The sequence below is a fragment of the Chryseobacterium sp. genome (assembly GCF_029240215.1).
Taxonomy (GTDB): domain Bacteria; phylum Bacteroidota; class Bacteroidia; order Flavobacteriales; family Weeksellaceae; genus Chryseobacterium.
In genome coordinates this window covers 173014-230684 of record NZ_JARBTK010000004.1, presented here as the reverse complement: position 1 = coordinate 230684, position 57671 = coordinate 173014, and the positions used below count along the sequence as shown (strand labels likewise).

Annotated in this window: 51 protein-coding genes and 1 pseudogene (2 of these 52 only partly in view); 30 read left to right on the top strand and 22 right to left on the bottom strand. The window is 35.4% G+C overall.

The genetic code is table 11. The features are described 5' to 3' along the window. From rplJ to K0R77_RS10550, 22 genes and pseudogenes are all read left to right on the top strand, one after another. A protein-coding gene (gene rplJ / locus K0R77_RS10650; protein ID WP_300352088.1) for a 50S ribosomal protein L10 crosses the window boundary here: on the top strand, nt 1-68 show its 3' portion. It extends 529 nt beyond the left edge of the window; the window shows 68 of its 597 coding nt (coding positions 530-597); its start codon lies off the left edge, out of view; its stop codon occupies nt 66-68. A 46-nt stretch (nt 69-114) separates the two neighbouring features. Continuing rightward, nucleotides 115-483 carry a 50S ribosomal protein L7/L12 gene (rplL, locus tag K0R77_RS10645; protein ID WP_300352086.1) on the top strand — a complete coding sequence of 123 codons (369 nt, stop codon included), beginning with the start codon at nt 115-117 and terminating at the stop codon, nt 481-483. A gap of 437 nt (nt 484-920) precedes the next feature. Next, a complete protein-coding gene (locus K0R77_RS10640) occupies nt 921-1556 on the top strand; it encodes a hypothetical protein (RefSeq protein ID WP_300352084.1) in 636 nt (211 codons plus the stop codon). A 68-nt stretch (nt 1557-1624) separates the two neighbouring features. After that, nucleotides 1625-5101 (top strand): choice-of-anchor L domain-containing protein, encoded by a 3477-nt coding sequence (locus K0R77_RS10635; protein ID WP_300352082.1) that lies wholly within the window; start codon nt 1625-1627, stop codon nt 5099-5101. Nucleotides 5102-5127: 26 nt separating this feature from the next. Then, nucleotides 5128-6246 (top strand): FISUMP domain-containing protein, encoded by a 1119-nt coding sequence (locus K0R77_RS10630; RefSeq protein WP_300352080.1) that lies wholly within the window; start codon nt 5128-5130, stop codon nt 6244-6246. A 736-nt stretch (nt 6247-6982) separates the two neighbouring features. Then, nucleotides 6983-10804, top strand: coding sequence for a DNA-directed RNA polymerase subunit beta (gene rpoB / locus K0R77_RS10625; protein ID WP_300352078.1), 3822 nt, complete (start codon nt 6983-6985; stop codon nt 10802-10804). Between the two features lie 84 nt (nt 10805-10888). Then, on the top strand, nt 10889-15154 hold the full coding sequence (gene rpoC / locus K0R77_RS10620) for a DNA-directed RNA polymerase subunit beta' (RefSeq protein WP_300352076.1): 4266 nt from the start codon (nt 10889-10891) through the stop codon (nt 15152-15154). 84 nt (nt 15155-15238) lie between these two features. Beyond that, a complete protein-coding gene (locus K0R77_RS10615) occupies nt 15239-15547 on the top strand; it encodes a DUF3467 domain-containing protein (RefSeq protein ID WP_047444864.1) in 309 nt (102 codons plus the stop codon). A 353-nt stretch (nt 15548-15900) separates the two neighbouring features. After that, nucleotides 15901-17031 carry a lipopolysaccharide assembly protein LapB gene (locus K0R77_RS10610; protein WP_300352070.1) on the top strand — a complete coding sequence of 377 codons (1131 nt, stop codon included), beginning with the start codon at nt 15901-15903 and terminating at the stop codon, nt 17029-17031. A 9-nt stretch (nt 17032-17040) separates the two neighbouring features. After that, nucleotides 17041-17355, top strand: coding sequence for a hypothetical protein (locus K0R77_RS10605; RefSeq protein ID WP_300352069.1), 315 nt, complete (start codon nt 17041-17043; stop codon nt 17353-17355). Nucleotides 17356-17575: 220 nt separating this feature from the next. Next, the gene (locus K0R77_RS10600; protein ID WP_300352067.1) at nt 17576-18205 is read left to right on the top strand and encodes a hypothetical protein; all 630 of its coding nucleotides are present in this window, start codon (nt 17576-17578) and stop codon (nt 18203-18205) included. Nucleotides 18206-18299: 94 nt separating this feature from the next. After that, nucleotides 18300-18488 carry a hypothetical protein gene (locus tag K0R77_RS10595; protein ID WP_300352066.1) on the top strand — a complete coding sequence of 63 codons (189 nt, stop codon included), beginning with the start codon at nt 18300-18302 and terminating at the stop codon, nt 18486-18488. Nucleotides 18489-18534: 46 nt separating this feature from the next. After that, nucleotides 18535-20622 carry a hypothetical protein gene (locus K0R77_RS10590; protein WP_300352064.1) on the top strand — a complete coding sequence of 696 codons (2088 nt, stop codon included), beginning with the start codon at nt 18535-18537 and terminating at the stop codon, nt 20620-20622. 168 nt (nt 20623-20790) lie between these two features. Further along, nucleotides 20791-21009 carry a hypothetical protein gene (locus tag K0R77_RS10585; RefSeq protein WP_300352063.1) on the top strand — a complete coding sequence of 73 codons (219 nt, stop codon included), beginning with the start codon at nt 20791-20793 and terminating at the stop codon, nt 21007-21009. Between the two features lie 354 nt (nt 21010-21363). After that, a pseudogene (locus K0R77_RS17180) lies at nt 21364-21450 on the top strand (DUF3467 domain-containing protein); the annotation flags it as partial. A 165-nt stretch (nt 21451-21615) separates the two neighbouring features. Next, nucleotides 21616-22266 (top strand): Crp/Fnr family transcriptional regulator, encoded by a 651-nt coding sequence (locus K0R77_RS10580; RefSeq protein ID WP_300352061.1) that lies wholly within the window; start codon nt 21616-21618, stop codon nt 22264-22266. 123 nt (nt 22267-22389) lie between these two features. Next, nucleotides 22390-23229, top strand: a complete 840-nt coding sequence (locus K0R77_RS10575) for a DUF5777 family beta-barrel protein (RefSeq protein ID WP_300352059.1) — start codon at nt 22390-22392, stop codon at nt 23227-23229. A 2-nt stretch (nt 23230-23231) separates the two neighbouring features. Next, nucleotides 23232-23582 carry a hypothetical protein gene (locus tag K0R77_RS10570; protein ID WP_300352057.1) on the top strand — a complete coding sequence of 117 codons (351 nt, stop codon included), beginning with the start codon at nt 23232-23234 and terminating at the stop codon, nt 23580-23582. Between the two features lie 10 nt (nt 23583-23592). Then, entirely contained in the window at nt 23593-24138 is a 546-nt protein-coding gene (locus tag K0R77_RS10565; RefSeq protein WP_300352056.1) for a YceI family protein, read from the top strand. Then, the gene (locus tag K0R77_RS10560; RefSeq protein ID WP_300352054.1) at nt 24135-24662 is read left to right on the top strand and encodes an ankyrin repeat domain-containing protein; all 528 of its coding nucleotides are present in this window, start codon (nt 24135-24137) and stop codon (nt 24660-24662) included. The genes K0R77_RS10565 and K0R77_RS10560 overlap by 4 nt, the downstream gene beginning before the upstream one ends. A 3-nt stretch (nt 24663-24665) precedes the next feature. Then, nucleotides 24666-25454 carry a T9SS type A sorting domain-containing protein gene (locus K0R77_RS10555; RefSeq protein WP_300352052.1) on the top strand — a complete coding sequence of 263 codons (789 nt, stop codon included), beginning with the start codon at nt 24666-24668 and terminating at the stop codon, nt 25452-25454. Nucleotides 25455-26183: 729 nt separating this feature from the next. After that, the gene (locus K0R77_RS10550) at nt 26184-27464 is read left to right on the top strand and encodes an ectonucleotide pyrophosphatase/phosphodiesterase (protein WP_300352050.1); all 1281 of its coding nucleotides are present in this window, start codon (nt 26184-26186) and stop codon (nt 27462-27464) included. Nucleotides 27465-27581: 117 nt separating this feature from the next. Here K0R77_RS10550 and K0R77_RS10545 read toward each other — a convergent pair whose 3' ends face one another. After that, entirely contained in the window at nt 27582-28460 is an 879-nt protein-coding gene (locus K0R77_RS10545; protein WP_300352049.1) for an NAD(P)H-binding protein, read from the bottom strand. Between the two features lie 95 nt (nt 28461-28555). Between K0R77_RS10545 and K0R77_RS10540 the strand changes: the two genes are divergently transcribed. Both K0R77_RS10540 and K0R77_RS10535 read left to right on the top strand, forming a co-directional pair. Continuing rightward, nucleotides 28556-28918, top strand: a complete 363-nt coding sequence (locus K0R77_RS10540) for a helix-turn-helix domain-containing protein (RefSeq protein WP_300352047.1) — start codon at nt 28556-28558, stop codon at nt 28916-28918. A gap of 68 nt (nt 28919-28986) precedes the next feature. Then, nucleotides 28987-30315 (top strand): carboxylesterase family protein, encoded by a 1329-nt coding sequence (locus K0R77_RS10535; RefSeq protein WP_300352045.1) that lies wholly within the window; start codon nt 28987-28989, stop codon nt 30313-30315. 151 nt (nt 30316-30466) lie between these two features. Here the strand turns inward: K0R77_RS10535 and K0R77_RS10530 are convergent, their stop codons facing one another. From K0R77_RS10530 to lpxK, 4 genes are all read right to left on the bottom strand, one after another. After that, nucleotides 30467-31939 (bottom strand): alpha-amylase, encoded by a 1473-nt coding sequence (locus K0R77_RS10530; RefSeq protein ID WP_300352044.1) that lies wholly within the window; start codon nt 31937-31939, stop codon nt 30467-30469. Nucleotides 31940-31986: 47 nt separating this feature from the next. Then, a complete protein-coding gene (gene dinB / locus K0R77_RS10525) occupies nt 31987-33078 on the bottom strand; it encodes a DNA polymerase IV (protein ID WP_300352410.1) in 1092 nt (363 codons plus the stop codon). 72 nt (nt 33079-33150) lie between these two features. Next, complete coding sequence (locus K0R77_RS10520; protein ID WP_300352042.1) at nt 33151-33666, bottom strand: thioredoxin family protein; 516 nt, start codon at nt 33664-33666, stop codon at nt 33151-33153. Nucleotides 33667-33807: 141 nt separating this feature from the next. Further along, on the bottom strand, nt 33808-34833 hold the full coding sequence (gene lpxK, locus K0R77_RS10515; RefSeq protein ID WP_300352040.1) for a tetraacyldisaccharide 4'-kinase: 1026 nt from the start codon (nt 34831-34833) through the stop codon (nt 33808-33810). 128 nt (nt 34834-34961) lie between these two features. On the opposite strand from lpxK, the gene truA reads away from it, so the two are divergent. The 4 genes from truA (at nt 34962) to K0R77_RS10495 (ending at nt 39233) form a co-directional block, all read left to right on the top strand. Continuing rightward, on the top strand, nt 34962-35699 hold the full coding sequence (gene truA / locus K0R77_RS10510) for a tRNA pseudouridine(38-40) synthase TruA (protein WP_300352408.1): 738 nt from the start codon (nt 34962-34964) through the stop codon (nt 35697-35699). A 60-nt stretch (nt 35700-35759) separates the two neighbouring features. Next, nucleotides 35760-36347, top strand: a complete 588-nt coding sequence (locus K0R77_RS10505; RefSeq protein WP_300352038.1) for a Crp/Fnr family transcriptional regulator — start codon at nt 35760-35762, stop codon at nt 36345-36347. 231 nt (nt 36348-36578) lie between these two features. Continuing rightward, entirely contained in the window at nt 36579-37349 is a 771-nt protein-coding gene (locus K0R77_RS10500; RefSeq protein WP_300352037.1) for an alpha/beta hydrolase, read from the top strand. Nucleotides 37350-37481: 132 nt separating this feature from the next. Beyond that, entirely contained in the window at nt 37482-39233 is a 1752-nt protein-coding gene (locus tag K0R77_RS10495) for an ABC transporter ATP-binding protein (protein WP_300352035.1), read from the top strand. Here the strand turns inward: K0R77_RS10495 and K0R77_RS10490 are convergent. Beyond that, nucleotides 39228-39581: a hypothetical protein gene (locus K0R77_RS10490; RefSeq protein WP_300352033.1), complete on the bottom strand. Its 354-nt coding sequence runs from the start codon at nt 39579-39581 to the stop codon at nt 39228-39230. The two genes, K0R77_RS10495 and K0R77_RS10490, sit on opposite strands and share 6 nt — an antisense overlap. Nucleotides 39582-39937: 356 nt before the next feature. On the opposite strand from K0R77_RS10490, the gene K0R77_RS10485 reads away from it, so the two are divergent. Beyond that, nucleotides 39938-40150, top strand: coding sequence for a hypothetical protein (locus K0R77_RS10485; RefSeq protein WP_300352032.1), 213 nt, complete (start codon nt 39938-39940; stop codon nt 40148-40150). A gap of 48 nt (nt 40151-40198) precedes the next feature. Here K0R77_RS10485 and K0R77_RS10480 read toward each other — a convergent pair whose 3' ends face one another. The 8 genes from K0R77_RS10480 to K0R77_RS10445 form a co-directional block, all read right to left on the bottom strand. Continuing rightward, entirely contained in the window at nt 40199-40963 is a 765-nt protein-coding gene (locus K0R77_RS10480; RefSeq protein ID WP_300352031.1) for a DUF3575 domain-containing protein, read from the bottom strand. Between the two features lie 143 nt (nt 40964-41106). Continuing rightward, a complete protein-coding gene (locus K0R77_RS10475; protein ID WP_300352029.1) occupies nt 41107-42081 on the bottom strand; it encodes a T9SS type A sorting domain-containing protein in 975 nt (324 codons plus the stop codon). 193 nt (nt 42082-42274) lie between these two features. Next, nucleotides 42275-42946, bottom strand: coding sequence for a hypothetical protein (locus K0R77_RS10470; RefSeq protein ID WP_300352027.1), 672 nt, complete (start codon nt 42944-42946; stop codon nt 42275-42277). A 40-nt stretch (nt 42947-42986) separates the two neighbouring features. Further along, a complete protein-coding gene (locus K0R77_RS10465) occupies nt 42987-43427 on the bottom strand; it encodes a DUF1801 domain-containing protein (protein ID WP_300352026.1) in 441 nt (146 codons plus the stop codon). A 32-nt stretch (nt 43428-43459) separates the two neighbouring features. Next, nucleotides 43460-43867, bottom strand: a complete 408-nt coding sequence (arr, locus tag K0R77_RS10460; RefSeq protein ID WP_300352024.1) for an NAD(+)--rifampin ADP-ribosyltransferase — start codon at nt 43865-43867, stop codon at nt 43460-43462. Further along, nucleotides 43864-44619: a hypothetical protein gene (locus tag K0R77_RS10455; RefSeq protein ID WP_300352022.1), complete on the bottom strand. Its 756-nt coding sequence runs from the start codon at nt 44617-44619 to the stop codon at nt 43864-43866. Before K0R77_RS10455 ends, arr begins: the two co-directional genes overlap by 4 nt. A 122-nt stretch (nt 44620-44741) precedes the next feature. Further along, nucleotides 44742-46799 (bottom strand): M48 family metallopeptidase, encoded by a 2058-nt coding sequence (locus K0R77_RS10450; RefSeq protein WP_300352020.1) that lies wholly within the window; start codon nt 46797-46799, stop codon nt 44742-44744. A gap of 191 nt (nt 46800-46990) precedes the next feature. Further along, complete coding sequence (locus K0R77_RS10445; protein WP_300352018.1) at nt 46991-47530, bottom strand: hypothetical protein; 540 nt, start codon at nt 47528-47530, stop codon at nt 46991-46993. Between the two features lie 227 nt (nt 47531-47757). Between K0R77_RS10445 and K0R77_RS10440 the strand changes: the two genes are divergently transcribed. Further along, nucleotides 47758-48606 (top strand): winged helix-turn-helix domain-containing protein, encoded by an 849-nt coding sequence (locus tag K0R77_RS10440; protein WP_300352016.1) that lies wholly within the window; start codon nt 47758-47760, stop codon nt 48604-48606. 49 nt (nt 48607-48655) lie between these two features. Here the strand turns inward: K0R77_RS10440 and K0R77_RS10435 are convergent, their stop codons facing one another. The 8 genes from K0R77_RS10435 to K0R77_RS10400 form a co-directional block, all read right to left on the bottom strand. Next, on the bottom strand, nt 48656-48919 hold the full coding sequence (locus K0R77_RS10435; RefSeq protein WP_300352014.1) for a hypothetical protein: 264 nt from the start codon (nt 48917-48919) through the stop codon (nt 48656-48658). A gap of 156 nt (nt 48920-49075) precedes the next feature. Next, nucleotides 49076-50002 (bottom strand): kelch repeat-containing protein, encoded by a 927-nt coding sequence (locus tag K0R77_RS10430; protein WP_300352012.1) that lies wholly within the window; start codon nt 50000-50002, stop codon nt 49076-49078. Between the two features lie 146 nt (nt 50003-50148). After that, complete coding sequence (locus K0R77_RS10425) at nt 50149-51402, bottom strand: hypothetical protein (RefSeq protein WP_300352010.1); 1254 nt, start codon at nt 51400-51402, stop codon at nt 50149-50151. Nucleotides 51403-51504: 102 nt separating this feature from the next. Next, nucleotides 51505-53130 carry a chaperonin GroEL gene (groL, locus tag K0R77_RS10420; protein ID WP_267607970.1) on the bottom strand — a complete coding sequence of 542 codons (1626 nt, stop codon included), beginning with the start codon at nt 53128-53130 and terminating at the stop codon, nt 51505-51507. A gap of 107 nt (nt 53131-53237) precedes the next feature. Then, complete coding sequence (gene groES / locus K0R77_RS10415; protein WP_034723531.1) at nt 53238-53516, bottom strand: co-chaperone GroES; 279 nt, start codon at nt 53514-53516, stop codon at nt 53238-53240. A 154-nt stretch (nt 53517-53670) separates the two neighbouring features. After that, complete coding sequence (locus K0R77_RS10410) at nt 53671-54561, bottom strand: hypothetical protein (RefSeq protein ID WP_300352004.1); 891 nt, start codon at nt 54559-54561, stop codon at nt 53671-53673. Nucleotides 54562-54620: 59 nt separating this feature from the next. After that, entirely contained in the window at nt 54621-56993 is a 2373-nt protein-coding gene (locus K0R77_RS10405; RefSeq protein ID WP_300352003.1) for a M1 family metallopeptidase, read from the bottom strand. A 144-nt stretch (nt 56994-57137) separates the two neighbouring features. Then, nucleotides 57138-57671 carry the 3' portion of a HupE/UreJ family protein gene (locus K0R77_RS10400; RefSeq protein ID WP_300352001.1) on the bottom strand. The gene runs 45 nt beyond the window's last position, so 534 of the gene's 579 nt are visible here — the last part of the coding sequence; the start codon falls outside the window, past its right edge; the stop codon is at nt 57138-57140.

The window sequence follows — 57671 nt, the reverse complement described above, 5'->3', positions numbered from 1 at the left end:
CTCCTGCTGAGGCGGCTCCGGAAGCTCCTGCTGCAGAAAGCACTGACGAAACGCCAGCTGCTGAATAATTACTCTCAAAAAATTAAATAAATAATCAACAAAAACATTACAACAATGTCAGATTTAAAAAATTTAGCTGAAACGCTAGTAAACTTAACAGTAAAAGACGTAAATGAATTAGCTACTATCCTTAAGGATGAGTACGGAATCGAGCCAGCTGCTGCTGCAGTTGTTATGGCTGGTCCTGGTGCAGGAGAAGCTGCTGAAGAAAAAACAGAATTCGACGTAATTCTTAAAGCTGCTGGTGCTTCTAAATTAGCTATCGTTAAATTGGTAAAAGATTTAACTGGTGCTGGTCTTAAAGAAGCTAAAGATATCGTAGATGGAGCTCCTGCTGCAATCAAAACTGGTATCTCTAAAGACGAAGCTGAAGCTCTTAAGAAGCAACTTGAAGAAGCTGGTGCTGAAGTAGAAGTGAAGTAATTCATTCACTCTTAAAAATAGAAGCCTGAGCATTTTTGCTCAGGCTTTTTTTATTTATTTTAAAGATTATTCATTTGTAAACTAAACATTGTATAGCTGATTTGATTGTTTGTACTCACATTGTGGGCTAAAAATTATTTAATTGATGTAGATTAAATGACTATCAGCGTATTTAATTTTTTTAAATATTTTTAATTAGGCTAAAATTTGATAAGGGTTAAAATTATATTACATGAATGACTTTATTTTAATATTTAATCTTCATTCTGTTGATTATTCTTGTTGTTTTTTAAATAATAGTGTTTTGATAAGATGATAAATGTCAATAACTTATGACTAAAATGTGGTATGTGTAATCATATTATTGTTTAAATTTGCCAACACAGAGAATTGTATTGAAAAAAAATCTATTTTTTAAATTTATTAATGATGAATATTTGAATTTTTTTAAAAGTTCTTATTTTCTGCGTATTGTAATTTTAATTATTTTACTTTCTTTTAATTCTTTTAATGCTCAAAAACAAAATTTACATCCTGATGATCAGGTTACTACCATTGTGTTGGCAGGAGGAGCAAAACTTTACTCATCAGACGAGAGTTTTAATAATCAAATTGTTAAGAAAAAAATTATTGTAAAGAATGCAGAGCTTTCTTTTGAAAAAAAAGACAATAATAAAATCTTAATTGCTTCTTCATCACACAACTCCAAAAAGCAAACTCTTGCACAGCAGGTAAAGACTTCTGAAGAGCAGAAACGGAAGGATGCTCTAAAACAGATTAAAAAGAAGATTGATGACTACGAAATAAAAAGTAAATCTTTTGAAAAGCACGATTACAAGGGTTCTCCGTCACCATCTCAGTTTTATTCCTCTCACTATTCTACAAAAAATTATATAACGCCAAGTCATAATGGAAATGACTTTTCTAAAATACATGCTTCTCATAAAGATTATTCTGTAAAGCGTGCTTTAAATTATTTGCACACTCAGAAATTTACATACTACAATAACAAATCTCTAGATTTCTGTTTCTCTGAGGTCTTTTCTGTAAGACCGCCGCCTGTATTGTTTTAACATAACAAATATTTTACTAATAATCATTCATCCTCATTTTTTAATGAGTGATGCTAATACTTTATAAAATGAAATTTAAAACTAATACATATATTAAAAAGCATTTATCTGTGTTTTTAACTTTACTGAGTAGTATTGTCTTTTCACAGGTAACTTATATATCCAATCCTTCCAATGTGGATATTGATGCATCTCTCATCGGAGAAAATGTTACTTTAACGAATCCTACACTAGTTAATGGTGTTAGAGCTACACAAATTGCTACATTTACGAACGGGCTGAATGCCGGATTACAGATGAACAAAGGCGTGTTTTTCGGAACGGGTTTAAACGCTAATCTCCTTACAGCTAATACAGCTACTGTTACAAGTGGTAATCCTGGGGGAGGAACTGTGTTTACAGATGCAGATTTGGCGGTAGTAGATGTTAATGCAAACAGGGATATGGTAACGTATACTTTCTCAGTTACCATTGGTCCAAAAGCAAGTACATTAAATATCAAATACCAATTCGGTTCGGAAGAATATCCTGATTATGTAGGATCACAGTATGATGACGCATTCGGTTTTTTTGTAACAGGTCCCGGGGTAACCGGTACTGCTAACTTGGCGAAGCTTCCAAATGGAAATCCGACTTCTATTAATAAAGTTAATTATGGTGTTCCAGGATCGGCTAGTCCTAATACTCCGAATGCGGCTTATGATGGTTCACAAAGCGCCTTGTATATAAACAATGGACACCCAACAACTGTTCAGGCTAACGGAAAACTAGTTCAGAATAATAACTCTGGTGCAAAACCTGTAATTGTTCAGTTTAATGCTCTTACAGGACTAATTACATATACATTATCTGGTTTAACTCCAGGGGCAACTTACACTTTTAAGATTGTTATTGCGGATACAGCTGATGAACAGTATGATTCGGGTGTTTTTGTAAATACAATTTATGCTACAGCTACGCTAGTCGCTAATAATGATACATATACTATTATTTCCGGTAATAATTCTACGGTTTCTGTTTTAAATAATGATACTGTAAATGGCGCTGCTCCTGCGTCTATGTCAGATGTTCTACTTAATCAAATATCAACAACGAATAGTGGTGTGACTCTAAATGCAGCTACAGGATTGATCAATGTTGCGCCGGGAACGCCACCTGGTGTTTATAGCGTGAATTACCAAATATGTGATTTAACTTTTTTAGGCAATTGTAAAACAGCTACGGCAACTGTAACCGTTCAGGCAAATGATTCAGATAATGATGGTGTAGATAACTTTACTGACTTAGATGATGATAATGATGGTATTCTTGACAGTAATGAAGGTTTATGCGCAACTATAAGTGATGTGTCAGTAGATGGGTTTGATAATAGTTTTGCTAATCCTGTAGTGAATGGTGATAATATTCGTGCATCAAATCCATACAATGGTTGGACCGCTGTTAATGTTTCGTCAGGAGCTAATTTAGCAAATAATGTTTTTAATGTAATCAAAGTAAATGGTTCCGGATATACTTTAGGACCTAATAATGCAAACTCCGGTGATCAATATCTTGATTTAAATTTAAGTGGCGGAAATGCTTATATTCAAAAAAACTTTACTTTGACCACTCCTTCTGTGTTGAATGCTTCCGCATGGTTTGCTAACAGAGAAACTGCTAATGTGAATTACACACCTTACAATACACGAATCGAAGTATTAAAGCTTGTTAGCGGTTCGTACCAGTCTGTTGGTCAGGGTGATTTACTTTCGTTTACGAAGGCAATGGGAGATAAACAATGGTATAAAAGTGGGTTATCTGACCTGAGTTTAACCGCAGGCACTTATAGAATCAGAATGTTTATAAGTGATTATGGTCACGTTGATACAATTTCATATTGCTTTTCTACGGATACAGATAATGACGGGACTCCTGATCATTTAGATTTAGACTCTGATAATGATGGATGTCCTGACGTATTGGAAGGAGGTGCAAATTTCCAAAACGGAGCTGTTTATATTACAGGAAACAGACTGAATACTACTCCTGTGAATGCTTCTGGTGTTCCCCCAATTCCTACGGGTACTACACCTGCTATTACAGGATATTCTCAGGCTTTAGGGCAGAGTGTCGGGAGTTCTCAGAATTCGGACATTCAGGATGTTCAATGTGCGAATGCTTTTGGTTGTACCAATGCGTTATATCTTTCTCAGACTGCAACTCTTTATAACGTAGGAAATACTACCAATCCGTTTACTTACCCTGCTGTGGGAACTTCTTCTGTTAATTATAATTCGATAGCGGTTAATCCTATAGATGGTCGTTTGTATGGAATACAGCAGCCGAACTCGTCAAATGTGTTGGTTATTAATACTGATGGTACTTCTATTAACTTAGGACCTGTCACGGGACTTCCCGCAGGACAAACTTTTAATGCGGGTGAAATTGATAATTTAGGGAATTATTATGTAAAAGTTAATACTGATAACGATAGGATTTACCGTATAAATCTTAATACGATGACAGCGACAATAATTACGCTTTCTACTAGTATTAACGTTTCAGATCTAGCTTTTAGAACAACAAATGGTCTTTTGTATACCGTTAATAATGATAACGGGCGGTTGTTGTCGATTAATCCTTCTACTGGTACAGTTACCGGAATCGGGTCCACACCTGGAGCTGTTGTTTTTGGAGCTATGTTTGCTTCTAGTACCGGCGAGATGTACGGAGCTGATAATGCTGGAGGGTTTTATCAGTTTAATCTTACAACAGGACAGCGTGTTTTGATTTCAGACGCTCCTTCAAGTAGTGCCAATGATGGTGCGCATTGTGTTACCGCGCCTATTCTTTTCGGCACTGATCTTTCGGTAACTAAAACAGACAATACTACAACCTTTGTTGCCGGAACAACTACAACATATACAATAGAGGTGAAAAATAATGGTCCGTTCGGAGTATTGGATGCTACTGTTTCTGATCCTTTGCCAACAGGTATTCTTGCAGCCAATGTAAGTTACACCGCTGTTGCTTCTGCAGGAGCGTCGACCTCAGTTTCAGGAACGCAAACTGGGGCAATCAATGACTTGGTGAATCTACCTGTAAACGGAACGATAACCTACACCGTAGCAGTTAGTATTCCATCAGTATTTTTGGGTAACCTGGTTAATACTGTGACAGTAACACCACCGGCGAATAGTACAGATATAAACACAACCAACAATACGGCTACTGATACCGATACTCAACCAGTATGTTACAGACCTGGAGTTACAGTTGGAACAGTTTTAGACACTAGTAATGGTATTACTTCTTTGGCGAGAGCGGGTTCTTCCTCAGGAAATTGGCCAATGGTAAGAAAAGGAGCGTGGACTGCTCTTGAATCTAAATCAAAAGGTTTTGTATTAAATAGATTGACGACTGCACAGATCTCTGCTATACCTACTGCTGATTTGGTAGAAGGAATGGCGGTTTATAATGTTACGCTAGATTGCTTACAGGTGAATACTACGGGAACGCCGTCAGGATGGTCTTGTTTCAATACGCAAGCTTGTCCTACTAACTAATCAGTTAATAATTAAAGAAAATTAAAATGAAAAATATATTCACATTAATATTTGCTTTGTTTTCAGCATCTGTTTTTTCTCAGGTTGCTATTGGGAAAACGGTGGTTGCATCACCATCGGTTTCTCTGGATTTCGGAACTGGCAACAGAGGGATGATTTTGCCATGGGTAACTTCTACGGCTTCAGTTACGGGTGTTGTCAACGGAACGATGGTTTATGATCTTACTGATAAAAAAGTAAAGGTAAAATATGATGCAACCTGGAAAGATTTATCAGTAAATACTCAGGGGACTACAGTTGATCCTTTGACGTCGATTGATGGAGTTGCAATTCAAAATGCTGCAACTGAAAATACACTTGCTAAATTAGCAATAGGGACGCTTTCTGCAACTCCTGGTATTTTAGTGTTAGAAGATACTAATAAAGCAATGGTCTTGCCTAAAGTAGACACTCCGCATCTTAATATCATCAACCCGGCTCCCGGCATGATCGCTTATGATACATTCAATAAGCAATTAGCTGTTTATAACGGAACAGTTTGGTCTTTTTGGGGCAAAGAAAATGTTTCCACTGTTCCCACTGTAACAACGGGAACCGGAAGAGTATGGATGGATCGTAATTTAGGTGCAACGCAGGTAGCTACAAGTACTACAGATGCTGCTTCATATGGTGACTTATACCAATGGGGACGTTTAACTGACGCTCATCAAATTCGTACTTCCCCGGTAAGTACTACATTAAGCAGTACAGATGTTCCCGGTAATGGAAATTTTATTGCCTCTACTACTACTCCTAATGATTGGCGTTCACCACAGAATATCAATTTATGGCAGGGCGTAAGCGGTGCTAATAATCCGTGTCCTAGTGGTTTTCGTATTCCTACTGTGGCAGAATTTCAAGCTGAATCAGCACTTTTTACAACACAAAATGCAGCAGGTGCATTTAATTCCCCATTGAAATTAACAACGGCTGGCTATAGGGTTTATAATAACGGAGTACTAAATGAAGTAGGTTCAGTTGGAGTTTATTGGACCAGCACAACAAACGGTACCTCGTCTGCATATACTTACTTCAATACATCAAATTCTGTTTCTAGCAATACTGTTCGAGCGTATGGGTTTTCTATTCGTTGTATAAAAAACTAAAACTTTTACGAATCACCAATATTCTTAAAAGGCTAACTTGAAATTTAAGAAATCCGTCTCACAAATTTATGTGAGACGGATTTTATTTTATTTGCATTCTAAATATCAGAGATGAGAAGAATTTATGTTTATTTATAAATCAAGTAGAAGGATGGATTAGTAAGATGTATAAAAAATTAACTTTTTATTTAAGTTAGATTAATTTCTTTAAAGTTAAAAACCACTGCCTTGTTTGTAAGGTGGTGTTTTTTTTTGATTTAAAAAATAATGACTTTTTCTGTACAGGGTAAACTTTAAGCTAATTTGCTATATCAACTCTTTTAAAAAAAATTAAGAAAATTTTATAATTACAAAAGTTATAGAGTGATGCTTAAATTTGTGTAATCACTTAAAAATTAGTATATTTGCAGTCACTTTTGGCGCTAAAACTACACATATTACTGTAAAACATTGTAAATCAACTCTTTCATAATTTTGAAAGGGATTTCGTTTTATGTAATATATACTTTTTTCGTCAAAAGTAAAATTTAAAAATATTTTGCATTACGCTGTGAAAAGATATACCAGCGTTGCAGTTAGAAATTAGAGTTTAGAATATAGAATTAAAGTACAAAAGATCACTTCTGATAGCGCCAAACATCAAATGTCTTTTGTCTTGCCTATTTTATCTTCAAAGTCTTTTTCTGATATTTTTTGTATAAATCAAAATATTTTTTAACCCTTTCTTAAAAGTTTTATGAGTAAAACAACAGCAGTTACTAAAGGAAATGAGAGAATTAATTTCTCTACGGCGAAAGGAAAAATCATTACTCCGGATTTCTTAGACATCCAATTAGAGTCATTTAAAGATTTTTTCCAGCTGGATACACTTCCGGAAGACAGAAGGAAAGAAGGTTTGCACAAAACCTTCCAGGAAAACTTTCCAATTACCGATTCTAGAAACCAATTCGTTTTGGAATTCTTAGATTATTTGGTAGATTCTCCACGTTATTCGATCGACGAATGTGTGGAAAGAGGTTTAACTTATTCAGTTCCTCTAAAAGCCAGACTTAAATTGTATTGTACTGATCCTGAACATGAAGATTTTCAGACAGTTGTACAGGATGTTTATTTAGGTCCGGTTCCTTATATGACTCCGTCTGGTTCATTTATTATTAATGGAGCAGAGCGTGTAATCGTAACTCAGTTACACAGATCTCCGGGTGTGTTCTTCGGGCAGACTTACCACGCAAACGGAACAAAATTGTACTATTCAAGAATTATCCCTTTCAAAGGATCTTGGATGGAATTTACGACCGATATCAACAGCGTAATGTATGCGTATATCGACCGTAAGAAAAAATTACCTTTAACTACATTATTAAGAGCGATCGGTTTCGAATCTGATAAAGACATTCTTCAGATCTTTGACCTTGCAGAAGAAGTGAAAGTTTCTAAAGCTGCGCTTAAAAAAGTAGAAGGAAGAACTTTGGCTGCGAGAGTATTGAACACTTGGTTCGAAGATTTCGTAGACGAAGACACTGGAGAGGTTGTTTCTATCGAAAGAAATGAAATCATCTTAGACAGAGAAACGATTCTTGAAAAAGAACATTTAGATCTTATTTTGGATGCTGGTGTGAAATCTATCTTGATTCACAAAGAAAATTCAAACGAATTCTCTATCATCCAGAATACTTTACAAAAAGATCCAACCAACTCTGAAAAAGAAGCGGTTGAATATATTTACCGTCAGTTAAGAAATGCAGATCCACCCGATGAGGAAACTGCAAGAGGAATCATTGAAAAATTATTCTTCTCTGAGCAAAGATATTCACTTGGTGAGGTAGGACGTTACAGACTAAACAAGAAGTTAGGTCTTAATATCCCTACTACTACTGAGGTTCTTACAAAAGAAGATATCATTGCGATTGTAAGACACTTGATCGAATTGGTAAACTCTAAAGCTGAGGTTGATGATATTGATCACCTTTCTAACAGAAGAATTAAAACTGTTGGTGAGCAATTAGCAGGACAGTTCGGTGTAGGTCTTTCTAGAATTGCTAGAACGATTAAGGAAAGAATGAACGTTAGAGATAACGAAATCTTTACTCCGCTTGATCTAGTTAATGCAAAGACTTTAACATCAGTTATTAACTCATTCTTTGGTACCAACCAGCTTTCTCAGTTCATGGACCAAACCAATCCTCTATCAGAAATCACGCACAAGCGTAGACTTTCTGCCCTAGGACCTGGTGGTTTATCAAGAGAAAGAGCAGGTTTCGAGGTACGTGACGTTCACCATACTCACTATGGTCGTATCTGTCCTATCGAAACTCCTGAGGGACCAAACATTGGTTTGATCTCTTCTTTAGGTATCTATGCTAAAATCAATACTTTAGGTTTCATCGAAACTCCATATAGAAAAGTAGAAGGAAGTACTGTAGATCTACATGCTGATCCTATTTATCTGAATGCAGAAGACGAAGAAGATAAAGTAATTGCTCAGGCAAACGTTGAACTAGATGATAACGGAGCGTTCTTAACAGACAGAATTATTGCCAGATTAGATGGTGATTATCCAGTTGTTGAGCCTTCTCAGGTTAATTTGATCGACGTTGCACCAAACCAGATTTCCGGTATTTCAGCTTCATTGATTCCATTCTTGGAGCATGATGATGCGAACCGTGCGTTGATGGGATCAAACATGATGCGTCAGGCAGTTCCTTTGTTGAAGCCACAAGCTCCAATTGTAGGTACAGGTCTGGAACAGCAGGTTGCAAAAGATTCAAGAATCTTGATCAATGCTGAAGGAAATGGTGTTGTTGAATATGTAGATGCTGATCAGATTACGATTAAATATGAAAGAAGCGATGACGAAGATTTAGTATCATTCGAATCTGCTACGAAAACATATAAATTAACTAAGTTTAGAAAAACTAACCAGAGTACGACTATTACCCTAAGACCAAACGTAAGAGTAGGTGAAACGGTGGTAAAAGGACAGGTTCTTTGTGACGGTTATGCAACTGAAAACGGAGAATTGGCTCTTGGTAGAAACTTAGTGGTTGCCTTCATGCCTTGGAAAGGATACAACTTTGAGGATGCGATCGTAATTAATGAAAAAGTTGTACGTGAAGACTGGTTTACTTCGATTCACGTAGATGAATATTCTCTTGAAGTTCGTGATACCAAATTAGGTATGGAAGAATTGACAGCAGATATTCCAAACGTATCAGAAGAAGCTACAAAAGATCTTGATGAGAACGGTATGATCAGAATCGGTGCTGAAGTGAAGCCTGGTGATATCATGATTGGTAAGATCACTCCAAAAGGTGAATCTGACCCTACTCCTGAAGAAAAACTTCTTAGAGCAATCTTTGGTGACAAAGCCGGTGATGTAAAAGATGCTTCATTGAAAGCAGATTCTTCATTAAGAGGTGTTGTAATCAACAAGAAGTTGTTCTCAAGAAACATTAAAGATAAAAAGAAAAGAACTGAAGAAAAACTTAAGCTTGAAGAGATTGAAAACACTTACAAGGCTAAGTTTGACGAGTTGAGAAATACTTTAATCGAAAAATTAAACACTTTAGTTAGCGGTAAAACTTCTCAGGGAGTTACGAATGACTTAGATGAAGAAATTATCGGTAAAGGAGTGAAATTCACTCACAAATTATTGACTTCAGTTGAAGATTACGTAAACGTTAGCGGTGCAGATTGGACGGTTGACAACGATAAGAATGAATTGATCAAACAATTGATTCATAACTACAAAATCAAATTTAACGATATTCAAGGAGTTAAAAATCGTGAGAAATTCGCAATTTCTATCGGAGATGAACTTCCTGCAGGTATCATGAAGTTGGCTAAAGTATATATCGCTAAAAAACGTAAACTAAACGTTGGAGATAAAATGGCGGGTCGTCACGGTAACAAAGGGATCGTTTCGAGAATCGTTCGTGAAGAAGATATGCCATTCTTGGAAGACGGAACACCGGTAGATATTGTATTGAATCCACTTGGGGTACCTTCTCGTATGAACATCGGACAGATTTATGAAACCGTTCTTGGATGGGCTGGTCAGAAATTGGGCATGACGTTCGCTACGCCAATCTTTGATGGGGCAACTCTTGATCAGATTACAGAGTACACTGAGAAAGCTGGAGTTCCTAAATTCGGTCACACTCACCTTTATGATGGTGGTACCGGAGAAAGATTTACACAGGCTGCAACAGTAGGTATTATCTATATGTTGAAACTTGGACACATGGTAGATGACAAAATGCACGCACGTTCTATCGGACCTTACTCATTGATTACTCAGCAGCCATTAGGAGGTAAAGCTCAGTTTGGTGGTCAGAGATTCGGAGAGATGGAGGTTTGGGCTCTTGAAGCATTTGGAGCATCAAATATCTTGAGAGAAATCCTGACTGTGAAGTCTGATGACGTGATTGGTAGAGCAAAAACTTATGAAGCGATTGCAAAAGGTGAAGCAATGCCTGAACCAGGTATTCCGGAATCTTTCAACGTATTACTTCACGAGTTACAAGGTCTTGGATTAGACGTAAGACTAGAGGAATAATTTTAAATTTTAAATTATAAATGTTGAATGGCAACATTCAAAAGTTAATCTAAAATCTAAAATCTAAAATTTAAAATCTAACAAATGTCAAATAAAAATAAATCAAGTAGATTTAATAAAATAACCATCGGTTTGGCTTCACCTGAGTCCATTTTACAGGATTCAAGAGGGGAGGTTCTTAAGCCGGAAACTATTAACTACAGAACACACAAACCTGAAAGAGACGGTTTGTTCTGTGAAAAAATCTTCGGTCCTATCAAAGATTACGAATGTGCTTGTGGTAAATACAAGAGAATTCGTTACAAAGGGATCGTTTGTGACCGTTGTGGTGTAGAGGTTACGGAGAAAAAAGTACGTAGAGAAAGAATCGGACATATTGGTTTGGTTGTTCCTATCGCGCACATTTGGTATTTCCGTTCTTTACCAAACAAAATCGGTTACCTTTTAGGTATTCCTTCTAAGAAATTAGATATGATCATCTATTACGAGAGATATGTTGTTATTCAGCAAGGTATCGCTAAGAAATTAGATGGTTCTGATTTTGAAGACAAAGAATTCCTTACAGAAGAAGAATACCTTGATATCATGGATACTCTTCCTGTAGAAAATCAATATCTTGATGATGCAGATCCAAACAAATTCATCGCCAAAATGGGTGCTGAAGCTGTTGAAGAATTGTTGAAGAGAATTGATCTTGATGCATTGTCTTTCGATTTGAGACACAAAGCTCACAACGAAGGTTCTAAGCAAAGAAGAACTGAAGCTCTGAAAAGATTGAACGTAGTAGAAGCATTGAGAGGTGCAAATACAAGAATGATCAACAGACCGGAGTGGATGATTATGCGTGTGCTTCCAGTTATACCACCAGAATTAAGACCATTAGTTCCATTGGATGGAGGGCGTTTCGCAACTTCTGACTTAAATGACCTTTACAGAAGAGTTATTATCAGAAACAACCGTTTGAAAAGATTATTGGAGATCAAAGCTCCTGAAGTAATCTTGAGAAACGAGAAGCGTATGCTTCAGGAATCAGTAGATTCATTATTTGATAATACAAGAAAATCTTCTGCAGTAAAATCTGAATCAAACAGACCATTGAAATCACTTTCAGATTCATTGAAAGGTAAGCAGGGTCGTTTCCGTCAGAACTTACTAGGGAAAAGGGTAGATTACTCTGCGCGTTCGGTAATTGTTGTAGGTCCAAACTTACAGCTTCACGAATGTGGTATTCCTAAAGATATGGCTGCGGAACTTTACAAACCATTTATCATTAGAAAACTAATTGAAAGAGGGATTGTAAAAACAGTAAAATCTGCAAAGAGAATTATTGACAGAAAAGAACCGGTAGTATATGATATCTTAGAAGGTGTAATGAAAGGTCACCCTGTTTTACTAAACAGAGCGCCTACTTTGCACAGATTGGGTATTCAGGCTTTCCAACCTAAGATGATCGAAGGTAAGGCAATCCAATTACACCCGTTAGTAACAACAGCATTCAACGCCGATTTTGATGGTGACCAAATGGCGGTACACTTACCGTTGGGTCCGGAAGCAATTTTGGAAGCTCAGTTATTGATGTTAGGTTCTCAGAATATCTTGAACCCTGCAAACGGTTCTCCAATTACAGTACCATCTCAGGACATGGTTCTTGGTCTTTATTTCATGACCAAAGAATTAAGCTCTACAGATGAGAAAAAAGTATTGGGAGAAGGTCTTGCATTCTATTCTCCGGAAGAAGCGGAAATCGCTTATGCGGAAGGTAGAGTTTCATTGAACGCTAAAGTAAGATGTAGACTTCCTATCAAGGAAAACGGTGAAATCACAACGAAATTAACTGAAACTTCTGTTGGTAGAATCTTATTCAACCAGATCGTTCCTAAACAGTCAGGATATATTAATGAGCTTCTTACTAAGAAATCATTAAGAAATGTTATTGGTAAAGTACTTGCTGATACAGATTTCCCTACCACTGTGAAGTTCTTGGATGCAATGAAAGATCTAGGATATGCAAATGCATTCAAAGGTGGTCTTTCGTTCTCATTAGGTGACATCGTAGTTCCTGTTGAGAAAAAGAAAATGATTGCTACATCTATTGAAACTGTAGACGAAATTAGAGCCAACTATAACATGGGTCTTATTACAGATACAGAAAGATATAATCAGGTAATTGACGTTTGGACAAACACCAACGCCGGATTAACTGAAATGATCATGAGCAGAATGAAAGTTGACCAAGGTGGATTCAATTCTGTATACATGATGCTTGATTCTGGTGCGAGGGGTTCTAAGGAACAGATCCGTCAGTTATCAGGGATGAGAGGTTTGATGGCAAAACCGCAGAAAGCTGGTTCTACCGGTGCGGAAATTATCGAAAACCCGATTCTTGCAAACTTTAAGGAAGGTCTTTCGATCTTAGAATACTTTATCTCTACTCACGGTGCTCGTAAAGGTCTTGCGGATACCGCTCTTAAGACTGCCGATGCAGGTTACTTGACGAGAAGATTGGTAGATGTTGCACAGGATGTCATCGTTACAGAAGAAGACTGTGGAACATTAAGAGGAACTGAAGTTACTGCACTTAAGAAAAATGACGAAATCGTTGAAAGAATTTCTGAAAGAATCTTAGGTAGAGTATCTCTTCATAATATTTATGATCCTGAAACTGACGAATTGATTGCTAATGCTGATCAGATTATTGATGAGGCTTTGGCTAAAAGAGTTGAGGAAATGGGTCTTGAATCTTTAGAAGTACGTTCACCACTTACTTGCGAAACCAAAAAAGGAATTTGTGCTAAATGTTATGGTAGAAACCTTGCAACTGGTAAGAAAATCCACATGGGTGAAGCAGTAGGGGTAATTGCTGCACAATCAATTGGGGAACCGGGAACTCAGTTAACATTGAGAACTTTCCACCAAGGGGGTGTATCTACAAACGTATCAGAAAACCCTTCAATTGCTGCAAGAAGAGACGGTATCGTTGAATTGGATGAGGTAAGAACAATTACTTCTGAAGACGAAAACGGGAATACTGCTGAAGTAGTCGTTTCTCGTACAACAGAATTTAGATTGGTTGCTGATAACGAATCTAGAACTCCATTGATGATTGCTAACGTACCTTATGGTTCTCAATTATTAGTTAAATCTGGTGATAAAGTGAAAAAAGGTGATCTTATTGCAAAATGGGATCCTTACAACGCGGTAATTATTGCAGAGAATGCTGGTAAAGTAGAGTATGAAGATATTATCCAGGGTATTTCATTCCAATTGGAGATTGACGAACAGACAGGATTTGAAGAGAAAGTAATCTCTGAATCCAGAAATAAGAAGGCAGTACCTACATTGAAGGTAGTAGATTCTAAAGGTGTTGAGCAGAAAGGTTACAACTTACCGGTAGGAGCCCACTTAATGGTAAACGACGGTGAAAAAATTAAGGCTGGTAAAGTTTTAATCAAGATCCCAAGAAAATCTGCTAAGTCAGGGGATATTACAGGGGGTCTTCCGAGAGTTACAGAATTATTTGAAGCAAGAAACCCTTCAAACCCGGCGGTTGTTACAGAAATCGATGGGGTAGTTTCTTACGGAAAAATCAAGAGAGGTAACCGTGAATTGATCGTTGAAGCTAAAACTGGTGAGAGAAAAATTTATTTAGTTAAATTATCAAACCAGATTTTGGTACAGGAGAATGACTTCGTAAGAGCTGGTTCGCCACTTTCTGACGGTTCAGTTACTCCGGACGATATCTTGAAGATCAAAGGACCAACTGCAGTTCAGGAATATTTAGTAAATGAAATTCAGGAAGTTTACCGTCTGCAAGGGGTGAAAATTGATGATAAGCATTTCGAAATCATTGTAAGACAGATGATGACGAAAGTATCTATCGTTGACGGAGGTGATACTCAGTTCCTTGAGGCTGCTTTAGAACACAAATTTGATTTCTTAGAAGAAAACAACAGAGTGTTTGGTCTTAAAGTAGTGACTGAAGCTGGTGATTCTAAAGAATTCAAGCCAGGTCAGATGATTACTGCAAGAGAACTGAGAGATGAAAACTCTAAGTTGAAGCGTGAAGATCAGAAATTAGTAGAAGTAAGAGATGCGCTTCCTGCAACAGCTACACCTGTATTGCAAGGGATTACAAGAGCAGCTCTGCAAACTAAATCATTCATGTCTGCAGCATCATTCCAGGAAACAACTAAGGTTCTTAACGAAGCGGCAGTTGCAGGTAAAATAGACAGTCTGAACGGTCTTAAAGAAAACGTAATTGTAGGACACAGAATTCCTGCAGGTACAGGTCTTAAAGAGTATCAGAATGTAATTGTAGGTTCTAAGAAAGAATTTGAAGACCTAAATTAATTCAAAATTTAATGTTCAAGGTTCAAACTTTTAATTTATTTTTGAGCCTTGAATTTTTTAAACATAAAACTTTAAACAAAAAAAATGGACAACCAAAATCAAAACAACGATCCAAACAACATCAACATCCAATTGAACGAAATGGTAGCTTCAGGGGTATATTGTAACCTTGCTTTAGTAAACCATTCTCCATCTGAGTTTGTAGTAGATTTCATCCAGTTAATGCCGGGTGTACAGCAAGCTAACGTGCGTTCAAGAGTAATTCTTGCTCCACTTCACGCTAAGAGAGTTCTTACAGCTCTTCAGCAAAATATCACAAACTACGAGCAGCAATTCGGAGAGATCAAAGAAGTTGAACCTTTCGTATTAGGTGGAAACAACGTACAAGCGTAAGATTTTCTCAAAAATATATAAGAATGCTCCAATTATTTGGGGCATTTTTTTTGTGATAAGCATTTGTGATTTTTAAACAGAATCTTAATATTTTTTAAAAATAGATGGATCAGTTATATAACTGTTTCTACATAAAATTAAGCACTTTACTGTTTAAGAATTATTATTTGTTTGTTTTTAAATTTTTCAGGTATTTTAAAGACTAATGGTATCCAAATGGCATCAAAGTGGTATGCAGAGAATAGGTGTTTCTAGGTTTTGTATCTTATTATTGTATATAGAATTTATTTTTTAATTTTGAACCAGGGTAAATTCTTAAAAGACATATACATATTACCGAAACACATACACAAATGATTTTAAAATTTAACAAGCTAAAACTAACTTTGTTGGTTAGTTTTTGTTCATTGTTCTTTTTTGCACAGAACTCTGTTACTAAAAAAGAAGAATCTTATGCCGAAACTTCTACTTCTCAAAATAAAAAACTACAAGACCTTGGCTATGCAGAATTAGTGATGTTAGTTCAAAACGATCCTAAGACATTCATTAAAAATGAGAAAGAAATCTACAATAGCAAAAAAAAGACAGACGATAAAATCGATGTTTTACTTCTAGCTTCTGAAGCGTATAGTGCGAAAGAAGATTATAAAAATATGCTGAGAAGATTATTTCAGGCTAAAGAAATCGTTGATTCTGCCGGAAGTGAGCAAAAGAAAATAGGAGTTCGGCTAGTTATAGCTAAACAATATCAAATATTGGGACTTAATGACAGAGCGAAAAAAGAAATTTTGGAGTCTTTGCACCATTTGAACACTACACCTGAAAATAAAAATACGGCAAGACTAAAAGTAAGTTCTTTTCATACTTTGGCAGCTATAGATATGGCAGACAGTACCACTGTAAACAACCAAACAATCACTTATCTAGACAGCGCTTCTTTCTATATCAACAGAGCACCTCACTTTGCGCAAATAGAACGGGAAAAAGTGAGTCTATTTTTTGATAAAGGAGCTGCTTTGATGCTCTTAAAGAAATATGATGAAGCTAAAATAAATTTTTCACAAGCAAAAAAAATAATAGTTCAGTATCCGGAAACCTCCTTCATTTTACCCTATATCAATCTTGGTTTTGGTGCCATTGCTTATGAAGAAAAAGATTATAATACTGCAATACAGTATTTTAATCAAGCAATTGATCAGACTTCAGATGATGAACGGGTTGGTACGGATATTAAAGAATCTGCCTATGAATATCTCACCAAAACATATAAAGCTTTGGGCGATACCAAAAACTATATGCTCTATAATGAAAAATGGCAAAAAATAGCGAAAAAAAAATCAACACAAATACGAAATGGAGTTTTACAGGCTCTCGATGAGGTAGAAAAAGAGCAAAAACAAACCCTTTACAGAAAATATTCTACAACGATCAATTATTTTATTGTCATTGCTTTGGTCATTATATTTGGCTTGGTTTTCTTATAGTTTTTCAGAATGAAGAAAAGCAGAGGCTTAATAAAAGACAGTCAATTGAAAATTTCGGAAATTACCCAGGAAAAACAACAACTGGAAATCAAAGTGAACGATTCTTTTGCAGAAGTATTAGAATTAGCAAAAAATAATGATCCTACTTTTCTGTTGAGATTTCAGGAAGTGTATCCTGAATACTGCAATAATCTTAAGAAAATAATGCCCGATATTTCCCAAAACGAATTGCATTTTTGCGGAATGCTGAAGCTGAAATTATCTACAAAAGATATTGCAATATCAATTTGTAACTCCAAAAGCCATCCAAAACAGAAAAAATAAATTAAGAAAGAGATTAAATCTTGATCCTAAAATTGATTTGTATGAGTATCTGGATAGATTTTAATTGTTTGATTTTTAGTATGTTGTTTTCAAATGGTATCTCAATGGTACCTTGAAAATCCCCGATGGTAGCCTAAAGGTATTCTGTTTTTAGGTCTTTCCTGAGAATTTTGTGTGTTTTGCAGTTCGGAAATAAAACTCCGGATTTCAATACACAGAAATGATAAAAAAATTGCAGTTTCGTTTTTTGCTATTTGCACTCTTCGGTGCCAATGGTTTTTTTGCTGCAAACCATACGGTTTCTCTTTCTACAGAGATTACTCTAAGAGATGATGCGAGAATATGCATCACATCAGATGCTGCTGTTTTTTCAAAAGATTCTATATTTTATTCCCAAATCGTTCAATCTTCCCACAAAGAATTGGGGCAAGTTTATGTTGAAAGAGAAGCAAGTGTTTTTGGTAGAAATAGTTTTTTGTATGCAGATGCAGTATTTTACAGTCAAGACCAAGACCCAAAAAAGCAAATTGTAGCCAAAGCGAAAACGATAAAGCTTCGGAAGAAAGATATTCAAAAAATACCACCGCAAAATATCGCGAAAGGCAATGTTTTTGTTCGGGCGTCTGGTAACGAGAGTTCGAGTTTCGGTTTACAAAATACAAATTGCAGTATTGCAATCAGTTTTTCTTCATCATTTGGTGGTTTTCTCCATCATTTGCAATTATTTTCTTTGGACAAAAGAAAATTTCTCAATCCGTCTATTAAAAGCATTAAATCTATTCATGCTATCAGTTTTCAAAAACTGAGTTTAAAAATTTCACGACCTCCTCCTTTTTTTTCATTTGTGTAAATTATTTTACCCAGCCCCGCAAAAAGAGGAGTGTTTTCATAAGTACATACTGTTGGGTTGGGTTTTCTTAAATCATCAAAGGTAAAAAACAAAAATGCAAATAGCAGGATTACGCGGAAAAAGTAAAGACCAAATACTGGAACTATTCGACAAAATAGAAACTGCATACGATTCTGATGAATGGGTCATTACTGTCAGCAAAAGCTGGTTTGGTCTTGTGACCCAAAAGCTTTGCATACACTTTGACCACGAAGGAAAAGTAGAAGCCTTTTTCGGTTTATAGGAAATAAACCAAGAAATATGAATTAACAATTAAAAAACATTTCAAAATGAAAAAAAATATCATTCTTTTAGGAGCTTTAATAATGAGCTCCTTAGTATACTCCCAAGTGGGTATCAATAATGAAGCACCAAAAGCAACTTTAGACGTTACCGCAAAAACAACAGACGGTACAAAGCCAGAAGGTATCATCGCACCAAGACTTGCCGGAAGCGAGATACAATCTGGAGATGCGCAATATCTTACAGCACAGACAGGAACCATAGTCTATGCAACCAGTGCAAGTCCAGATGCCGGAACGGCAGGCAAAAAAACCATCAATATAGATGGGGCAGGCTACTATTATTTTGATGGTATACTTTGGGTAAAATTTAGCGGAACAGGTGCAGCAGGTCCAAACGACTGGCACATTACAGGTAACTCAGGAACTACACCAATCGCTACAGTACCTACCACCGTCGGTACAACCAACTACGTAGGTACTTCTGATGCCCAAAACTTTGTTGTTGGCGTAAATGGTGTCTCAAGAGGTATTTTTACCCAACAAGGTAGTTTTATTGGCGGTGCTGGAACGATGGATGTCGGGGCACTTCCAGAACATGTCTTAGGTACTGGTATTACACCAACAGGTAGCTTTATTTGGGGTGGAGGGCACAGATTAGCAATAGCCACAGACGGAACTCCAACAGGAAATGCAAACTACGCAACTGTATTAGGTAATAGAAATACTGTACAATCTTCTAATGGGTTTACCACAGGTACGCAAAATACTATTGGTACAAGCTCCGTGTCTTCAATGGTAAGTGGTACTCTAAATAATATCGGCAATTTTTTTCAAACCTCAATTGTATCGGGTCAAAGCAACACTATGACTCATTCTCAAAATGGTGGACGAGGTAATATTGTTGTAGGAACTTTAAACTCATTATCTGGCCTTGCTGCCCCTGTGGGTGCAATAGTGGGTGGTGCTTCCAATACGAGTACAACTACCAGTAATCATTTTTTAATGATGGGTACCTTAAATACCGTAAACGCCAGTAATACCTTGGTAGCAGGTACAGGTAATACCATAACCACCACTATGCCCAATGCCGCAGTAGTAGGAACTTACAATACCCCTGTAGATAATTCATTGTTTACTGTGGGGAATGGGATTGCTGCTACTTCACAAAGCAATGCAATGGTGGTTTTAAACAATGGTAATGTGGGTATTGGTGCTAATAATAATTCCCCTAGTAATACTTTGCACGTAAAAGCCACAGCAGACCCTTTAAAATTAGAAGGTCTCACAGCAGGCGCAGCAGCAGATGATGTATTGGTAGCAACCAGTACGGGTGTGGTAAAAAAAGTACCAGCATCTTCATTTGGAGGTAGTGGTGCTGCAACAGAGCCGTGGTTTGTACAGGGAACAGCCAGCACGCAAGCGACCAGCAATACACAGCATATCTACCAAACAGGCAGGGTTGCCATCAATAAAACCACAACTACCAAACAATTGGATGTTGCAGGTGATTTTAGAACAGAATACGGTACTGGTACTCGTTTTAATGTTATAGATAACAACCCAAGTGCCGGTGGTAATGGGGTAACAATGTTTGAGGGAGATACCAACAGCAGACCTACTGCTACAGAGCTTAATTTTGTAGAGCTATCGCAGCCTTTAGGTTCTAGGTTAGGTAGTAAAAGTGGTGGGGCGTATGGAAACGTACATACCTACGCAGCGTCTTCTGTATTTGGTACTGCAAAGCTAGAGGCAGGAAGTACCAGTGGAGAATATAATCATATAGAAGTTACTTCCAGTAATGCGGGTTCAAATTTTATTAGTATTGTTAGTCAGGCATCTAAAACACCTGGTAATCTAGAATCTACCAATATTAATCTCAAACATCAGAATGGGGTGAATTTTTTCTATACAGATTCAAGTGGTTCTACTCAAACAGGTAATTATACATTTCCTAGAGTTAATGGTTCTGCCAATCAGGTGCTGACAACAGACGGTGCTTCTGGTGCTGCAACGTTATCATGGACTAATGTTGCGCCTGCTGTTTCCAACAACCTTACTGGTTCTGGGAATGCCTATGCGTGTATCAATCCGGCAGGGCAAATCTACAGAAGTGCAACACCTTGTACACCGTAGGAGCAAATACAAAGTCTGAATAGATATTTTTTTGTGTTAGTAACAGTTTGAATTTTAAAGGAATATGTATCGTAATCCTCATCAAACGGTTTGTTACAAAAATGCGGGATAATTCTGTCCCGCATTTGTAATTTTTGAAATATTAAAAAAGAATAATAAAATAAACGAATGGACAGACATATAGAATTTAAGGGAATAATGGTAGAGGAGGACACTCTGGTTAGGAGTTCTACAGGAATGATTGAATTTCTACTTGGCGAGCCAGATTCTAAAAAACCTGATGAGTGGGTCTATGTTTTGGAGCAGTACTGCTTCGGTTTGTTTAAGAAGAAATTGCATTTGTTCTTTTCCAAAGAAGAAGTCACAGATTATTATATCGGAATTTAATTTGACGTTGCTAAGTCCATTTTTGAGGTTCATAAGATCAATTTTGAGATCGAAAACTTCAATTTTGAGGTTGTATAACCTCATTTTTGAGGTTCGTAACATGAAAATTGAGGTCTGGAACTTCATTTTTGGAGTCAAGAACGTCAAAAATGGAGTTTGATAACCTAAAAAATGGACTTAATAACCTCATTTTTTAGGTTTATAATGTCAAACTTTAGATATATAATGTTAAACTTGGAGTATTAAACGTCATTTTTGTGGCTATGAGGCCAAAAATAGAAAATAACAATCACAATATTTTATCTGAAGACCTCATTTATATAAGTAATAGTTATTTTAAGAACAAATCATATTCAAAGCATCATCAACTACGAGCAGCAATTCGGAGAGATCAAAGAAGTTGAGCCTTTCGTATTAGGTGGAAACAACGTACAAGCGTAAGATTTTCTCAAAATATATAAAATAACCCCAGCGCAAGTTGGGGTTATTTTTTTGTGGCGATAAGTAAATTATTAAGAATTGGTAAAAATTATACTTTAATGCAAATAAATGTAATTGAGAATATTTCAATTTTATATCTTTGCTGTTGATATGTCAGATAAAAATATGTTAGATAATCAATTTATTATTAATAAATTCGGATTTTTGGGTACTGATTTCTCAAATGAGATCAGTAAACATGCAATCATCAGCAATATAAAGGCTAAGACTGAAATAACCAGAGAGGGACAAAAAAACAAATTTGTCCCGTTTCTCATCAAAGGTTCTATCAAAGTTTTTTCATTAAATGACGGAAGGGAATTGATCTACTATTATGTAAGAGAAAATGATAGTTGTATGATGACCTTTTCTTCCATTTTTTCTGATTATGTGAGCCGTATTTATGCAGTTGCAGAAGAAGATTCAGAAGTTTTACTTATTCCTGTTTCTGTTATGCATGACTGGTTGATTCGCTTTCCTGCAATTAACAAAGTTTTTTATCAGGAGTATGATAAACGTTTTTCGGATGTTATGAATATGGTGAATGAAGCGGTATTTCATAAACTTGATAAAAGAATTCTAAGCTATATTAAACAGCAGATATTTTTAACAGGTAATCATCCTATTAAACTTACCCATCGTGAAATTGCCACCAATCTCGGAACATCAAGAGAAGTTGTAAGCAGAGTTTTGAAAAAAATCGAAAACGAAGGGGAAATTTTTCAAAGCAAAGAAGGCATAAGAATTCCTGAAAGTAACAATGTTAGTCGTGTCTAATAAAAATGTTTTGTCAATTTTTATAACTTTGATTGATAAAAACAATTCCATCGGTGACTTTTATCACACACTTTTAAAAGCATAACTCTCTAAGTTTGTCATGTAATTTTAATTAAAATCTATATGACAAAAACTCTCTTATTTTTGTCGATATTATCTTCAAGTCTTGCCTTTTCTCAGGAAGATTTGCTGAAGGATATTGACACCCTTAAAACAACAGAAAATAATCCGCCGGCATTCAAGGCACTGCAAGTCGTCACAGGACAATCGACAAAACTGACTGCAAAAAAAGAATGGTACATCGTTGTAGCACACAGATTTGGGGACATTAGCACAGGATTTAAAAATTTTTTCGGACTCGATGATGCTTCTACGAAATTAGGAGTGATCTACGGTGTGACTGACGGATTGTCATTAAGTCTTTCCCGAGAAACCAACATGAAGACTTTTGAGTTTGGAGCAAAATACAAGTTGCTGAAACAAAATGAAAATTTCCCTGTAGAAATTGTAGGATATAATGTGATGGCAGCAAATACAGATTTGGATAAGGACAACTATCCCCATCTTCAGTTTGGCGACCGGCTTTCTTATTTGACGCAGGCTCTTATTTCACGTAGATTCAGCGACAGCTTTTCACTGCAGTTGAGCCCGTCTTACGTTCATAAAAATCTTTATGAGCCAAATATTGAAAATAACAATCAGTTTCTGACGGGACTAGGAGGCAGGTACAAAATCTCCAAAAGAATCTCAATCAATGCAGAATATTTTGTGAATTTTGACAATCACAGTTTCTACAAAAATCCTTTGTCTTTGGGAATGGATATTGAAACGGGAGGTCATGTTTTTCAACTTTTGTTCAGTAATTCTCAGCTCAATTCCGACATCGGTTATCTTACCAATGCAACCGGAAAGTGGGAGAAAGGTCAGATTTTCTTTGGGTTTAATCTTTACAGAGTATTTTAACAATGAAAAAAATAATTTACATATCGGGTCTTATTCTTTTCATTACCTCATGCGAAAGCAGAACCTACGAAGAGATTTCAGACAATACACCGATTACGCAAACTGTACGTTACGAAGCTGATATTAAAACAATTATTAATACTAATTGTATTTCCTGTCATTCTGTGACAGGATCTGCTTCTTTCCAGCCGTTGACAAACTACAATCAGGTGAAGAATAACATAGACAATATTTTAGACAGAATACAAAGACCAAACGGTGATCCCGAGAAAATGCCTCAAGGCGGGTCATTATCGGCAGCTCAGATCAATCTTTTTATCAAATGGAAAGCTGATGGTCTTATCGAAAATTAAAATTTAAAATATGAAAAATTTAATACTAATTATGTTTTCAATCTTATTTGGAAACATGATTTCAGCTCAGAAATACAGTTCCAAAACCGGAAAAGTAAGTTTTGAGGCTTCCGTACCTTTATTTGAGGATGTATCTGCTCAGGATAACAGCAATACTGTGATTCTCAATGCCGATACAGGAGAAATGGCATCGGTTTCGGTAGTGAAAAATTTCCAGTTTACAGTAAAACTGATGCAGGAACACTTTAATGAAAGCTATGCTGAAACGGCAAAATATCCTAAAACGACTTTCAAAGGTAAAATTCAGGGTTTTGATAAGACTAAACTTACTGCCAATCCACAGAAATATACCGTTCAGGGAACATTGAATTTTCATGGAGTTGATAAAGCTGTTTCGTCAACAGCAACAATGTACATGAAAGACGGTAAAATCTTTATGAAGGGTGGTTTTGTGGCAAAACCGGCAGACTTTAAAGTTACTGTTCCAAAAATGGTGATGAAAAAAGTGGCTGAAAACGTAAATGTTGAATACAATTATACACTTGTAAAACAATGAGAAGAATCATTTTATTCACAATATGTTTGCTGAGTTTTTCTTTTATATCTGCTCAGGAAACGGTAAAGTCAGTTTTTGATATTGCAAGATCAGGAACTGTTGCTGAAATGAAAGATGCGATGAAAAAAAATTCTAATGTTATCAATGAGACTAATGAGCAGAAATATTCTCCTCTTATATTAGCCTGTTATCGTGGTAATATGGAAGTCGCTGATTTTCTTATTGATAATGTAAACGATATTAACTACAATTCTCCAATGGGTACTGCACTCATGGCAGTAATATTCAAAGGTGATTTGAAATTAGCTCAAAAATTATTAGACAATAAATCTGATATTAATAAAGCAGATTCTAATGGTACAACCCCTCTTATTTTTGCTACAAAATTAGGAAATGTTGATATGGTAAAACTTCTTATAAAATATAAGGCAGAAAAAAATATAATAGATAAAGAAGGAAAAACGGCTTTTGAATATGCTGTGTTTTCAAAAAATCAAGAACTTATAAACCAACTAAAAAAATAAAATATGAAAAAAATTGTAATTCTTTCACTTTCATTAATCAGTTTTTTGAACTTTGCTCAACAAAAAACTACCGGAGATATTACATTATCTCCCAATAATGGTGTTATGGCAAATTTCACTTTAGACAATACAACTTCTAAAGTAACTCTTTTGCTTAAAGGTCCTTCAGACAGATGGTTTGGATTGGGTATTGGAGTAAATGCTGGTTTCAGTATGTCTTCAGGTGATGCATTAGTTTACTCTGCGGTAACATCCCCAATGCTTACAGACAGGAATTTTACAGGATTGCAACAACCTCCTGTTGATACTGTACAAGACTGGACAATTGTAAGTGACATTGTTGCTGCAGGAGTTAGAACTGTAACTTTAACCAGAAACTTAACGAATTCTGATACGAATGATTTTCAGTTTCCTTACGCAACAACCAATTCAATAAGTATTGCTGGTGTAAGACCTCCAAGCGCAACTACTACAGTTGCTCCACATGGTGGAACCGCTAATGTAGGATATGCTACTGCTTCTTTTACGACTGTATTAGGTGTAGATGAATTGAATGCTTTAGAAAAAAACAAAGTAAAGCTTTACCCGAATCCTGCAAAAGAAACTGTAAGCTTTAAAAATGCTGATAAAATAAAATCTATCGATGTCTACGAATCAACCGGAAGAAAAGTAAAATCTATAAAATTAGAAGGGGAAAGCATCAATATTTCTGATCTGAAATCCGGAAGCTATTATCTGGAAATGACTTTAAATGATGGAACTTTATCTTTTGAAAAATTAATTAAAGAATAATCTGAAAGCCACTGAAAAGTGGCTTTTTTGTTTTTAAAACTTATAAATATTAAGCAAATTGAGATGGCTTTGTACATTGGCGTAGATAAATCTGTTTATTCCAAAATTGTAAAGGAACAAGAAGTTTAGCCGTAGAAGAACTATAAAAGATGGCGCAACTTTTTGATATGAATACTGATCAGATTATTAATCACGATGGCTCTCTATTCCTAAAGGAGTAATTTTGGAAGATAAAACAGAACTCGAACAGATAAGACTCATTCACAGGAAGAAGAGGGCAAGCAAACCATTTTCCGGCTCGTGAAAAAAATGCTTACCACCAAAAAAATTAAAGAGTTCTTTAATAAAATGTTAAACAATAAACCCTCGCATTTTGCGAGGGTTTTATTATCTGCCACACGATGCAATTATGGGAGAGCGAGAGATTTTATACTGTGTTTTAAAAATTATTTAGTAGCTTCTCAATAACTTATATACTCTAGGGAATAGTGTCGGAAAGTATGGAATTGTGTTTTTGTATATCTTTATACAAAATAAGCCGGCTCATAAGAGCTTAAAATTGGTATTTTAAGTCTATAATTTACCGGTTTTCTTTAGTGTTCTTCGGAAATGGCATCTTTTTCCAAGAACATCAAAAGAAGGTCCGAAGAATTCCTAAGAGTTTATATATCTTTAACAGTATAAATTTTTGTCAGATCATTACATAGATTAAATTTGCAAAAAAGGTCAATGAAACTAAGATTAAAGTTTTTATTATTATTCATTTCTTTTACCATATTTGCCCAAAAACAAATCAGTGATACGGCTCAGATTATTACTCCCGATCGATTTAACAGCGAAGAAGCAAAGTCAAAACCTTATGTAATTATGATTTCTACAGACGGTTTCCGTTATGATTATGCTAAAAAATATAATGCAGAAAATCTTTTGAAATTTTCAGACAAAGGAGTTCAGGCAAAAGCAATGATTCCCAGTTATCCGAGTATTACTTTTCCCAACCACTGGAGTCTGATCACCGGATTATATCCTTCTCATCATGGTTTGGTAGATAATTTCTTTTACGACTATAAAATTGGGAAAGCTTATGCAATGAGTAATAAGGAGAATGCTGAAGACGGAAGCTGGTATGGCGGTGTTCCGCTTTGGGCATTGGCTGAAAAACAGGGAATGATAAGTGCTTCTTTGCAATGGGTGGGTTCTGCAAGTGGTGCAGGAGGAAAAAGACCGACCTATTATTATCCTTATCATGAAAAATTCAAACCTGCAGAAAAAGTTGATAAAGTTATCAATTGGCTGAAATTATCTGAAGAAATAAGACCGCACTTTATTGCCATGTATTTTCCTGAAGTGGATAAAGCCGGGCATCATTTCGGTCCTGATTCTGAAGAAGCTGAGAATGCTGTTCAGTTGATTGATGAAGCAATAGGAACTCTGGTTCAGAAAGTGAATGATTTAGGATTAAAAAATGTAAATTATGTGTTTGTATCTGATCACGGAATGATCAAAGTTGATGGTGGAAACCCATTGGAAATCCCTGAAAATCTTTTGAATAAAGACCGTTTTGATTTTTATAATTCTCAGACATTGGTAAGAGTTTACGTTAAAAATTCTGATGAGGTTAAAGGTGTTTTTAAAGAATTAAAAGCAAATAAAACGGATGATTATGAAGTGTATCTTGATAAAAAGCTCTCAAAATATTTACATTACGCCAAAAGAGATGATAAATATAATAGAATAGGGCAGATTTTACTGATTCCGAAAGCTCCGAAAGTTTTTTTAGAAAAAGATCAAACGACTTCTGAAGGGAAGCACGGTTACGATCCGAGGCTGGTTCCTGAAATGAAAGCGACGTTCTACGCTTGGGGACCGGAATTCAAAAATAATCTGATCATTGGCGAATTTGAAAATGTAAATGTTTATCCGATAGTCGCAGAAATTTTAGGATTAAAACCAGAAAACAAGATTGACGGAAAACTGAAAATATTAAAAGGAACGTTAAAAAATAAATAATATTGTAGAACGAATATCTTATTACAGGATAGGGTAAAGCTCTATACATATAAAAAACAGGAAGTTTCGGCGAGCCAAAGGCTCGCCGAAACTTCCTGTTTACAATATTTTAAAATCTTAAAATTTAGACGCAAATTCCTTCGCAAAATCCTCCAGTTTAGTTTCACCTTCGGCTGGCGAACCATATTTGATAAAATCTTTCTGTACAACTCCGTTTCTGATGCCTCTTCCCATTTCTTCATACAGCTTTGCCATTTCTTCGGGAAGTCCTGCTTGAGACATTCCTTCAAAAGTCTGTTTATCCGTAAATTCTACCCATGGCAAATCAGGTTTTCCGATTGCTGCTCCAAATGCTTTAGCAAAATCTCCTGCTTCACGGTTATCGCTTACCACATATCTGATTTTTTGATCTGATGATGTTTTTACCAATTCTTCGGCCGCTGCTTTTGCAATATCTCTCGGGTGAACCAACGGAACTGTAACTTCTGCTGAATAATTAGCTCCAATAATTCCTGCATTTTTAACCAATGGAATATCATTAAAAAAGTTGATATAGAAATATCCTGCTCTCAGGAAAGTAGAAGAAACAGTTTCCAGTCCGCTGTACAAATTTTCTATGTGGTGTAGACCTGCAATCGGACCGTTTTCTACAGGTGAATCTGCGCCAACACTGCTTAACATAACCAATCTTTTCACACCACTGTTCTTAATAGCTTCAGCGTAGTTTTCTCCAATTTTAATGGTGTTCTTTACAATATTACTCTTACTTACCAAAGGCGGAGTCATCAGGAAAACTGAATCTGCACCGCTAAAAGTTTCTTTCAGAAAACCTAAATCTGAAAGAGATCCTATTGCTGCTTTAGCTCCCAAAGATTCAATCTCTGATCTTTTTGATTCGTTGCTGCTGATTATGGTAATGTCATGGCTCTCTGCAATCAATTGTTCTGCTAAAGGCTTTGCGACGTTCCCTAAAGAACCTGTGATGATAATTTTCATAAATAATTTTTATTTTTTTATGTTGTTTGTTTCCGGTAACAAAGTTATATTTGTACTTACTTTTATACAAGTACTTACCCTAAAGTATGTATCATATGACAGCTATTAAAGAAAATTCTACCATTCAGGAGAACAGAAAAAACTTACTCGATCAGTGTCCGGTAATGTATGTAATGGAGAAAATTGCAGGTTTCTGGAAACCCGTTATTTTATTTCAGCTTTCAACAGGAGAGAAAAGATACAGTGAACTGAAAAGAGCAATCCCGACCGTCACAGAGAAAATGTTGATTCAGCATTTAAAGCAGTTGGAAAGTGACGGGTTGATCATCAGAACTGCAAAACCAGTTGTTCCGCCTCATGTAACTTACAAGTTGAGCGATGCAGGAAATAATTTAGCTCCCGTAATTGATGCAATGGTCGATTGGGCACATCGGGACATGCAACAGAAATATCAGTAATTTTTTAAAGATAAATTTTCTTAAAAATGGAAAAGTGTAGCAGAACAAAATAAAATCTATTTCTGAAAATGAAATTACAGGATACTACAGCAACATATCTTTTTAAAACTTCTTTCGGGAAAATTTTAGGCATTATAGAAAACGGAATCATTAAAGCGAAAAATATTCGTTATGCGCATTCCGAAAGATTTAAAAAACCAATTCCTGTACAGCCTTCTCTTTCTGAAATTCTTTTTCCTGAAAAAACACCGGTGTGTCCGCAGAACATCAGTCCGCTTCTTGAAAAAATGATTGGCAAAATTAATCTGGATGATTTTGAAGTAGATGAATCACCACAGTTTATCTCTATATTCAGGCCGGAAAAAATAAGCGAAAATGAAAAATTAGCTGTCGTAGTCTGGATTCACGGTGGCTCTTACGAATTGGGTTGCGGAGATTTGTCAACTGCAGATCCTACTGACTGGGTAAAAGAACAAAACATCATCGTAGTTTCTGTGTCTTACCGTTTGGGAATTTTCGGATTTTTGGGCGGAAGTGAAGGAAGACCTGCAAATCTTGGATTGTTCGACATCATAGAAGCATTAAAATGGATCAAAACATACATTCCTGATTTTGGAGGAAATTCTGAAAACATTACTTTGTTCGGACAATCTTCCGGTGGTGATGCCATCGCTCATCTTATGATTTCCGATGGAGCAGAAGGTTTATTTAATAGGGTAATTATTCACAGCGCACCTTTAGGTTTAAGACTAAACCGTCAAAAAATGTACTCCGAATTTTTAAAGAAAACAGGAACCTTAACTGCTGAATCTGATACTTTTGAAATCGTTAAAAATTATAAAAATCATCTTCCTTCCTTTTTTAAATATGGGTTAAAAGCTGCAATGCCTTTCGGAACTCAATACGGTCTTCCACCGTTGTGCAATGAAGGCGAAGCGGAAGAAAAATGGAGAAAAAGTGCTGCGAAATACGATGTTTTAATCGGTATTAATGACGAAGAAACGGCTTTTTATCTCAGAGTTTCTGATAAGATGAATCAATATCTCCCAAAAAAAATCATCAATAAAGCTATCCGTTCTACAACAGAAATTATTTACGGAAAACCCGCAAAAGACTTTGCTGATAAGTATGCCGAAGCAGGAGGGAATATCTGGCTGTTTCGGATTCATTCTAAAATTGACGGACATTATTTCGGTTCGGCTCACGCATTTGATCTTCCTTTGATTTTTGGGAATGAATCTGCATGGAAATCCTCTGGTCTTCTGAAAAATGTTCCGTGGAAATATATTGATGAAAACGGAAAAAAACTGCGCTCACTTTGGGCAGAGTTTGCCCGAAACGGAGAAATTTGCGAATCATCGGAAAGACCTGAAATTTTGGAACTCCGAAAGATTTAGTTTGATGATTAAACGCAATAGCATGAATGTGTTCTATTAAATAAAGTTTGTCATTCCGTAAGAATCTAGGCTTATTTTCAGAGATCATATCACTAAATAATTGCTGAGATTCCTCCGGAATGACAAATACTGTAAAAATATTTTGTATATACTATTCAGGAATCCAAACACTTACATTACCAGCCGGAACAGGGAAATCTGCCCAGCCATCTTCTCTTATAATTATCTTTTCTTCAGATCTTCCTAAAACATCGTAAAAAGTTTTACCAATATATTTCTCATCCATTTCCATAGGTTTTTCGTAAGCGTCTTTATTGCTTAATACAACAGCGCAACCTTGATGTTCATCATCTCCTTCACGGGTCCAACCGAGACAATTGGCATCTTCAAAATAATCTTTTTGCACACCATAAGCATTTTCTTTTCTTGCTTTTAAAAGTTCTTCGATACCGTCTACTTTGTCTAAAAATATTTCCTGCTCGTTGCCTTCCCGATCATTGTCTTTGTAATGAGCACCAAATAAATCAGGATAAAAAACACAAGGGTAACCTTTTTCTCTCAGTAAAATCAAAGCATAGGCAAGAGGTTTAAACCAATATTCAACAGGCGCTTCCAGATCCTGTAAAGGCTGAGTATCGTGGTTGTCGACAAGACTTACAGAATGTTCGGGATCGGCGTCCGTTAATGTCATATCGAATATTCTCCTCAAATCGTAAGCATCACCTTCTTTTGAAGCAGTATGAAGATTATTTTGTAATGAGCTGTCAAATAAACTCATGCAGCCTTCAGTTGCTTCAATATATTTCTGTAGCAAATTTAATTGCCCGGGAGCCCAATATTCTCCGACTGCAAAAATGTTCTTCCCTGAATTGGATCGTAAAAGAGTCAGCCATTCTTTATAAAAATCAAATGAAATATGCTTTAAAGCGTCTAACCGTACACCGTCAAAATTGGTTTCATCAAAATACCATTTTGCCCAGTTGTTGAGTTCTTCTCGTACGTGTGGATTTCTGTGTTCGACATCATTGAACATGAGGTAATCGTAATTTCCTTTTTCATCGTCGATCATTTCTTCCCAGTCATTTCCGTATTCAGATTGAATTTTGTAGATGTGAGATTCTTTTCCTTCGGCATAATCTACACCGCTGAAACACGTAAAATTCCATTCAAAATCTGAATATTTTTTTCCTCTTCCGGGAAAAGTAAATTTTGTGTAAGATTGAATATCGGTGAATTCTGAGATGATTTTCTCACGGTTGTTTTCATCTACTTTTGCCGCTTTGAACGTTTCAAGCTCATCACCGCCGGCTTTGTGTCCCAAAACTACATCTACTATTACTTCGATATTTTGTTTTTGTAAAGCTTTGATGGCACTTTTGTACTCTTCTTTAGTTCCGTATTTTGTGGGAATGCTGTTTTTCTGGTCAAATTCTCCTAAATCGTAAATGTCATAAGCATCATATCCGATCGAGGTAGCTCCGTCTGTTCCTTTGTAAGCCGGCGGAAACCAAACCGATGTTATTCCTAATTCTGATAAATATTTTGCCTGTTTTTCGGCTTCTTTCCATAGTTTTCCTTTTCCTTCGGTGTACCAGTGGAAATACTGAATCATTGTCTGGTTCATAGTTTATTGATTTAGTGTATACAATTTAATGAAAAATCGGCAAAGAATCATTCAAATTCCTGAAACGGAATTTTTAGTTGAACTGATACCTGCTTTTTTTCTTCTGTGTTGAGATGAGAAAGGGATAATCCCAATAATCGTACCGCTTTATCAAAAGGACGGAGTTCCCAGAGTTTTTTTGAAGCCCTGAAAAACTCTTCCGGTGAAGCAAAATACTCTTCTTTTGTGCTGCTCCGTGTATATAGTGAAAAATCTTTGTATTTGATTTTTAAAGTTAAAGATCTTCCTAAAATGTTGTTTTTTTGAAGACGCTGATGAAGTTCTTCGCTCAGACTGCTCAGTTTCTCGTCAATCTGTTGCTCATCAGAAAGATCTTCAAAAAAAGTTCTTTCTACGGCAACACTTTTCTGAATTCTGTGAGGCTTCACTTCAGAATTGTGGATTCCACGAACGACATTGTAATAATATCCTCCTGATTTTCCGAATAATCGGGTAAGGTCTTCCAGGGTTCTTTTCTTTAAATCTTTTCCTTTGAAAATTCCAAAAGTGAACATCTTGTTTGCGGTCACTTTTCCGACTCCGTAGAATTTTTCGACAGGAAGTTCTTCCAGAAACTTTTCCATTTTATCGGGGTGAATGGTTTTTTGTCCGTTAGGTTTATTGATGTCAGAAGCGACTTTAGCCAAAAATTTATTGACGGCAATTCCCGCAGAAGCCGTTAAACCTGTCTGTTCAAAAATTTTCTGACGAATTTCTTTGGCAATCTGATTGGCAGATTCTATTCCCTTTTTATTTTCCGTGACATCAAGATAAGCTTCGTCTAAAGAAAGCGGTTCCACGAGATCGGTATATTCATAAAATATTTCCCTGATCTTTCTTGAAATTTCTTTGTAGCGCGCAAATCGAGGAGGAACGAAAATAAGATGCGGACATTTTTCCCGTGCAGTTTTACTAGGCATTGCAGAACGTACTCCGAACTTTCTGGCTTCATAACTTGCCGCTGAAACCACACCACGATGTCCGCCACCAACTGCGATTGCTTTTCCTTTCAGCTCGGGATTGTCATGCTGTTCTACGGAAGCATAAAATGCGTCCATATCTACATGAATTATTTTGCGAACCGGAAAAGAAGAATCCATATCACAAAGATATGGATTCATTTATTTCTGTTTAAAGTTTAATATTTATGCTGTATAGTTTTCTTAATCTCCTTACTTTAAAAGTTTGTCAATCGTTGCCTGAATTTCAGGATCTTCCGGAGTAATGGCGTAATATTTTGCGATTCCAGATTTTTGATCGATCACTATATATCTTGGAATCCAGTTGAGCTCGATGTAATCGTTGAAATCGTTTTTCCAGCCTGTTGAAAACCAATAATTTTCTTTTTCTTTCATATTAAATTTCTCAAGACTTCTCTCGAAGCCTTCTTTTGAACGGTCAAGGGAAAAGAAAACAAAATCTATATTGGGATTATTTTTTTCAAGTTCAATAGCTTTTGGAAATGCCTTCAGACAATCTCTGCACCATCCCGCCCAAAAATCAATTACAACTACTTTACCTTTGTGCTGATTCAGGATTTCCTGAATGGTAATGGTTTTTCCTTCTTCATTTTCTAATTTCTGTTTAAGTGCTTCTTTTGAAAACTGAGTTTTTGAAACTTCAGGAACCTGTTGTGAACATCCTAAAGTAAAAATACTTAACATCAAAAAAGTCAACATATGTTTCATATCCAAATTTTTTACAAATCTAAACAATGGAACGTGATTTTAGGTTGAAATTATATGAATTAGGATAAATTTATCATATTGAAAAATTCTATTCGTTAGTATTTAAAAGAAAAAATCCGCAATGATGCTGCGGATTCTGTTTTATTTTTTGTTGACGTAATCTAAAATAATCTGATTAAATTCTTCTTTTTTATCGATGATTACATTAATTGGCCAATAATAAACCAGTTCTCTCAAGTAATCAAAGGTTTTTAAACGAACATAATCTTTCTCAGTGGTTAAGATCAGTTTGTATTCACCTAATTTTTTGTATTCTGCAACGATATTTTTAATATCCGCATCTGAAAAGTTATGATGATCTCTGAATTTCAAGTGCTTTACCTTTTGAGAAAACTTAGCCAGGTGATCCAATAAAGGTTTAGGATTGGCAATTCCTGTAATCAGAAGAATGTCATAATAATTCAGATTATTATCCGGAAGCATTTTTTCTCTTGCATATACATTTTCATCGTATCCAATAGAAGAGAAAAACACTTTTTGTTTATAAGAAGGTTTAATTCTCGAAATGTAATATTGCTTGGTTTCTTCAGTCAGTTCATCCGGACATTTACTGACCATAATAATATCGGCACGACCTGCTCCCGCTCTGGATTCTCTCAAATCACCCGCCGGAAGAAGATGATCTTTAAAATAAGGATCATTAAAATCAGTCATCAAAATATTAAATCCTGCTTTTATAGCCCTGTGCTGCATCGCATCATCCAAAACCAAAACATCAAGATCCATATCATCAATTACTTTTTTGGCTCCGGGAACTCTCTCTTCGGAAACTGCAATGACAAAACGGTTTTTGAAACGCTCAAACAACTGCATTGCCTCATCGCCTACAGTTTTGTAATTGCTGTCGTAGTTGGTAACGTCATAACCTTTCGTCAGTCTTCCGTAACCGCGGGAAAGTACACCCGTTCTGTAGTATTTTGACAGGAAAGTTGCCAGATACATGACCATTGGTGATTTTCCGCTTCCGCCCACAGAAAGATTGCCGACGTTAATAATCGGAGTTTTGAATTTTGTAGATTTTAAAATTCCCAGATCATACATACTGTTCCGGATGCCCGTAACCATGTGATAACCTAAAGAAAAAGGATAGAGATACCATCTTTTCATACGTTTGCAAAAATAGCAATTTTCATGTGTATTTTCCTGCATATGATAAATGACTTTTCAACATTTATTGTAAAAATATCATTCTGTGGTATTGTCAAATTAGAGTATTTTTGTAGGTCAATTTTATTATTTTGAGATATTTCATAGAATTTTCATACAACGGCAAAAATTATTTTGGTTATCAGATTCAGCCAAAAGATATTTCTGTACAGGAAGAATTGGAAAAAGCACTTTCTACCATTTTAAGAGAACCCATAAAAACAGTAGGAGCGGGAAGAACCGATACCGGAGTTCACGCAAGGAAAATGTTTGCCCATTTTGAGACAGAGCAATTTTTAAGCGATCAGCTTACTCATAAAATGAACAGTTTTTTACCTTCCGATATTTCAATCAAAAGAATTTTTCCTGTAAAAGATGATTTTCATGCACGTTTTGATGCAACTTTCAGAACGTATGAGTATTATATTTCATTAGAAAAAAATCCTTTTACAGAAGATTCTGCATGGCAACTTTGGAGAAGAAATATTGATGTGAATATAATGAATGAAGCCTGTAAGATTTTATTTGAATATGAAGATTTTACAAGTTTTGCGAAACTTCATACCGATAACAAAACCAATCTCTGCAAAATCTATAAAGCGGAATGGGAGCAAAACGGGAGTGAACTGAAATTTACCGTTTCAGCCAATCGGTTTTTGAGAAATATGGTAAGGGCAATCGTAGGAACAATGGTTGAGGTGGGTTCCGGGAAAATACAACCGAATGATATTAGAAAAGTCATTGAAAATAAAAACAGAAACTCGGCAGGGACATCTGCACCCGCTCACGGACTTTTTCTGGTTGATGTGGGCTATGAATTTGAGTAAGATTTATTTTAATAAAGTAAACAGAATCTTTATGTAAACTAAAAACTAAAACTAAAAACCATGACTGAAATCGAAAAATTGGCATTTGCACTCAATCAATTCGCTGGTCTTACGGAAGAAGATTTTAAATTGTCTTCAAATTTTTGGTTACCCAAAGAATACAATAAAGGAGATTTTTTCAATCTTCGTGCTACAGTTTGTACGTATTTTGGATTTATCGTTAATGGAGTTTTCCGTTCTTACACAATTGATGAGAAAACAGGAGAGGAAAAAAATGTTTTTCTGTATTCTGCAAACGGTTTCGTCGTTTCTTTTAAAAGTTTTATCAATCAGATTCCTTGTGATTATCATACCCAGGCTTTGACAGATGCATCGATTATTTACATCAGATACACAGACTTGCATTCTCTGTATCAACAATCGCATCAGTGGGAAAAATTCGGAAGACTTTTGGCGCAGGAAGCTTTTAATGTAACAATGAGCAGAATTGAAGGATTTATTTTGAAATCTCCCGAAGAACGATATTTAGATTTAATCAAACAGCATCCTGATATTTTTAATAACGTTCCGTTGTATCATATTTCTTCTTATCTGGGAATTCAAGGGCCGTCTTTGAGCAGGATAAGAAAAAGAATTTCCGAGAAATAGGCTAAATATTTTAAGTAATTAAACTTTGTGATCTTTGCTGAGTTTACGCCTTTGCGAACGAAAAATATTTTCAATAATTTTAAAAAAATCTTTGCGCACTTTGCGTTAAAAAATAGCACGTGATTAATAATTGAATAAAACTTAAACTTGCTGTCACGATTTTAACCAAAGTTAAAATTATCGTCGTTTTATCTTCGCAACTTTGTCTCATAATTTAAAACAATATTTATTATGAAAACAAAAACGATCGTATTGATTCACGGATTATTCGTTAACAATACAAGCTGGAAAAACTGGAAAACTTATTTTGAAGCTCAAGGTTACACCGTTCACACTCCATCAAACCCAGGACACGAAGGAAATCCGAGTGATTTGAAAAGAAATATTCCTTCGGAACTGAAAAATGTAGGTTTTGATGACACGGTAGAAAATTTAGTAAAATTCATCGACACACTTCCTGAAAAACCAATCGTTATTGGGCATTCATTCGGTGGATTGATGGTTCAGAAACTAATCGACATGGGAAAAGCAGCTGCTGGAGTAAGCATTGATGGTGCGCCTCCGAAAAATGTGATGGCTCCTTTTTCTACTGTAAAAATTGTTTGGCCTGTTGTGAATTTCTTCAAAGGAAATTCAGCATTTTTAGGAACAAAAGAATGGTATCACAAAGCATTTTTTAATAATTATTCTAAAGCTGAAAGTGATAAATTGTATGAAGCCGTTGCCGCTCCTGAAAGCAGAAAATTGGCAAGAGATCCGCTTTTCAAATCATCTGCAAAATTAGATTTAAACAAACCTCACGAACCGTTGTTATTTATTGCGGGTTCAAACGACCATATTTTCCCTGCCGCATTTTCTAGAAAAATTGCCAATGCTTACAAAGATGAAAAAAGTATTGTTGATTTTAAAGAATTTGAAGGTAGAAGCCATTTTATTGCGGGTGAGGAAGGTTGGGAAGAAGTGGCGGGATATATTTTAAACTGGTTGAGAAAACTGGCTTAAGATTTATTTGCTCAATAACAGGAATTGGAAACTTTCTATGACTATTTGATGGAGTTGTAAAGGCTGTAAAATTTTAAAGTCTTATTTTTGCAGAGAATTTTCTCAAATTAATTCTTTACGTCAATTTCGATAATGAAAAAACAAGATACTTGGGCAATAGTAAAGAGACTTTTCTTCATCGGTATGAAGTTTCGTTCCTGGTTTATTTTTACCCTGATTATTTCCATCATACTGTCCATAGTTTCCACTTACAGACCTTATCTTACAATGCAGATTGTAGATAATGATATTACCAAGCTGAAAGACAAAGCCTTGATGATGAAGCATATTTACGCTTTGGTCGGATTGGTTTTTGCGGAGACAATTTTAAATTTCTTTTTGGTTTATTTTTCGAATTATATTTCGCAGAATGTCATCAGAGATATTCGTGAAAGGCTTTATAATAAGCTAATTTATTTCAGAACGGCCTTTTTTGATAAAACTCCGATCGGACAATTGGTGACGCGTGCTGTTGGTGATGTTGAAACTATTGCAACGGTTTACACAGACGGTTTTTTGATGGTTTTCGGTGATATTTTGAGAATTATTTTTGTTCTGTTTATGATGTTTCAGGTGGATGTACATCTGAGTTATATTTCTCTTGCTATTTTACCTTTGATGGTTGTCATTACCAGATTTTTTCAAAAAAGACTGAAGAAAGCTTTTGGTGATGAAAGAACATGGACTTCTAATCAAAACTCATTTGTGCAGGAAAGACTTGCCGGAATGCCGATTATTCAGGTTTTCAACAGACAACAGGCAGAATTTAAAAAGTTTGACGACATCAATATTACTTTGAAAAGTGCTTTGCTGAGAACGGTTTTCATCTTCTCTCTGTTTTTTCCTGTTGTTGAACTGATCTCTTCGCTTTTCATAGGTTTCGTATTATTTTACGGAGGATATATTACGATCAGCGCGGGTGTTGTTATTGCATTTATTCAGTTTATTTCGATGCTGATTCGTCCTTTGAGACAGATTGCAGACCGCTTCAATAATATTCAGCGTGGGATTGTAGGTGCAGAAAGAGTGTTAGGCATTATGGATGAAGATTACGCCATGCCAAACAATGGAAAAGTTTCTAAAGATCATTTTGACGGAAAAATAGAATTTAAAGATGTACGTTTTGCTTATGACGAAAAACAGGAGGTTTTAAAAGGAATAGATTTTAAAGTAAATCCCGGAGAAACTGTAGCGATTGTAGGAGCAACGGGAGCCGGAAAATCTACGATTATCAGTTTGATTACGAGATTATATGATATCAATTCCGGAGAAATTTTCATTGATGATGTTGAGTTGAAAGATTATGAATTATACAATCTCAGAAGTCATATCGGTGTCGTTTTGCAGGATGTTTTCCTTTTCCACGGTAGTATTTATGAAAACCTTGCTTTCGGTGACGATAGTGTAACTTTAGAAAAAATAAAAGCCGGTGCAAAGGAAATTGAAGTCGATGATTTCATTGAAAGCCTTCCAGGTGGTTACGAATATGTGGTGAGCGAAAGAGGATCGTCTATTTCACTTGGTCAGCGACAGCTATTATCTTTCCTGAGAGCTTATTTATCGGATCCTAAAATTCTTATTTTGGATGAAGCGACCTCATCAATCGATCACGAAAGTGAAAAACTGATCCAAAGAGCTACGGAAAAAATTACTAAAAACCGTACTTCAATCATTATCGCACACAGGCTTTCCACAATTGAAAAAGCCGACAAAATCATTGTGATGGAACACGGTAAAATCGTTGAAGAAGGAAAGCATCTTGAGCTACTTGACAAAAACGGTTATTATGCGACTTTATACAAAGCACAGTTGCGTCATGAGATTGAAGTTGAAGAAGAGCTATAATCCGTAAGGAATAAATCCGAGGTCTTTTTTCCAAACATCTCCATATTTTTCGGTGAGTTCTTTGGCGACCAATTTGTTGTTTTTTTTTGCTTTTTGGGAAAGAAACTGGCTGATGACACAGTTTTGATAGATTACTGCAATTCCATATTTTTTTCTGAATTCTTCGTGATTTCTTGACATGATTCCGAATTGCATAAAGTGTGGAGCGTTTTCATCTGCCAAAACTATTGCATTGTTTTCTGTACCCGGTTTGATTTTAAAAGATTTGTTATTTGTCTTTTTTTGAGCGAAAGCCAAAGTTGAAAAAGCAAGTAAGGTTAAAATCAGAAATGAGTTGAATGATTTCATAGCTAAATGTATTTCATATTGGATGGTAAATTCTTTTCAGAGTTAAATATTAAATTCCATAATAATTTTTATCTGTTTTGATTCACTGTGATAAAAAACATTAATTCGGGTGCATCAAAAAAGCACTATTTTACATTATTTGTTAACATTAAATTAACATTGAATTCATTTTTGATTAATAAATATGCGGTTAGGTATACTTTTTGTTATTTAGATTAAATATAAAAAATATGGTAAACCCTATGGTTAATTCAAATGAAATTACTAAATTTATTAAAAATTTAACCATCTGTTGAAATTAATGGGGGTTGCTTTGAAAAATATTGATGAATTTTAACTTAAACCGGAATATAGAGATGAATAATATCCAAGACGAATTTCAAGTCTTAAAAGAAGAATTAAAGAAATTAAATATTGATGTGCAGAAAGTGGTAAAAGTAGGAAATGGAAGTATGGATTTCCATGAGGTCTTTTATAAGTCCCCACGATATGATGATGTAAGAACCGTATACGTACAGCGTCATACGCTTGATCATCTTATTGAAAAATTTAAAGATGCCTATAAATAAAAAAACACCGTTTACAATTGTGAACGGTGTTTTTTTATGCTGATAAAATTAGAATCTGTAACCCAGTGAAAATCCGCTTCGGAAGCCGGCCCATGGTCCGTCAACCTTTATTCTTGCACCATTAGAATTGGTTTCCACAGTATAATCTACAAACGGAATATCTAAATTTTCAATCTCCTGTTTTAACTGAGCTTGCATTTCGGGAGTAAGAATAATATCGCTTGTTAAGCTAAAATCTCCTCTTCCGGAGCCGTAATGTGCTCCTGCAATCCAAAAATCAAGGATAAAGCTGTGCTGCTTGTTCAGAAAAAACTGCGCTCCTACCATCAATCCTCCACTGTTTCCGCTGGCATCTCCCAAACCTTTTAAAGGAACCGGGATGATAGTCCCGAATGCGCTGTAATCGTAAGTGTAATCAAATGTATTGGTAGAAACCTTCGAATATCGGTAATAAGGTGCAAAATAAAAGCCTTTTCCGTAGCCCTGACCAATATAAAATCTGGGTTCTATGGTAAAATTGGTTGCTTTTATTTTAAGATTCTGAAAATCTTTTTCATCTTCTTCGCTTAAAAAAGCATTCATAAAAGGAACTTTTCCTTCAGCAACTGTCCCGAAACCAACATTGATGGCAAACCATCGGTTGATAGATCTTTCGTATGACAGATTGATATTTCGGAATGCATATCCGGTAATATTGGTTTTAATAATATTCATTTTATCTTCAGGAACGGTATTCACTTCTGAAGTGGTGATTTCCTGTGCACTGATTCCCGAAACTAGAAAGTACGGGACAAGGAAAAGTAGTTTTTTCATGGCGTAATATTTTGATTAAATTAATAAAAAAAGGTATTTGGTGTGATGAAATTTAAAAGAACAATAAATTACAATTCTGTTAAATCAAAAACCGTTCTAAAAACTTAAAACGGCTGGAAATATTTTTAAATAATTAAAGATAATTACTTTCTGATGAATTTTATGCTTTCAGATTGAGATTTGTTTCCTGAAACTTCAATGAAATAAGATGACGGTGGTAATTCCGAAACCTGTACTTTCCCGGACTTCAAATCTGATGTCTTGATCAGTCTTCCGTCTAAGCTGTAAATGTTGACTTTGGAATATTTAGATAAGTCTCCTTTAAATTCGATAAAATCCTGTGCGGGATTTGGATAAATTTTAAATGTATCTTTTTTGGCTACATCAGATGCTGCAAGGAAAGCTTCACTCAGAGCTTGGGCGACATTTGTGGTCTGTGCTGTCCCCTGAACGGTAATTACGGCATTCGTTGTGCTTAATAACGGGAATTTGTGAGCACTGTCGTAATATGTATATGATGTATTGACTACAGTTCCTACCGGAAAACCAAATACAGTTAAAGAAAAATTCTGTACAGATTTGATTCTTAAAACATTGGTGTAAGTTTTTGCGCCAATGAGAAGTGTTCCCGATGCGTCTGCTGTAATGGCAATGGTACCACTGAAATTTCCTGAGCCTGCTGTTGCAGAAAATGTGCCTGAAGCAGTATCATTTTCAGAATATCCGAATGCTGCAGGATAGCTGATGAATGTGCCGTTGTTGGTGGAGAAATTCAGAGTAGCATCGGGAGTTACCAATCCGGTAATTTCCAGTTTGTTGGCGGTTTGCTTATAGTGAACAGTACTTCCGCCTCCGATCATTTTGATGGTCGTTCCCGGAAATGTTGAAATGTCGGTCGTAGTCGGTGCAGAATAGGTATTGACCGATGCAGAGCCTTGTGTCAAACTACTGTTTGAAAACGTAGTGTTGGCTCCTGTTGCAGAATTATCTACGGTTCCGTTAACGTTGACATTATTGACGGTTTCTCCAATGATAGGATCGTTGAATGCTTTGGTAATCGTTGTTTGTGCGGAAAATGCTGCAGTAGATGCTATTAAAAAGAATAAAGTTGTTTTCATATTTACTTTTTGATAAAGATAATTAAAAAGCAAATTGTTTTTTTATTTATTTGATAATGAGAAAAGCAATCTATCTATCCATATTTTTCTTATCAGTTTTAATAAAGGAAATTTGGATATTTCGCTGTGATTTTGCAACAGAGTTTTATTTTGATTCTCTTCAAGATTTGTTAAAGAATTACTTTCATTCTCTTCATAGGGCTTCATTTCTAAATAATTCATCTTCGTCAAGTGGCTGTATTAAATCTGCACTGCCTTTATGTGCGAATTGGAGATAGTCTTTTGGTGGAATTGGTAATTTGCTTTCACATTCTTTTGAGCAGAGATTTGTCAAAAGAGGTAATATATCAGTTCCTACTTTTAAAGAAATCCACAACTGATTTGTCTGTTCATAAGTCATTGTTTTAGTGCAAATACTGCAATTTAAAGTGTCACCGAAATATCTTACGGGATTATGAACTAAGTTTGGAAATCCCATTCTGTTCTTATAATTGCCGTACAAAATTCTTGTGCTTACTCGACTGTCTTTAAGATTTTTACATTTTGTAATTTCATAAGGAAACCAATTTAAATTGTATGAAGTGTAGGGATCAAAATATTCAAGTGCTTCCATTTCTCCGATTTCTGGTGGAATGCATTTCAGTTTGCTTCCGTAAAGCCAAACTTTCTTAACCTTTTTTAGTTTTGATATTGTTTCCGGTAAGGTATGTATTTGAGAAAACAATTCTAATCCAAGTTCTTCTAAAGGTGAAAATTCATCAAGATTTTCGTCTGCAACTTTGTCAACATATTCACAGAGTTTTTTCCAGGCAACAGAATTTCTGTCTTGTACATGGTTCTCTATTTTTGATATCCTTTTTCTCATTTCGTGTGTTCGGTATTTTTAAAAAATTAAGTTTTGTATTCTATTTCTCTCTACACGCACATTCGTGATTTTCATTTATATACACAATTGTAGTTTTACAAAGCTTTTCTAAAGAATCAATATTAATATCAGATAGCTTTTTTATATAAATGCAGGCTTTACCCATTTTAAATTTCCCGAGATCATTCAGCAGATGCTTATTTTCTTCAGTGGGCGCATAGACGTAGAGCGAGAATTCTGCCTTGCGTGGTGAGAATCCAATGATAGGCATATCTCCTTCGTGTCCGCTGGCGTATTTGTAATGATAACTTCCAAATCCGATAATTGTTGGTCCCCATATTTTGGGTTCACAGCCTGACCATTCGCTCATCAATTTTATGAGTTGATAGCTGTCAGTTTTCTTTTGTTCATTTTCAACATAGGAGTTGATGAAATCTGTGACGCTGACTTCTGTCTCATTGGTTTTGTTGGGTTTCGCCATGATTGTAGAATTTTTATGTTACTCTGTAATAATTAATCTTCAATGGCTTCAATGCCTTGCTCTTTCAGCTTTTCTAAGTGATCTTTCATCATTTTGAGCTGTTCAGGTGAATGTCCCTTCCAATCTGTAACTTCGCCCACCACTTTAAATGGGTGTTGAGAACGGTAAGATTTTGTAGGATTTCCTGGGAATTTTTTATCTGTTACGTTAGGATCATCTTCAATAGAACCTGTTGGTTCTACGATGTAGATTCTTTCTTTTCCATCTCCGAAAGCCAATTCTGCACCCCATGTTGCCGCATCCAAAGTCTCGGAAAGATAAATGTACTTTGATTTCCTTTTTGTACCATAGTTTGATACAAAGCCGACTTCGATGAGGTCGCCGGTTTTTAAATCTGCTTTTGTACCGTGGTAGTAGAGTGGGGTTTGTTCTGTGCTCATTCTTTTAATTCATTTAAATAGTTATCATTAATACTTCCTTCAAATTCGTTTGAAATTATATTTCCTAATCTGTATCTAAATTTAGTTTTAAAATTACCAATTATACGAGGTTCAAAAACTGTTGCAATTTCATTTGGTTTTAAAGCAATATATCTGATCCCAGTTCCGCAATTGTATTTTCTGAAATTATATATTTTTTTCCAAAGATTATCTTTTCCTAAAGCTTCAAGCTCTATCGCTACATTATTTCCAAAACCAATAATTCTTTCTCTTGTTTCAAGATTATAAATTGTAACTGGAAAACCATCATAATAAATTTTCTGTTGAGGTATTTCTTTTGTAGATGCTTGTCCATCATTTATTTTATCAACCTCTGCCTCAACTTCAGCTTCTGTAATTTTAGAATAATCAATTTTTGTTTGAATAAGCGGAGTTAAAGTATTTGTATCTACAAAAATTTTAATATTATCGTAGTGCCGTTCTTTAAACTCTTTATTTAATGAATCATTATTAGTCTTTTTATAGTTATTTTCTAAAATATCACTATATCTTTCAGAGTCATTGTAGCTAACATTAATTTTTTCTCTAATTGTCCCGATATATTGTATCTGTTTATAATAAAAGAAATGAATGTCTTCTGTTTTTTCTAAGGCTACATTTTCAACGTTATCACAAATATACTCAGGATGAATTATTCTTTGGGAATATAACATTGAGTTTAATATCAACAAAAATGATAAGTATATTTTCATGGCAACAAGATCGATTTGTAAATTTAAATGTTTTTAACTAACGAATATAAATTCTGTTTATTGAATATATAGCTTAATAAAACAAAAAACCGCTCTGCAAAACAAAACGGTTTGTGTTATAATTAAGAAACCTTTTCTACACGATGATGTTCTTCAAGATCTTTCATTAATGAAAGCACTTCTTTTTTGATCAAAAAATATTTTCTGTGAAGAAAATAGGGTAAAGTATTGATTGCTTTCATAAGCAACTGTAAATTGGAATTAAAATATTCTTCGTTTCGGAAATAGATATGCTCTTTCTCTATATAATCTTTTAAATCTTTTACATCTTTCTCGCTCAATTCTGAAATGAGAAGAGGATTCTGAAGATGAAATCTTATTTCTTGTTTTAATTGGTCTTCAAGAGATTTAAGGCTAATGAAATTATGTCTGATCTGCTCAAAAGGAGTTCGCATACTGATAAAAGCTGTGGCGTTTATAAGATCTGTATAAAGTTTGAATTTATCTTCATATTGCTTATCGTAATCAGAGAATGATTGATAAAGGCTTATAAATCCTGATTTTCTATTTTGATTTTCTGAAATTTTGAGGAAATAATTATAGATATCAGAGTCGTTTTTTACAATCTGATCTTTGATTTCCACTATAGATTTTTCAATCTCGGGAATAAGCTTTTTGGCTTCGGCGACTTTATATTTTCTTCCGTCATAGTCGAAGGTTTTTAAAACAAATTCTTTATTAGCAATAGCTTCGATTGTTTTCTTGTCACTTTCCAAAGCGATCAATGTATAAACAAGTTCTACCTTTTCATTGTCGAAAAGATGATCGAACTGAATATCTTCTGATAACAGATTTTCCTGAACTTCAGAATCAGGGTTTTTATTATCGTAATAATTATTAAAAATTTTATCAAATGAATCTTTCTGATATTGCGTTTCAAATTCCGTTTTAAAAGTTTCGAATTCTAAATCTGTTCGTCCGCGTTCGTATTTTACATTAGAGAAAAGTTTTGCAGTCAGCTTTTCTTCTGTTTTTTCAAAATCTTTAAATAAATCTTTTGCGGGTTGATTGTCAGTATCTTTTACAATATTAAGCTGTCTTAGTTTTGCCACCCGATCTTCAGTAGAAGGATGTGATGCCCATTGATTTTCTATATTCAATTTTGATTTGTTAAACAATCCTGATTCTGCAAGTTTTACATATGGAAGATCGTATTTGGTCTCCAGTTCACTTTGATCAGCAAGAAAATTCATGACAAAAAACTGTTCGCGGTAAATATTTTTGCTCGACTGGTTTTTTGAAATTCTTGCCTCATAAAAATTAAGAACATTGTTATACGAATTGTTGGCAAGCTCTAATCTCAAAAGCGATTCTTCCAAAGAAATCGAACCGGCAATATGGGCGGCAACTTCATCTGCATGAAATTCCATTTCTCTGGAAAGTGCCATATGACGGATGTTGACGTAAGAATACATCTTGGCGAGAACCCATTGAATTTTTGAAGTAATAAAAATCGCAAGCGATGCAAAAATTGAAAAATAACCGCTGAAATTTGCAAACTTTTCGATAGAACTCCTATAAGATGCATCGTCATTCACCAAATTAAAAATAATCTGATTCACATTATACACATAACTTCCAACCTTCATCGAACGTTGTGAGAAATGCCCGAATTCGTGGGATAATATGGCTTTCAGTTCCTGTTTTGTGGTTGTGTTGATAAGCCCGGCTCCAATCGTGAGATTTTTCTGAATAGGGAAAAACATACTCCAAAAACTCGAATCGTAGAATACACTTGCGTTGACATCGGACGAGAGATACACTTTTTTCGGAAAGTTGGTTTCGGCTTCTTTTACGATTTCGTCTATCATTTTAAAGAGTTCAGGTTCGTCTGACCTTTTGATTTCCGTTAAATAACTTCTGTCGTTGATGTGTTTTTTAAATAAAAATTTAATGATAAAAAAGAACACGAAAATTCCTGTTCCTGCCAATCCGGCTCCCAGCATTATCGTTAGAAACATAGGTTTTGCTGCAATAAGCCAAAGTCCGCCACCGATGCAGGCTAAAGCTAAAAGTATAGTAAAAAGAAAAATAAGTATGTAGACAAAAACAAAGATAACGATAGAAGAAACCGCTGCTTTGGTCTTTTTTCTAAAATCCCGGGAAATCTGAATGTGCATGATTATAATTTTTTACAATAATACATACATCCGATTAATCGGGCAAGAAAATCCTGTGTGGCAGAGTTAAATTGTGTTTATTTTAAAAATGAATTAACACGAGTAATACACTTTTAATAACCTGTGATTTAATTAACTCTGTCAAGGTTTTAAACCCTGACAGAGTTAACACATAAAAAATTAGGACTTAGTTAACAACCGCCTTTACGAGGGATACGTTTAAAAATTACTTTATGATCTCGTTCCAGATATTCGCAAGATATTATTGGATAAGAATACTTCGGTGCATGCGACACATGATGGCTTTTTAGCATTATTTTTTCGTTCACTTTCAGGTTGTGCAATTGCTCAAGTTGATGCTTTTCCGCGTCAAATGTTACAATATAATCTTCATCATTAATTCTGACCATCACTCCGAAACCTAATCTTGAGCCTGGCGGAAGAGAAAGAGAGGTGACCACTCCTTCCATATTGGTGTAATTTGTAATGTGCTTCCAAATTTTAGCTTCAGCGGCATACACTTTTTTACCGCGGGGAGACACTTCCCATTCTTTAAACTTTTTACCAGTAGGAGTAGCTTCCCATTTTTTCATTTCGGCATTCTTTGCAGCTGCAGACAGTTGCTTTTGAACCGGCTTTTTAGTAGTTTCATTCGGGATTTCGCGATTGGCGAATAACAGTCCGCTTACTACAACCAATGGTAAGATTAGTACATAAATTACTTTTTTCATAATTTCTTTGGATTTTAAATTAAATATAAATTCTTTTGCTCGGTCAAATCTGATAAGACCTACTTTTATTTTTAATAGGCCATCAAAGTTGACTTAGCGAAAATACTTTGATATTTTTCTGCTTTAAGGATTTGAATTGTAAATAAAATTGTAAACTTTGTAAATAATAACTTGACACTATGCATCTTAGTCAAAATCTCTTCTCAGGAAAGCGAAAATACCTTGTTATGTTCATGTTGCTCTCATTGATCTTTGTAATCTGTGCAGCTTTCAGTACGGAGGATAAGGACGACTTTAATTTTGCCAAAAGGGAAGTGTTACTCCGCAAAATAGGACATGAACTGCTTTTACAGTCAGGCGATCGTACATCAAGAGTGCTTCCTGTAAAAAAAATCGGAGAAAATGAATATCAGATCAGCTTTGAGAACGAACTTACTTTTCAGCCGGATTCTTTGGTGAATCTTACAAAGCGGGTGTTGGCGAAAGATCCGCTCGCGAGTGATTATATTGTTAACGTTTTGAACTGTCATAACTCCAGCGTGGCTTATGGATATTCGGTTTCAAAGAGTAAAAAAGATGATATTGTAGCCTGTCTGGGAAGAAAACAACCCAAGGCTTGTTACATGATCAACATCAAATTCAAACCAACAGGAATCAACACAACAAAGAGTGTCTATCTTGTGGGCGGCCTGTCTTTTTTAGCTTTTATTGGTTTTATTTTTTTGAGATCTAAATCTGTAAAGTCACGAAAAGTTTTACCTGAAAGTCAGCATACTGATCTATTCACTTTAGGCTCTGTATTGTTTGACGCGAAAAACAGAAAGCTCATCATTAATGATAAGACCATTGATCTTACCTCAACGGAAAGCCGTGTATTGCTTATTTTCGCATCGTCTCCCAACGAAATCATCGAGAGAAGCCGACTGCAAAAAGAAATCTGGGAAGATGACGGTGTGATTGTAGGACGAAGTCTGGATATGTTCATCTCAAAACTCAGAAAGAAACTGGAAATTGATCCGAATATTAAAATTGTGGTGATTCGTGGAAAAGGGTATAGGCTTGAAGTCGGCGATTAAGAAAAACATTTGGCTTTATTGTTTTTCAGATGTCACTATCAATAATATTCTAGATATTCACCAGATTTGAAAACGGCTGTAAAGTGCTGAAATCTAATAAATTGTACTTGATTGCCTCTTCGAACTGGTTGAACGCCTCTTCGAAGTGGTTGATCGGCTCTTCGAAACACTTGATTGTCTCTTCGAACTGGTTGAACGCCTCTTCGAAGTGGTTGATCGGCTCTTCGAAACACTTGATTGTCTCTTCGAACTGGTTAATCGCTTCTTCGAAATGCTTGAACGCCCCAACGTAATGCTTGATTGCCTTCACCAAGAAGTTGACATCATCAACGAATGAGTTGAAACTTATGTTGAAATGATTGTAGGTCTTATCGAAAAGGTTTTTCGTGGTTTCTTGCTTTTATGACATTTAGGAAAAGACTTTTGTAGCTGTAAAGTCACAGATTACAAATCTGCAACATCGGGGGGGTTATTTAGCAGAAAGCACTTCTTCGCTAATATCCGCAACCTGAATGCTTTTAATAGCTGATTTGGTTGAGGATGCTGTACTTCCACCCATGATGTATAATTTTTTGTTATATATTTCCGCAGCAGCATGTCGTCTGGGAATCATATTGGATGATAACTGATGTAACGTATTGGTTTCTGTGTCAAAATAGGCCAAAAAAGTTTGATTATTATAACCGCCTGCAATAAAAATCTTATTACCGGATACCGCTAATGAATGACCCGATATCGCAGCAGGCATCGTGTATTGCTCTGTCCAAAGATTTTTGTTGAGATCAAATACGTTGACCAAGCGGGATGATGTACCGTTAAAACCACCAATAACATAAAGCTTATCATTCACTATTTTGCCCCTTGCTTCTCTGGCGGTGGGCATATTCGGTAACGGATGCCATGTATCTGAAGCAATGTCATAATATTGGAATCTATCAGAAAATACTGTGGTGGCGGCATTGTTGAGTCCACTTCCGCCGAACGTATATATTTTTCCGTTATGAATGGCAGAACCTGCATTTCCTGTGTAGGCACGATTAACAGCTCCCTTTGTTTTTTTATGAGTTTCAAGATCTATAATTTCAAGATGACTGTTTCCCCACCCGTTAAAAATATAAATTTTATTACCGTAAGTCTCCGAATTGGCGAATCTTTTAGGGACCAGACTAGAGTTGATAACACTCCATCGGTTATCTTTAATGTTGTATTTCTCAATAAAATTTGCATAACCATCCGAATCTTTATAACCATTGCTCACATAGATATTGTCACCTGCAATAGCACTGCTTATCGCTCCTCTTCTCACAGACATATCCGCAAGATGTTTAAAATGTAAGGTTTGTGCATTGGCTAAAAATAAACCGAAAAGTGAAAGGAGGAATGATTTTGTTTTCAATGGCGTTGGGATTTGGTTTTAAAGATAGGAAAAATGATTGATTGTAAATTTGCAATGTCGAGTTGTTTTGAAATAAAAAACCGCTCTTCAGTTGAGCGGTTGATGTCAAAATGCACAGATTATAAATCCATACTATTAAAATTTCATTATATTTCTTTCGAATTTATAATTATTTTTTTTGCTATTTCTGCAATCATTTCAATTTCAATTTTTAATTTATGTAAGTTTGACGAAGTAGGACTAAATGGAACTGCCTTACTTTCATCAAAATCTGGATTTGAGTGTACAATTGAGCATCTTAAAGAATAAATTCTTTTGGTTAATTCACCATAAAAGTTTCCATCTTGATCGAAGTTTATTGCTGGAAGTTTTAATGGTTTGATACAATCAATCGTTACTTCTTCGGAAAAATAATTAAGTTTTTCAATATTTAATAAGGTTTCTTTTAAATCTTCTCTATCAATAAATTGCCGAAGGACACGTTCTACTTTTACTTTATCACCTGTATACTTGTCGTTTTCTTTTTTGAAAATATTTATGGCTGTATTAACATATTGATCTGTTTTTATATGAAAATCAGGTTTTAATAATAGTTTTTTTACTTCTTTTGATACTATATTATATGCACTTTTATCTGAAAAGTATTCTAAGATATGATAATAACATATAAATTTAAATGGAAGATAATCAACTTTTTCTGCTAAATGAAAATATTGAATTAACTCAGGAATATATTTTTTAAAGACTAAATTTATTTTTTCACTAGGTATCTCATTGAATTTCTGCCTTTTTCTAACAAGACGTCTTATTAAACTATCGATATTGACAGTTTCAAAAGCTATACCATAACTAAACTCAATGTCGAAAAGGACAGAATTAATAATATTACGTGTATCATTAATTATACCTTCATTGCTACTTTTAATAAAATTATTAATTTTAAGAAAAATTGTTTTTTTAGTGTGTCTAGCTCCACCGGGTACTATTTCTAGTAATTTTGTAATATTACCTTGAGCATTATCAACTTCAATGGTAATATTTAAATCATTTTTATTGTAAAACATACCTATCTCAATGATAGTATTTTCTGAGTCGTCCTCTCTTTCATATAGTCTATATGGTTTAAATCCAATTGTACTTAAAAGAACCTCAATCGTATTTTCTTTCTTTACAGCTACAAAATCCGGATACACAAAAAGCTCTTGTTCTAAAAAATGGTGTAATCTCTCTAATCTTTCATCATCCCCAACATTAATTTTTAAGTCTGGATTTCCTGTAAAACCATTTACATAAAAAAGAAATTTGTTTTCATCTTCAAATTTTTCATAAAATGGATTATCTTTTTTTTCTATAACAATATTTGGAAATTTTTCTTTTAATTGTTGTAACTTTTCTTCCATGTTTTTATTAGTTTTCTCAAATGTAATTAAAAAAAATAATACAAAATAAAAAACCGCTCAGAAAATCTGAACGGTTTTATATATTTAAAGCATCGGTGATGACTACATCATTCCCGGCATTCCACCTCCCATTGGCATAGCAGGTTCTGCGCTCTTAATTTCAGTGATGACACACTCAGTTGTTAATAGCATTCCAGAAACTGAAGCTGCGTTTTCAAGGGCAACTCTTGTTACTTTGGTAGGATCGATGATTCCTGCTTCAAGCATGTTGACATACTCGTCAGTTTTAGCGTTGTATCCGAAGTCTCCGCTGCCTTCAGCAACTTTAGCAACGATTACAGAACCTTCACCTCCTGCGTTAGCAACGATTTGTCTCAATGGCTCTTCGATCGCTCTTTTTACGATTTTGATACCAGTAGTTTCGTCAGCATTGATTCCTTCAAGATTAGCCAAAGCAGAGATTGCTCTTACAAAAGCAACACCACCACCTGCAACGATACCTTCTTCAACAGCTGCTCTCGTAGCGTTTAATGCATCGTCAACTCTGTCTTTTTTCTCCTTCATTTCAACTTCAGAAGCTGCACCTACATACAATACAGCAACACCACCAGCTAATTTAGCCAATCTCTCCTGTAGTTTTTCTCTGTCGTAGTCAGAAGTAGTTGTTTCCATCTGAGCTTTGATCTGGTTTACTCTACCTTTGATCTTGCTTTCTTCACCACCACCATTTACAACCGTTGTGTTGTCTTTGTCGATCGATACTTTCTCAGCAGTTCCCAACATATCAAGAGATACGTTTTCCATTGTGAAACCTTGTTCTTCAGAAATAACCTGACCACCAGTTAAGATTGCGATATCTTCCAACATTGCTTTTCTTCTGTCACCAAATCCCGGAGCTTTTACAGCAGCAATTTTAAGAGAACCTCTTAATTTGTTCACTACCAAAGTTGCCAAAGCTTCACCTTCAACTTCTTCAGAAATAATCAATAAAGATTTTCCGCTTTGTGCGATTGGCTCAAGAACCGGAAGTAATTCTTTCATTGAAGAGATTTTTTTCTCAACTAAAAGAATGTAAGGATTTTCCAATTCAACCGTCATTTTTTCAGGATTCGTAACGAAATATGGCGACTGGTAACCTCTGTCAAACTGCATACCTTCTACAACGTCTACTGTTGTATCGATACCTTTAGCTTCTTCTACAGTGATTACACCTTCTTTACCTACTTTTCCGAAAGCTTCAGCGATCAAAGACCCGATTGTTTCGTCATTGTTTGCAGAAACTGAAGCTACTTGCTTCACCATTTCTGTAGAATCACCAACTTGCTTAGACTGCTCTTTAAGGTTAGCAACAACAGCAGTTACTGCTTTGTCGATTCCTCTTTTCAAGTCCATTGGGTTTGCACCTGCAGCAACGTTTTTAAGACCTTCTCTTACGATAGCCTGTGCCAGAACAGTAGCGGTAGTAGTACCGTCTCCTGCGATATCATTGGTTTTGGAAGCAACTTCTTTTACCATTTGCGCTCCCATGTTTTCTACTCTGTCTTCAAGTTCGATTTCTTTTGCTACAGAAACACCATCTTTAGTTACGTGAGGTGCACCAAAAGATTTTTCGATTACTACGTTTCTACCTTTTGGTCCTAAAGTTACTTTTACTGCATTAGCCAATGCATCAACTCCTCTTTTTAGAGCGTCTCTTGACTCGATATCGAATTTTATTTCTTTTGCCATTTTGATTAGATATTAGATGTTAGATGTCAGAAGTTAGACATATAACACTTGTTTTAATTTGATTTTAATTTGAATAGTCTGAAATCTGATGTCTTGTATCTGGAATCTTATCCAATTACTCCCAATAAATCTCCCTCTTTTACGATTAAGAAATCTTTTCCGTCTAATTTTAATTCAGAACCTGAATATTTTCCATAAAGAACTTTGTCACCAACCTGTACAGTTGTAGGCTCATCTTTTTTACCGGGACCTACTGCTACTACTGTACCTTCTTGAGGTTTTTCTTTTGCAGTGTCCGGAATAATAATACCTGAAGCTGTTTTAGTTTCTGCAGCGATGGGCTCTATAAGCACTCTGTCTGCTAAGGGTTTAAAGTTTACTGACATAATATTTTTATTTTTTAATTATTTCTGTTTCGTAAATCTCTAAATGTGTGCCAATGGGTTTAAAATAGATTTTTGGCAGATTTTTTTTTGAGATGTGAAATTTTGGCAGAAAAAAAGTTCACCGTTTGTAAGTGAACTTTCCATGATTTGAATGCTATTGACAAGATTTACCATAATCATCCAATAGTTTTTTGTACATATTGGTATAAAGTTCAGATCGGTATTTCATATTAATTCTTGCTGCTTCAGCTCCTTTTTTACCTTTGATTAAAGCTTTCCGTTCAATATCAGATTCCTTTTTGTTTTCTTTGAAAGTTTTGTTAGAGAAGTATTCGTTTTTTCGTGCTTCATCTACTTTTTTTAGAAACTCAGGACAGTCGGCACCTACAATTTCATAAGCTTTATAAAACTTTTTATAAAGTTTCTTCATATTAAATAAATCCAAAGGACTCAACGAACTGTAATCTACCGGCGCAACGGCAAGAGTTTCATTGGGTTTGCTGAGATAGATCATTACGTACATCAGTTGGCAATGATCCTCATTTCCGTTGGAACCCGATGAGAAATTATCACCAAAATCTGCTTTGCACATCATGCTTCTGTAACCGTAAAGATTAATTGGCCCTTTCTCCATCAAAGGCAGCATGAGTACTCTGCCTTCTGGTTCCAATTCTAAATCGTTATTGATTTCCTTTACAATACGTTTATCAAGTTGGAATTTTTCCTGAGTGTCTTCATTGGTATAAATAAGACTTTTAATACCCGAAACAGGAATGAGCTGTACAGTTGCATCGCTTTTTGATGATTTAAATTTAACCTCTTTTCTGTGCAGATTGGCACTTTTTTCCGAGCTTTTACCAATGTAGGTGAAAGTCGCAACATCAGGAAGCATGAAATCCTGTGCAAATCCGTTCTTTGTTGTTCCGTCTTCCATAAGAATTTCAATGGGTAAAAAATCTCTTTTCCCTGTATAAAACTGTAATGACTGGGCAAAATATGATTGTGCTGATGCAATAAGCATCAGAAAAAGGCTGAGTTTTTTCATATAAATTATTTAGTTTTTGTTTAAAGATTACAAATTAGCATTTCAAACTGGTGTAAATTTTACTTTTTACCGGCCTGCATTGGATTTACTTTTCCTGTTCCGCCGCCTCTTACCGGACCGTCTTGTTTTTGTTTAAATACCTGAAATTTTGAAGTCTCTGAAGAACTTCCGTCATTGCTCCAGAAATTATTTGAAGTGTCAATATCTGCCGTTTCTTTCAACGGATCAAGCTGAATTGATTTTATTTTTTTATCAAAATAAAACGTCTTCGAAACTTTATTTTCGTTGTGTCTCCAGATCTGAGCAGAAGATTTGTCTCTTAATTTTGAGCCGTCTTCGAACGTAAACTCAAGAATAATTGGCATTACCAATCCGCCTTTGTTGACGAAATCAATCTGATATGCAGTAATGTTTTTCAGTCTGTCCTGATCTTTTTTATCTAAAGGAATACTTCCTTCAGTTTTAAAAGTGTATTCTTTATTGGTATCCACTTTTTCCTGACCTCTGTCATAACGGTAATAAAAATCCTGAAGATTTTTATCTTTTTCTACCTCAAATGTGATGGTTTTATCTTCTTTATTTCTGATTTTTGAAATGTCTTCAAACTCGTTTTGCAAAGGTTTTTCAACTTTATATTTGGTTTCGCTTGCCTCTTTTGATGCATTAAAATCAGGAGTTGCTATTGTCACTTTATCAATGGTAATATCTACAGGATCGGTTCCGTAAAACCAGCCTCTCCAGAACCAATCTAAGTCTTCACCACTTGCATCTTCCATTGTTCTGAAAAAATCTGCAGGCTCGGGATGTTTAAATGCCCATCTTTTTGAATAAGTTTTAAAAGCTTTATCGAAGAGTTCCCTTCCCATAATGGTTTCCCGAAGAATATTCAATCCGGTTGCGGGTTTAGAATAGGCATTCGGACCAAACTGAATAATGTTTTCAGAATTACTCATAATCGGTTCCAGCTGATCTTTCGGAAGTTTCATATAATCAACGATCGTCCACGCCGGACCACGTTTTGAAGGGAATTTATTGTCCCATTTTTCTTCCGTTAAATATTCGGTAAATGTATTTAAACCTTCATCCATCCAGCTCCATTGTCTTTCGTCTGAATTGATGATCATCGGGAAAAAATTGTGTCCTACTTCATGAATGATAACGCCGATCATTCCGTTTTTTGTTCCTTCAGAATAGGTTCCGTCTTTTTCTGTTCTTCCGAAATTGAAGCAGATCATCGGATATTCCATTCCGTTTGCAGCTTCCACAGATTGTGCAACCGGATAAGGATAAGGAATGGTAAATTCCGAATAGGTTTTTATGGTATGTGCAACCGCTTTTGTTGAAAATTTTCTGTAAAGGCCATAAGCTTCTTTCGGGTAGAAACTCATTGCCATTACTTTATTATTGTTTTCAGGAATTGTAACGCCCATTCCGTCCCAAACGAATTTTCTTGAAGAAGTCCACGCAAAATCTCTTACGTCCTTTGCTTCGAAAATCCATGTTTTTCTTTGCTTTGAATGATTTTTTTCTGCTTTTCTGGCTTCATCTAAAGTGACGATCTCCACAGGCTCGTTTGAAGTCTGGGCTTTCTTATATCTAGATAATTGTTCGGAAGATAAAACCTGTTCGTAATTTTTACATTCTCCGGTTCCGCCGATAATATGATCTGCCGGAACATTCATAGAAACTTTATAATTTCCAAAAACCAAAGCAAATTCGCCTCTTCCCGTAAACTGGTGGTTTTGCCACCCTTGGAAATCGCTGTAAACACACATTCTCGGGAACCATTGGGTAATAGTGTAGAGGTCATTTCCGTCTTCCGCAAAGTTTTCATAACCGCCGCGACCGCCCATTTTCATTCTGTTCGGAATGTTATAATTCCAATCAATTTTAAAGATGAATTTTTCTCCTTTTTTTAAGATTTTAGGAAGATCAATACGCATCATGGTTTTGTTGACGGTGTATTTCAAAGGATTTCCTGAAGCATCGGTTACTTTTTCAAGATTCACACCGTAACCGTTATCTTTTACAGGGAGATCCGTAGTCTTTAGCTGCTGGTCATTCAAAGATTTTGGTAGGGTAGAAGAAAACTGGTAATCAGCCTTTTTTACAGTGGATTGTTGATTTTCATCCAATTGAAGCCAGATGTAATCCAGATCATCGGGCGAATTATTGTAATAGGTAACGGTTTCCGAACCTTTTAGATTTCTTTTGTCTTCATCGAGATAGGCTGAAATGTCATAATCGGCTCTGTTTTGCCAGTATGCTTGTCCCGGTGCTCCCGAAGCAGCTCTGTAAACGTTTGGTGTAGGTAAGATGGTTCCCAATTGCTCAAACCTGTTCCCGTGGTTGCTTCCTGGGTTATTTTGAATGTTTTGAGCCGAAAAGCCCATATATAGAAATACTGAAAGTGCAGTTACTTTAAGTTTCATACGATGATATTTATTTTAATGGTCAGATGTAATCGCTTTTACTTTTTTAAGTATTATGCTTTCAGTGATGGCGATTTCATTTGAAAAAATTTAAGAATTATCAAATATAATAATAAGTAGTTGAAAATTTAGAAATGTTTCAGCCTAGAACGGAATTCTTTCTAAAGTCATTTTTAAAGATAATGCGAAAACTCCCGAAGAAACAAAAAGAATCCAATCTTTTTTGTTGATTTTGAATAAATTAAGTAAAATAAAAAGAATGATCAGTATTGCAAAAACAATCACAATTTGCCCCAATTCCAGGCCAATATTAAAACCTAAAAGCGGAACCGCAATACTCTGGCTTTTTGCAATCATTACTCTTGCTGTATTTGCAAAGCCAAGCCCGTGGATCAGTCCGAAGAATAAAGCCAGATAGTAATGTGTTTTATCGTGCGTTTGTTTTTTATTTTTCATTAAAATATTTCCCAAGGCGGTCAAAACAATCGTCAAAGGAATCAAAAATTCAATCCAATTTGAAGGTAACCTTACAATATCTAAAATACTTAATGCTAAAGTTATAGAATGGCCGATGGTAAATGCAGTCACTAAAATCAGGATTTTTTTCCATTCTTTAAAGGAATAAACGGCAATCAATGCCAAAACAAAAAGCTGATGATCCAGAGCGTCCAATGAAAT

Excerpts from the sequence above, each read along its gene's own strand:
- rplL (WP_300352086.1), top strand. The coding sequence starts at position 115 with ATGTCAGATTTAAAAAATTTAGCTGAAACGCTAGTAAACTTAACAGTA.
- K0R77_RS10635 (WP_300352082.1), top strand. The coding sequence starts at position 1,625 with ATGAAATTTAAAACTAATACATATATTAAAAAGCATTTATCTGTGTTT.
- K0R77_RS10630 (WP_300352080.1), top strand. The coding sequence starts at position 5,128 with ATGAAAAATATATTCACATTAATATTTGCTTTGTTTTCAGCATCTGTT.
- rpoB (WP_300352078.1), top strand. The coding sequence starts at position 6,983 with ATGAGTAAAACAACAGCAGTTACTAAAGGAAATGAGAGAATTAATTTC.
- rpoC (WP_300352076.1), top strand. The coding sequence starts at position 10,889 with ATGTCAAATAAAAATAAATCAAGTAGATTTAATAAAATAACCATCGGT.
- K0R77_RS10615 (WP_047444864.1), top strand. The coding sequence starts at position 15,239 with ATGGACAACCAAAATCAAAACAACGATCCAAACAACATCAACATCCAA.
- K0R77_RS10610 (WP_300352070.1), top strand. The coding sequence starts at position 15,901 with ATGATTTTAAAATTTAACAAGCTAAAACTAACTTTGTTGGTTAGTTTT.
- K0R77_RS10605 (WP_300352069.1), top strand. The coding sequence starts at position 17,041 with ATGAAGAAAAGCAGAGGCTTAATAAAAGACAGTCAATTGAAAATTTCG.
- K0R77_RS10600 (WP_300352067.1), top strand. The coding sequence starts at position 17,576 with ATGATAAAAAAATTGCAGTTTCGTTTTTTGCTATTTGCACTCTTCGGT.
- K0R77_RS10595 (WP_300352066.1), top strand. The coding sequence starts at position 18,300 with ATGCAAATAGCAGGATTACGCGGAAAAAGTAAAGACCAAATACTGGAA.
- K0R77_RS10590 (WP_300352064.1), top strand. The coding sequence starts at position 18,535 with ATGAAAAAAAATATCATTCTTTTAGGAGCTTTAATAATGAGCTCCTTA.
- K0R77_RS10585 (WP_300352063.1), top strand. The coding sequence starts at position 20,791 with ATGGACAGACATATAGAATTTAAGGGAATAATGGTAGAGGAGGACACT.
- K0R77_RS10580 (WP_300352061.1), top strand. The coding sequence starts at position 21,616 with ATGTTAGATAATCAATTTATTATTAATAAATTCGGATTTTTGGGTACT.
- K0R77_RS10575 (WP_300352059.1), top strand. The coding sequence starts at position 22,390 with ATGACAAAAACTCTCTTATTTTTGTCGATATTATCTTCAAGTCTTGCC.
- K0R77_RS10570 (WP_300352057.1), top strand. The coding sequence starts at position 23,232 with ATGAAAAAAATAATTTACATATCGGGTCTTATTCTTTTCATTACCTCA.
- K0R77_RS10565 (WP_300352056.1), top strand. The coding sequence starts at position 23,593 with ATGAAAAATTTAATACTAATTATGTTTTCAATCTTATTTGGAAACATG.
- K0R77_RS10560 (WP_300352054.1), top strand. The coding sequence starts at position 24,135 with ATGAGAAGAATCATTTTATTCACAATATGTTTGCTGAGTTTTTCTTTT.
- K0R77_RS10555 (WP_300352052.1), top strand. The coding sequence starts at position 24,666 with ATGAAAAAAATTGTAATTCTTTCACTTTCATTAATCAGTTTTTTGAAC.
- K0R77_RS10550 (WP_300352050.1), top strand. The coding sequence starts at position 26,184 with ATGAAACTAAGATTAAAGTTTTTATTATTATTCATTTCTTTTACCATA.
- K0R77_RS10545 (WP_300352049.1), bottom strand. The coding sequence starts at position 28,460 with ATGAAAATTATCATCACAGGTTCTTTAGGGAACGTCGCAAAGCCTTTA.
- K0R77_RS10540 (WP_300352047.1), top strand. The coding sequence starts at position 28,556 with ATGACAGCTATTAAAGAAAATTCTACCATTCAGGAGAACAGAAAAAAC.
- K0R77_RS10535 (WP_300352045.1), top strand. The coding sequence starts at position 28,987 with ATGAAATTACAGGATACTACAGCAACATATCTTTTTAAAACTTCTTTC.
- K0R77_RS10530 (WP_300352044.1), bottom strand. The coding sequence starts at position 31,939 with ATGAACCAGACAATGATTCAGTATTTCCACTGGTACACCGAAGGAAAA.
- dinB (WP_300352410.1), bottom strand. The coding sequence starts at position 33,078 with ATGGATTCTTCTTTTCCGGTTCGCAAAATAATTCATGTAGATATGGAC.
- K0R77_RS10520 (WP_300352042.1), bottom strand. The coding sequence starts at position 33,666 with ATGAAACATATGTTGACTTTTTTGATGTTAAGTATTTTTACTTTAGGA.
- lpxK (WP_300352040.1), bottom strand. The coding sequence starts at position 34,833 with ATGAAAAGATGGTATCTCTATCCTTTTTCTTTAGGTTATCACATGGTT.
- K0R77_RS10505 (WP_300352038.1), top strand. The coding sequence starts at position 35,760 with ATGACTGAAATCGAAAAATTGGCATTTGCACTCAATCAATTCGCTGGT.
- K0R77_RS10500 (WP_300352037.1), top strand. The coding sequence starts at position 36,579 with ATGAAAACAAAAACGATCGTATTGATTCACGGATTATTCGTTAACAAT.
- K0R77_RS10495 (WP_300352035.1), top strand. The coding sequence starts at position 37,482 with ATGAAAAAACAAGATACTTGGGCAATAGTAAAGAGACTTTTCTTCATC.
- K0R77_RS10490 (WP_300352033.1), bottom strand. The coding sequence starts at position 39,581 with ATGAAATCATTCAACTCATTTCTGATTTTAACCTTACTTGCTTTTTCA.
- K0R77_RS10485 (WP_300352032.1), top strand. The coding sequence starts at position 39,938 with ATGAATAATATCCAAGACGAATTTCAAGTCTTAAAAGAAGAATTAAAG.
- K0R77_RS10480 (WP_300352031.1), bottom strand. The coding sequence starts at position 40,963 with ATGAAAAAACTACTTTTCCTTGTCCCGTACTTTCTAGTTTCGGGAATC.
- K0R77_RS10475 (WP_300352029.1), bottom strand. The coding sequence starts at position 42,081 with ATGAAAACAACTTTATTCTTTTTAATAGCATCTACTGCAGCATTTTCC.
- K0R77_RS10470 (WP_300352027.1), bottom strand. The coding sequence starts at position 42,946 with ATGAGAAAAAGGATATCAAAAATAGAGAACCATGTACAAGACAGAAAT.
- K0R77_RS10465 (WP_300352026.1), bottom strand. The coding sequence starts at position 43,427 with ATGGCGAAACCCAACAAAACCAATGAGACAGAAGTCAGCGTCACAGAT.
- arr (WP_300352024.1), bottom strand. The coding sequence starts at position 43,867 with ATGAGCACAGAACAAACCCCACTCTACTACCACGGTACAAAAGCAGAT.
- K0R77_RS10455 (WP_300352022.1), bottom strand. The coding sequence starts at position 44,619 with ATGAAAATATACTTATCATTTTTGTTGATATTAAACTCAATGTTATAT.
- K0R77_RS10450 (WP_300352020.1), bottom strand. The coding sequence starts at position 46,799 with ATGCACATTCAGATTTCCCGGGATTTTAGAAAAAAGACCAAAGCAGCG.
- K0R77_RS10445 (WP_300352018.1), bottom strand. The coding sequence starts at position 47,530 with ATGAAAAAAGTAATTTATGTACTAATCTTACCATTGGTTGTAGTAAGC.
- K0R77_RS10440 (WP_300352016.1), top strand. The coding sequence starts at position 47,758 with ATGTTCATGTTGCTCTCATTGATCTTTGTAATCTGTGCAGCTTTCAGT.
- K0R77_RS10425 (WP_300352010.1), bottom strand. The coding sequence starts at position 51,402 with ATGGAAGAAAAGTTACAACAATTAAAAGAAAAATTTCCAAATATTGTT.
- groL (WP_267607970.1), bottom strand. The coding sequence starts at position 53,130 with ATGGCAAAAGAAATAAAATTCGATATCGAGTCAAGAGACGCTCTAAAA.
- groES (WP_034723531.1), bottom strand. The coding sequence starts at position 53,516 with ATGTCAGTAAACTTTAAACCCTTAGCAGACAGAGTGCTTATAGAGCCC.
- K0R77_RS10410 (WP_300352004.1), bottom strand. The coding sequence starts at position 54,561 with ATGAAAAAACTCAGCCTTTTTCTGATGCTTATTGCATCAGCACAATCA.
- K0R77_RS10405 (WP_300352003.1), bottom strand. The coding sequence starts at position 56,993 with ATGAAACTTAAAGTAACTGCACTTTCAGTATTTCTATATATGGGCTTT.